We start from the raw sequence: 57,671 nt of genomic DNA, 5'->3' as shown, positions 1-57,671 counted from the left end.
TTATTAAAAAACCTCGCTTGCTTCTTTCAGTTTTTCCATATTGTTCACCAATTGTAATTCGGCTACAATTTTCTGAATATCACCGTTCATAATGTTACCCAAATCATACAAGGTCAAACCAATTCGGTGATCCGTTACACGGCCTTGAGCGTAATTATAGGTACGAATTTTAGCAGAACGGTCACCTGAACTCACTTGCGATGTACGTTTTGAAGCGTCTTCGGCTTGTTTTTTGGCCAATTCCATTTCGTACAAACGAGAACGCAATACGTTCAACGCCTTGTCTTTATTCTTATGTTGTGATTTTTGATCCTGACATTGCGCCACCAATCCTGTTGGAATGTGAGTCAAACGAACAGCAGATTTCGTTGTATTTACCGATTGTCCACCAGGTCCTGACGAACAGAAAAAGTCCACACGAACATCGTTCATATCAATTTGTACATCAAATTCTTCTGCTTCTGGAAGCACCATAACCGTTGCTGCCGAAGTATGCACACGTCCTTGTGTTTCTGTTTGTGGTACACGTTGCACACGGTGAACACCCGCTTCAAACTTCAAAGTTCCGTACACATCTTCTCCTGTAACCTCAAAAATCACCTCTTTGAAACCACCCGAAGTTCCTTCATTCATATCCACAACCGATGTTCTCCAACCTTGACTTTCACAATATTTAGTGTACATACGGAACAAATCTCCTGCAAAAATACTCGCTTCATCACCACCCGTACCCGCACGAATCTCGACCATTACGTTTTTCGCGTCTTCAGGGTCTTTTGGAATCAACATAAACTTAATTTCGTCTTCCAATTGTGGCAAACGTTCTTTAGCTTCATCCAATTGCATTTTGGCCATTTCCACCATATCGGCATCACTACCATCAGCAATAATTTCATTGGCTTCGTCAATATTGGCCAAAACCAAAATATATTCCTCACGTTTCTCCACTAGGGCTTTAATGCTCTTGTATTCCTGATTAAGCAGTACATAACGTTTTTGATCCGCGATAACATCCGGCTGAATAATCAAATCCGAAATCTCGTCGAAACGCTGTTTTACATATTGAAGTCTATCTAACATATTCTTGTCCTTATATTTTGGACGGCAAAAATACAAAAAAGAAAGCAATTTACAGAAACCCCTTTTCAGATTTTTTTAGGAGCTATTTCCTGCTGTCCGCTATATCTGTGGCTCTGAACCCCAGAGCCACAGGATGCCGCTCCCATCAGGGCTAGAAATGGTAACACGACACGAATCGAAATTCCAAATTTTAAATTCCAAATTCCAATAAATAAGAATTTACTATAAAAAGCTCTAAAATTCACGCAACGACTCCCCTCTTGAAATCGAAGATTCAACGACTCCAAAAAAAAAAATGGAGTTATGTGAGTTTGGTGTGTGTGTTTTTAAAATTCCAAAAGAACTATTCATCAAAAAAAGCTCTAAAATTAGAGCAATTACTCCCCTCTCGAGAGGGGCTGGGGGTGTGTGTTTTTTTTATTCCAAACTTCAAAAACAAACCAAAGACAATAAATTTTGTAATGAAAATTGTATATATTTGAAAAGCTAATGCGCTATGAGACTTATCATAACTATCTACCCAAAATTGGATGGCTTTGAATGATTTTGTCAGACCTGTAAGCTAGTTGGGTGATATTTTACCAAAACAAACTTAATAATCAATAACTTTTAAAAAATGTATAAAATTTTATTTTTACTTCTACTCTCTACCTTTTACAATTGTTATTGTCAAGAAGTACCTCCTCCTCCTCCAGCTCCAAGTTTAAAAAATGTAAAAAAATATGAAAAGCCACAAGAGATCGTTGAATTAACTGAATCAACAAATCTAGAAAAAGAAATCTGTAACGTACAAATATTTGAAATAGACAGTACATCTTTTACCGACAATAGTTCTAAATACTATTTTAAAAAAATAGAAAGCAGATTAAATGCTATTGATTTAGAAATTTCGTCTGAAGAAATAATCGCTTACACAAAATATAGAAATAGTTTAAATTTTAATCCATTTAAAATTGACAGTGTTGCTCGAGCAATTTACAAATTAAATGAAAATTCAAAATTTGAAGAAGCAATAAATCTATCTTCTAGTTTAAGAATTATTTCGCCAAATAATATAACATTACACAAAGAGTTGGCATACGCTTATAAAAAACTAGGACAGATAGAGCTATCAAAAAAGCACTTCGAGATGATGAAAAAAATAATAAGTGCAGTTGAAAAATATAGCGATGGTTGCAGAATAAATCCATATATATTAAATAATTGCTTTGAAGGTATTAGCCTATATGAAGCAATATTCGGCGGATATCCCACCAAAACTCGATTTATTTTAACCGAATCTAAGAAAATCATTTACGGATATGACATTTACCACATTATGAGATTTGCTAATTTAAATCACTATAAAGAATATCTAAAAGAAGGTGAATACAAGATTGAATAATAAAAACATCACCCAACACACGCTACAAGCAATATTATGAAACACTCTACAAAAATTCTAGTTTTTTTATTTTTAACGCTAATTGGGTGTAAAAACACTGAAGCGGAAAAAGAGATGTCCAATCTTGAATTTGAACAGAAAGTATTTGAACAAGTTTTTATAAATATTGTTGACTCAACCTATACTGACAAAAGGATTTACACCAGAATTCCAACAAAAGCTCAAGAAAATGACCCTGATTTTATTGCAGAAACAAATGCGATAGAAAAGGATACTTTAAATCTAATTATTGCAGTAGATGAGAGATTTACAGACGTGGAAAAACTCAATACCAAAAAGTTCATTTTCAAAGATCTTAAGGAATTACCAAAAGTTGAAAATTATACAAACTGGACAGAAAAATACAAGAAGTTTATTGGAGTAATGTCATTTTCATATATAACATTTGATAAAACCAAAAAAAATGGAAGTTTAGAAGTTTCATATAGATGTGGTGTAAATTGTGGACTTGGTTACAAAGTTTATCTGAAAAAGATTAATGGAAAATGGAAAGTAGTAAAAATTGAAGATACGTGGATATCGTAAGATACTGCTGGTAACACACGCTACAAGCAAGCTGGGCATTTGGCTTAATGGGAAAATGGTTTTGTATTTGGAATACTTGGCAAATCCGAAAGATAACGCTTATTTAATCCCAAACTGCTTGTAGCACGGGAACTTTGATGATAATTTTAAAACAGAAACTAACAAAACAAGTACTATGAATAAATTTAAAATAATAATTGTTTTTTCCATTTTAACTGCCTTAATGAGCTTTAAATCGATTAATGAATGGTATCAATATGATTCCTCTGAATTTAAAGTTTTGTTTCCTAAGATGCCTAATAGTACAATAAAAAAAATAAATACAGAAGCAGGAGAATTGCAAATGCAAGTTAACATGTACGATGCATCAAAAGACGAAACTGACGAAAATCTAATTTATTCTGTTACATCATCTGAATATCCAAAAACGCATATTGAATCTCACATAAAACACGATAGTTTAAATACTTTTTTTAGAAACTCAATTGAGGGAATGGTTAATAATGTAAAAGGCAAATTAATCTCTGAGTCAAAAATTAACTTAGGTAATTTTCAGGGTAGAGAATTTAAAATAGACTTCAGAGATGGGCTAGCCATAATAAAAACGAGAATGTATTTAGTTGAAAACAAGGTTTATTTTCTTCAAACGATAACAAAAACTGATAAAGAAAAAAATAAATTGATAGAAAAGTTTATGAACTCATTTACAATTAAAAAATAAGAACTACTTCTGACAGCTAGATTAGGCTTGGTCTTTAGACTTTATATAAAATTGATTTGTTTTTTTTTTTATGAATTAACTTGATAAAGACAAAAATAAGCGATTAATAAAAAACGAAAAACTACATTGTGGAATTTCTCTACAAACAATTAAAAAATGAAAAAAATTATATTTCTACTCTCTATACTTCAATACACTTTTACTTTTGCTCAAAAGGAGCTAAACTTCAAAATTCATTACACCCCTGAAACTAATTATAACCAAACCGTACAACAAACTTCAGAAATGAGTGTAAAATACATAACATCTGAGGAAATTCTACAAAAATTAAAAGAAAAAGGGATTCAAAATCCAACAATTACAAGCTTTAGTTCTAAAATCGAAATGGTTTTAAAAACTGGAAAATTATCTAATGCTAAGAGTTTTCCAATAACAATGGAATTTATTAATACAACTAGTAATGATGGAAAAAAATCCATTCCTGATGGGACAATAATTTATGGTGTCGGAACAATTGATGATTTACCTAGACTAGACTCTATTGTTTCAAAAAATCTTGATGAAAATTACAAAAAAGCTTTACTTCAAACCTTACAAGGCACATTTTCTCAATTATCATTTCCAGAAAAAAAAATGAAAATTGGCGATAGTTTTTCTCAAAAAACTCCTTTAACAATGCCAATTGCAGATGTTAGCATAAACATGTTAATCACTACAACTTATAAATTGTTAAGCATAACCAACAACAAAGCAAGTCTAGATGTAGACTTAATTTTTACATTGGATTCAAACATTACAAAATACAATATAAAAGCTACTGGCCAAGGAAAAGGAATAATGGTTTACGACCTAAACACGCAATTCATTTCTAAATACGAAACAGAAACACTAATGGAATTGTTTTTAAAGGCAGATAAGTTTGATTTGGAAATAAATGCGAAAAGTGGTTTTATCCAAACTGTGGCAGCTTCTAAAACTTAAGAGTGAATAATCGGATTTGCAATCCGTGCCTACTCCAATAATTCACTAACAAATTCGCAAAAAACACACCTTTTTTAAAGTTCAATGTGACCTAGAATCGCAAATCCACCCTAACTTTTTGGCACTACTATTCGAAAAAATATGCAAAGAAAAATAATCCTAATTTTTATAATGTTTCAACTGTCATTACTAAATGGTTTCTCCCAAAATAGAAAACAGCTGTCCAAAAAGGGTTATGTAAAACAAAAAGAGTATTTTGTTGAAATACCTTTTAACTATGTGAACAAGCATATTTATATCGAGGTTTTTATTTCAGGCAAAAAATACAACTTCGTTTTTGATACAGGCTATGAAATCACTACCATTGATTCCGAAATTGCAAAGGAAATACAGTACAAAATCATAAAAGAAGTTAATCTTTCAGGTAGTTCTTTTGCTGACCAAAAAGTAACCCTCGTTGAATTACCAAACATTGCTATAGCGAGTCTAGATTTTGAGGAAACTTATGGCTTACTACAAGATTTATCCTTTACAAAAAACCCAGCAACCCAAAAAATAGATGGAATCATCGGAAATAATGTAATGCGAAAATCAAAATGGCAAATTGATTACGTTCAGAAGGTGATTCGCATCAGCAGCAAAATAGAAAATTTTAAAAACCTACCAACTGCAAAAAAAATTGAACTTATTGGCAAAGATTGGGGCCTTGGCTATGTGGCTATTGAACTTAACAATCAAAAGCATCAATTTCTTTTTGATTTAGGTTCTAATGGCGAATTTACCGCCAACCATTCTTTTGTAAAATTTCTAAAAGAAAAAGACACCCTGTTGCAACAAGAAAAACAGACCTTTCCAGTAGGAAAAATAAAAATAGGAGAAATTGAGTTAAATAATAAGTCAATAACCTTGGAGAAACGCGCTGGTTCGCTACTAGGAAATACTTTTTTCGAAAATTATCTACTAACAATTGATTGGGATAAAAACATCTTGTATTTGAATCAAAATACAAACTAAAAGTAAGTCCGCCCACTTTCGAAAAAGTAGGTAATTAAGTCGCTCCTACTTAAGGAATACTTAGGAACCCAATAAAACAGGATGCTATAATTGTAACAATTTAGATTTTGGCTAAAGCCAAATACTAAACTCATTTTAAAGAATGGGCTAAAGCCCATTCCTATTGATTTTTTTTCAAAAAGAATAATCCCACTCAGATTAAATAGTAAATGGTTGTATCGCATTAGAAGAGAAATAAGAAAGTACTACCTTTTCATAAACGTATTGGATCTTATTTTATGTCGAAAGTGCTACTTGATAAGACAATAGCTTCTTAAATAGCAAAATCTAGTAGACAACCTCGTTTAGCAATTATAAGCGAGGTTGTTTTTTTATGTTATGAAAAAGAGACGTTCTTGTCTAGCCCTGATGGGAGTGGCATCCTGTGGCTCTGGGGTTCAGAGCCATAGATATAGCGTACAGCAGGACGAATCGTGAGGGTAGCACTATTGTTGCTGCTCCTAAGCACAACCAAAAGATTCGTTTATAACTCCTGCCTGTTTTGATGGTTTCTCAATTTCTAAATTCCTAATTTGCGCCTTCAAATTAATAAAGAAAAAATGAAGGTTTGTATTGCCGAAAAACCCAGTGTTGCTCGAGAAATTGCCACCATATTGGGCGCCAATACCAAGCACGATGGGTATTTTGAAGGTAATGGTTATGCGGTAACGTATACGTTTGGTCATTTGTGCACCTTAAAAGAACCAAACGATTATTGGCCTCACTGGAAGAGTTGGGATTTGAATAACTTACCGATGCTTCCAGAAAAATTTGAAACTAAATTGGTGCAGAATTCGGGAATTCAGAAGCAATTCAACATCATCAAAAGTTTGTTTGACAAAGCTACCGTTGTGATTAATTGTGGTGATGCTGGACAAGAAGGGGAACTCATTCAGCGATGGGTAATGAACGAAGCGAAGTACAAAGGCGAAGTACAACGTTTATGGATTTCGTCTCTAACTGCTGAAGCTATAAAAGAAGGTTTTCAAAACCTAAAACCAGCGTCCCAATATGATAATTTGTTTTATGCTGGTTTCTCTAGAGCCATTGGCGACTGGTTGCTGGGGATGAATGCCACGCGTTTGTATACCGTAAAACACGGAGGTTACCAACAAGTATTGTCAATTGGGCGGGTGCAAACTCCTACACTGGCGATGGTTGTAGAACGCTTCAAAGCGATTGAAAATTTTAAACCTCAGCCCTATTGGGAATTGCAAACCTTGTACAGAGAAACGCTTTTTAGTTATGAAGAAGGGCGGTTTTTGAATAAAGACGAGGGAGCGGTTTTGGCCAACAAAGTTAAAGAAAGTGATTTTGAGATTGTAAGTATCGATAAAAAAAAGGGCAATGAATATGCTCCAAAACTCTTTGATTTAACGGGATTACAGGTGTATTGCAATACCAAATTTGGATTTTCGGCGGAGGAAACACTTAAAATTGTTCAGACTTTATACGAACAAAAAGTAGTTACTTACCCTAGAGTTGATACCACTTTCTTGCCCAACGACATTTATCCTAAAGTCCCAGCTATTTTGCAAAACTTAACGCAATATGCTGCACTGACAGAACCGCTGTTGGCAAAAAAGATAAAAAAATCGCCCAAGGTGTTTAACGATAAAAAAGTTACCGACCACCACGCCATCATTCCTACTGGCGTACAGAGCCATTTACAATTCAATCAACAACAAGTATATGATAGTATTGTAAAGCGTTTTATCGCTGTGTTTTATGACGATTGTTTGGTGGCTACTACTACCGTAATTGGTAAAGCAGCCGAGGTACATTTTAAAACTACTGGGAAGGAAATCTTAAAGAAAGGATTCCGTGTTGTTTTTGATACTTCGACTCCGCTCAGTACGAATGCTAAAGAGAAAGAAGCAGACCTACTTCCGAATTTTGTGGTTGGCGAAAAAGGACCTCACCAACCTTCCTTTTTAGAAAAGGAAACCAAAGCGCCCAATCAGTTTACCGAGGCTACACTTTTGAGAGCGATGGAAACCGCAGGCAAACAAGTAGATGACGAGGATTTACGAGAATTAATGAAAGAAAATGGTATTGGTCGTCCTTCTACTCGCGCGAATATTATTGAAACGCTCTTTAGACGAAAATACATAGTCCGCAATAAAAAACAAGTTTTGCCCACACCAACAGGAGTGCAATTGATTGATACAATTCAGAATGAATTGATAAAATCAGCAGAACTCACAGGAACTTGGGAAAAGCAATTGCGCGATATTGAAAAGGGCACCTATACAGCTTCGGCTTTCATAAAAAATATGAAGCAAATGGTCGATAATTTAGTCTATGAAGTGAGAAGCGAAACCAGACGTGCCAATATTTCTCACACAGCAAATGTCCCAAAAATAGAAACTGTTGTAGAGAAAAAGAAAGCGGCAGGAATTTTGGCAGCCTTATGCCCAAAATGTCAAAAAGGAAATTTGATTAAAGGAAAATCGGCTTATGGTTGTAGTGAATATAAATCGGGTTGCGATTTTGTACTTCCCTATGTTTTTGAAGGTAAAAAGATTTCTGAAAGTCAATATTTGCGCTTGCTTCAAAAAGGATCAACTGTAAATTTAAAAGACTTTAAAATCGATGCAGGATCAGTTGAGGGTTTAATCCGTTTTGAAGAAAATTTCAAACTCAAATTTGAACCAAAGAAAACCGAATTAAAAAAGACACTTGATACTTTGACTTGCCCAAAATGCAAAAAAGGAACAGTGCTAAAAGGAAAAACGGCTTACGGTTGTAGCGATTATAAATTGGGTTGTGATTTTAAAGTTACTTTTGAAATGGTTAGAGAAAAACTAAAAGAACAAAAACCGACAAAAGAACTGGTATATTCTATTTTAGAGAAAAGCATTTAATTCTATTCAACCGCAAAGTTCACAAAGAATTACGCAAAGTTCGCTAAGCGTTGCGTTCCTTGCGCTAACTTTGTGATTTTTGCGGTTAAGAACGCAAACTTTTTTCATAAATTAGCGCCATCAATCCAAACAAAAAATTTGCATCATGTTTCAAAAAACGACACTTTTATTGGTCTTTTTAGCACTTGCGTCCTGTAACAACAACGCGAACAAAAATGAAAAAATCAAAGCTTCGCAATGGCTCTTGGGCACTTGGACCCAGCAGTCTGAACAAGGAATTTTAGAAGAAACATGGAAATCTGTAAACGACAGCACTTTTGAAGGGACTTCTTATTTTATAAAAGGGAAAGACACTTTGCACAACGAAACAATTGTGTTGCAACAAAAAGGAGAAAACCTCATCTACAAAGCTACTGTAATAGGCGAAAACAATGACGAAGCCGTATCGTTTCCCCTCACCTCCACCACAGAAAAAAACTTGGTCTTCGAAAATCCAAAACACGATTACCCACAAAAAATCAATTACAAATTAGCCGATGCTAATACGTTGATTGCAAAAATTTCTGGAAAACAAGCCGGAAAAGTTACATCCGAAACCTATACGCTTAAAAAAACGAAATAATTCAATATCAATACTATAACCTCGGTTTTTACTGAGGTTTTTTTATTTATTCATCCAACAGTGTTAAACCATTTTTACTTTTTTCATTCTTACGAATACAAAAGCTATTGGAAAATTAGTTTTAATACTTACATTTGCATTGTTTTTATTTATTCTAAATAAACAACATTGTTTTTAATCCTTTCCAAAATATGAAAAACATATTATTAACCCTATCTTTAATTACAACTGTTTGGTGCAGTGCCCAACAAAAAAATAGCTTACTCGACCAGTCCTTTTGGAAAACTTCGCCCGATGTGGCCACTGTAAAAGCCGAAATTGAAAAAGGCAACAGCCCATCTGCGGCGACACCCAATGCTTTTGATGTAACCGTAATGGCCATAAATAATGACGCGCCAGCTTCTACTATTAAATTCTTGTTGGAACAACCTGGAAACGAAGTAAACAAACTGACCCACGACAACCGAATCTACCTGCATTGGGCAGCTAACAAAGGGAATGTAGAAATTATAGAATACTTAATCGCTAAAGGCTCTGACATCAATTTGGAAGACAGTAAAGGAGAAACTCCGCTTACCTTTGCTGCCATTGGTGGACAATCGAATCCAAAATTGTACGAGGCTTTTTTCAAAGCTGGCATTGATCCAAAGAAAAAATACAAAGACGGCATCAACCTGCAACTTATGACCATTGCCACAGATAAGAACTTAACGCTAAGTGATTATTTAGCTACAAAAGGCTTATCTCTAAAAGATGTAGATAGCAACGGCAATACAGCATTTGATTATGCAGCAAAAACTGGTAATGTTGCTTTCTTGAAAACCCTTTTAGCAAAAGGAGTAAAATACACCAACAATGCGCTTCTTTTTGCCGCTCAAGGTACACGTAGAGAATCAAGCACACTTGAAACCTATAAATATTTGGTTGAAGAATTGAAAATCAAACCTACTACTAGTAGTAAGTCTGGTGAAACAGTACTTCACTTTTTAGCAAACAAACCCAATCAAACAGAAATCATAGCCTATTTCCTTTCTAAAGGTGTGGATCCTAACCAAGCAGACAAAGAAGGAAACACACCATTGATGCTTGCTGCAGCTGGTCGTGAAACCGCTACTTTGGAACAATTAATAGCGGTAACCAAAAATACCAATGCGCAAAACTCAAAAAAAGAAAGTGCCTTAACTTTTGCAGTTAAATCAGGAACACCAGAAGCAATCACGCAACTTTTGAATCATAATGCTGATATTACAGTAACCGATAAAGATGGTAACAATTTAGGCTACTATTTAATTCAATCATATCGTCCTCAAACAGGCGGCGGACGTGGTCCTGAAGCAGCCAACACACCAAAACAAGACCCTTTTGAAGCTAAAATAAAGATCTTACAAGACAAAGGCTTTGTCCTTTCTACACCTCAAAAAGACGGAAATACCTTGTATCATTTGGCGGTAATCAAAAACGATTTAAATTTGCTCAAAAAACTAGCCGATTTAAAAATTGATAGCAATGCCAAAAACAATGATGGCTTAACGGCTTTACACAAAGCGGCAATGATTGCGAAAGATGATGCTATTTTAAAATATTTAATCTCTATTGGGGCACAAAAAGATGCTAAAACAGAATTTGACGAAACCCCTTATGCATTGGCGAAAGAAAACGAAACATTAACCAAAAAGAAAACAGATTTAGAGTTTTTGAAATAGTTGAGCTAGTCCTTAGTGATTAGTCCTTAGTAACTAGTGAATAGCCAAAATAATTCAAAACTCATAACTCAAATCACGTCACTTAAAATTCATAATTTATCCTCATAATGAAATCATTCTTAAAAATAAGCTTACTTACCTTTATCAGTTTTTTATCTTTTCAAGCGACTGCTCAAACTAGCAAATACAAATGTATGTTGCAAATGTCAAATTATGTGGGTGAAGGTGCCTATATTGTCGTGTCGTTAATCAATCCAAAAGGAGAATATGAGAAAACACTTTACGTAATGGGTGACGATAAAAAATGGTACAAAACCATCAAAGAATGGCATAAATTCCAATCGAAAAAACAAGAAAACATTAGTGCCAAAACTGGAGCTTCTGTAACTGGAGGAGACCGCAGCATTACCACCATCGACATAGAAGATGCCAAAATCAACAAAGGCTACAAACTCCGTTTTGAAAGTGCTGTAGAGGACAATAAATACTATGTTGCCGATGCCGAAATCCCATTATCCACAGAAGGATTGGCTGCCAAAACAGATGGCAAAGGATATATCCGCTACGTACGATTCAATAAAATCTAAAAACATCTTGAAAAAATAGGCAAAGTCATTTAAGATTGAGGAACCACAACCTTTATCTTATTTGACTTCGTTTTTTCAATTTGTACATCATAAAAACTAATAGTCCTTTTTCTATGACTCTTTCCTTTTGGCGCTACGCACATTTGGTTCTAGCGATTTTCTCTTCCCTTTTTTTAGTCCTAGCAGCCGTTACGGGTACCATTCTAGCTGTAGATGCCATTCAAGAAAAAATACCTTCTTACCAAGTCAGTAATTTCGATAGAATAACGTTAGCAGAAACGCTTCCTGTTTTACGAAAAACCTATCCTGAAATAACAGCACTAAGCGTGGATCACAATCAGTTTGTTCTACTTGAAGGAATAGATCAAGAAGGTAATGATGTTAATGCCTATGTAGATCCAACCAACGGTAAAATTCTAGGGAAACCAACCCCAAAAAGCGAATTCATCCAATGGACTACGGCATTGCACCGCTCTTTGTTTTTAAAAGAAACTGGACGTTTTGTCGTTGGTTTTATTTCATTTTTATTGGCGCTTATTGCACTTTCTGGATTGGCGTTAATCATTAATCGTCAAAGAAGCATTCGTAGTGTGTTTTCAAAAGTTGTAAAAGAAAACTTCGCTCAATATTATCACATCATTACTGGAAGATTAGCGCTACTTCCAATACTTATCATTGCGATTACTGGGGCTTATCTTACGCTAGAAAAATTTCATTTTTTTATAGAAAACGATGCTTCAGCAACCGAAACTGTAGCTCAGCCTTCGTCCAAAAAACAAAAAACATCTTTTTTCAAGACGGCGCTTTTGGCTGATGTCACCAAAATAGAATTTCCTTTTTCGGATGATCCTGAAGAATACTTTATCATTCATCTAAAAGATAAAGAAATAGAAGTACATCAAGTAACTGGAGCTGTAGTTACAGAAAAAGCAATCGCAACCACCACACAATTTAAAGACCTTAGTCTCGATTTACACACCGGCAGAACCAACATTCTGTGGGCTGTAATTCTTGGTTTGGCTAGTATCAATCTATTGTTTTTTATTTATTCTGGATTTGCGATGACGTTGCGACGCAGAGCCAGTCGCATCAAAAATAAATTCAAAGCCAAAGACAGCGAAATCATTCTCCTCGTAGGTTCCGAAAACGGAAGTACCTTGCGATTTGCCAATGCTGTACAACAACAATTTATTGCTCTTGGTAAAAAAGCCTATCTCGCCGAGATGAATTCTTATACCCAGTTTCCAAAAGCAGAACAATTGCTCGTTTTTGCAGCAACTCACGGGATGGGCGATGCACCATCTAATGCGGATCAATTTATTGAATTACTAGAAAAAATTACACAAAAACAAAAAATAAAAACCGCTATCATTGGTTTTGGGTCTAAATCCTATGCTGATTTTTGTGGTTTTGCTTATGATGTAGAAGCTGCATTAGCAAAACAAAATTGGAGCGAAACCATCGTACCGTTACATACCATAAACGACAAATCAACAGAAGAATTTGTGGCTTGGATTCAGTTATGGAATACCGCAACTTCCTTACCACTTGCTACTACTCCATCGCTATACAATGCAATACCAAAGGGTCTACAAACTTTTGAAGTAGTTACCAAAACACAAGTATCCACAGACGAAGACACCTTTTTGGTCAACTTCAAAACGCCTTGGACGACCAAATTCCAATCGGGAGATTTGTTAGCTATTTATCCTGCCAACGATAGTAGAGAGCGTTTATACTCCATCGGTAAACACAACGAAAAACTACAATTGGTTGTCAAATTACACGAATACGGATTAGGTTCGGGTTATTTGAACCAACTTGAAATAGGGGTAAAAATAAAAGCCCGAGTAATAACGAATACTGCTTTTCACTTCCCGAAACAAGCGAACAAAGTTGCCTTAATTTCTAATGGAACTGGAATTGCGCCGTTCTTAGGAATGATTCAAGAGTCGACACCCAAAACGGAAACGTATTTGTATTGCGGTTTTAGAACCGAGACAAAAAGCGTTGCCAGTTATACAAAACTAGCGCAAGAAATGATGAACCAACAAAGGCTTCAAAGTTTTAATTTGGCCTTATCTAGAATATCGAACGGCTGTCGTGTGACACAGTTGGTTGAACGTGATGCGGCTTTTTTCAAAGTGCTGTTGAATGAAAATGGTGTCATTATGATTTGTGGCTCTTTGGCAATGCAAAAAGATGTAGAAAAAGTACTCGAAACCCTATTAGAGGAATCCAATACAAGCTTTTCAGATTACAAAGCCAAAGGGCAAATTTTGACCGATTGTTATTAGAAAGCCTCACTCAGACCCTCTCCAAAGGAGAGGGAGAAGCAACTTAAAGATTAGTCGTGATGTAACAATTTCCTGCAAGGTTTTCAAAACCTTGTAGGTATCTTTGTTTATTCAAATACCTACAAGGTCAAAAAAAAGACCTTGCAGGAATAAAAAAAATCAGGAGCGGCTATCAGGGTTTGTAGAGCTTTACATCGTCCCGTTTTCGCTACAATTCGAATGGTGAACAACTCATTTTCTTTAGGAACGTTTGCGTGAGGGATGGCAGTGGAGCTCTTTTTTGAGCATTTTTTTTGCTCAAAAAAAGCGGGAACGTACAGCCCGACCCGACCTTTTTCGGGAGGGGCACGCCCAAAATCAATATATTTACATTATACAACATACGTTATGTCAACCAAAAATCTTTTCCTATTCCTACTCGTTTGGAGTGTTTCGTGTCACTGTCAGGTGTTACGAAAAAAAACGACTTTGCTTATGGGTGGGCGTTTTGACATTACGATTGTAGCCCAAGACTCAGCCACGGCAAAAGAAAATATCGATGCTGTTGTTGCCGAAATCACTCGAATTGAGCATTTGATTTCGGACTGGAAACCCACTTCACAAATTTCAGAAGTGAATCAAAATGCGGGTATTCGCCCTGTAAAAGTCGACAAAGAAGTATTTGAATTGACCCAAAGAGCGCTTGAATTTTCTAGGATTACCAAAGGTGCGTTTGACATTAGTTTTGCGGCTATGGATAGGATTTGGAAATTTGACGGGTCGATGACCGAGATGCCAACGGCAGAAGCCATAAAAAAATCGGTTGAAAAAGTGGGCTACCAAAACATCCTATTAGACTCCGTTCAATCGACCATTTTCTTGAAAGTAAAAGGAATGAAAATTGGTTTTGGCGCTTTGGGCGAAGGCTACGCAACCGATAAATGTCGCGCTATGATGCTGGCCAAAGGCATTCCCGCTGGAATCATTAATGGCTCTGGCGATATGAGTACGTGGGGAACACAGCCAAATGGCAAACCTTGGAATATTGGCATTACAAACCCTTTTCGACCCGAAAAAATTATGGCGGTCGTTCCATTAAGGCAAGAAGCCGTAACCACTTCTGGGAGTTATGAAAAATATGTCGTTTTTGATGGCAAACGCTATTCGCACATTATAAATCCCGCTACGGGTTATCCTGCTACGGGTTTGTGTAGCGTCACCGTTTTTGGCCCCAATGCTGAAACGGCCAATGGTTTGAGCACTTCGTTAATGGTTTTGGGACACCAGCAAGGATTGCTTTTACTCGAAAAATTCGCGGACTACAGCTGCATTATGATTACCGATAACGGAAAAGTGATTCGGTCGAAAAACTTCAAAAAGAAATTGAAGGCTAAACTTTAGTCCTTTTTGCTTTCAATACACCTCAAAAAAGTGACTTTCTTCCATAAAAATTGTATAATAAGACTTTTTCAGTCAAGAATCCATAACAAAAAAAGTATTCCAAATTACTGACAAACAAACACTTTAAAACTATTTCTTATTTTTATTCATATTTAATCTAAATAAGCTTTGTGGTTTCAAAAGAGGGTTTTATATTTGCATAGTTATTTTTAATTATTCCAAATAAACAAGATGAAATATATACTCCTCCCTGCTCTACTCTTAGCCTACTTCGGAAGTAACGCCCAAGAAAATCATCAAGCAAGCGCTGCTGCAAACGATAAAAAATCAACTATAGAATCCTTTGATTTTGAAATGGATACCGTAAAAAATAAAAAAGGTGCTGTTTTAAATGAGGTAATCGTTAAAGCGCATAAACAAAGACAGCCCGTAACAGCTATCCGTTCAGGTCTAAAACCAATGGACAACCCACAAACGGTTCAAGTTATTGGAGCTGAAATCATCGAACAACAACAAGCGATTCGATTGAGTGATGTGATTAAAAACGCTAACGGAATTTATGTTGGCTCCGCACGTGGTGGTGCGCAAGAATCATTCTTCTCAAGGGGGTATGATATGTCTGCCAATAATATGTTTAAAAACGGCTTTCGCTATAATGCAGGTTCTATTCCGGAAGTTTCGGGTTTAGAAAAAGTAGAGTTCTTAAAAGGTGGAGCAGCCTTATTATATGGAAATGTAGCTCCAGGAGGTATTTTAAATTTGGTAACCAAAACCCCAAAATTTACTGATGGAGGAGAATTTTCAATCCAAATGGGAAGCTATAACTATTACAAACCTGCCTTTGATGTTTATGGTCCTTTGAATCAATCCATCGCCTATCGTTTTAACGGTTCCTATGAAAAATCAGAAAGTTTTAGAGACTTTGTAACCAATGATAGAATTTATTTCAATCCTTCATTCTTATTTTTATTATCCGAAAAAACACAAATTACACTTCAAGGAGATTATTTAAGCGCCGATTGGACCCCTGATTTTGGTACAGGAATCATTGGGAAAGAAATATTAGATTTACCAAGAAATCAGTTCTTTGGAGCAAAATGGTCTAACGGAAACACCAAATCTTCAAGTGCATCGGTTCAATTACACCACGATTTTAATACTAATTGGAAATTGAATTTTAATTCATCGTTTCAGAATTACAACAGAACACAAAAATCTACAGCGCAAATTTCCAATTTAAACACGTATGCTGTTCCAGGCACTTGGAACAGAGGATTGGTTCAAAATAAAAATTTAGAGAAAATATTTGGTGATCAGTTAAGTATTCAAGGTACTTTTTACACTGGAAAAGTTAAACATCAAATCTTTACTGGGGTTGATTATGAACTGTCGATTGCTGATAACTACACCTATGTTTTTAACGAAAAAGCGGTTATGGTAAATGGAAAATACGATCCAAGTTTATATGACACTATCAATCTTTTTAGTTTCAATCCTGACTCACAAAGAAACGACATTCCAAATGCAGCCAATACACAAATTGCAGTTACAGAAACTAGTCGTTTTGGTGGATATGCACAAGATTTGATTTCATTTACAGATAAAATTAAAGTTTTAGCAGGTATTCGTTGGTCTTGGCAAGAAGCTCAAGTAGTAACCACAGATTTTACAAAAAATACAGTTACTGAAGGAGCTAAAAATTTAAATAGAGCGTTCTCTCCAAAAGCAGGCTTAGTTTATCAACCTAATAAAACTACGACGGTGTTTGGTAGTTATTCTAATTCTTTCACGCCTAATACAGGAACGACCATTGATTTTAAGCCACTTGATCCTTCTATCATTGACCAATATGAAGTAGGAATCAAAAAGGATTTTATGAAAGGACTAATAACCACAAATATCACTGCCTACATTATTGATAACAATAATCTAGCTCAAACCGCCCCTTTTGCAGCTGATGGAGTTACTCCCAATGTCAATACTAATTTAAAAGAATTAGTGGGGGGCACTAGAGGAAAAGGGATTGAAATTGACATCAATGCTAACCCAGTTAAAGGTTTAAACATTTTGGCAGGATATAGTTTTAATGAAACTAAAATTACCAAAACCTCAGGAACTAGTGGTAGTTTAGTAGAAGGAGACTTATTGGTTAGAACACCAAAACATACCGCCAACTTTAGTGTATTTTACAAAATTCCAGAAGGTTTTTTCAAAGGGATTACCATTGGTGGTGTTGCTAATTATATAGGTGACCGAATTGGCGGATGGAATGACCGTTATGTTTGGACAGAAAACAAGCCTACAACCAATCCAAAAACGTATACCATAACCATTGAAGACCGTGATATCCCATTAAAAGGATATACTACTGTTGATGTTTCTGTAGGCTATGATTGGAAAAAAATTTCATTATTATGCAAAGTTTCCAACATCACCAACGAATTGAATTACACCGTACACGAAAATTATAGTGTAAACCCAATTGCGCCAACTCAAGTAATGGCGATTTTGAAATACAAATTGTAATCAGTAATTATTAATCCATAAAAAAAACCAATGTTGGCAATTCAACATTGGTTTTTTTGGTTTTATACTTTAACAGATGTTATTTCAACCCAGCCAAACTTTGCTCAATAGTGGCAATTTTAGCTAAAGCATCCGCTTCTTTTTTGCGTTCCATTTCAATTACTTTCTCTGGTGCACCAGCTACAAATTTTTCATTCGCTAATTTTCCTTGAACCGATTTCAAAAAGCCTTTGGTGTAATTCAATTCTTCAGTCAATTTAGCAATTTCAGCTGCTACATCAATGTTTCCTGTGATTGGAATAAAATATTCGTTTGATTTTACACGGAAAGACAAAGCGCCATCCACTTTTTCTGAAACGTATGCTAATGAAGTTATATTCCCCAATTTAGTTACTATTGCATCGAAATAAGTAGAAGCATTGTCATTATTCACCACTTTTAATTCGATAGTATCCTTAAACGGAATGTTCTTGTCTTTACGAATGGTTCTAATTCCAGAAATTACTTCGATTGTATTTTCAAAATCAGCTATTAATGCCGCATTGAACGGTTTAATTTCTGGCCAAGTTGAAACAATTAAAGCTTCTTCTTTGGTTCTATCCGCGATTAAATGCCAAATTTCCTCTGTTAGGAAAGGCATAAATGGATGCAATAATTTCATATTGTTTTCTAACATTTCGATGGCTTTATCAAACGTAGCTTTATCAATTGGTTGTTGATAAGCAGGTTTGATCATTTCTAAGAACCAAGAACAGAAATCATCCCAAACCAATTTATAAATTCCCATCAAAGCATCTGAAATTCTATACTTTTCAAAATTGTCTTCAATCTCAGCTAAGGCTTGTTGCAACTTCGCTTCGTACCATTCAATGGATACTTTTGAAGATTCGGGTTGTGGAATCGTTTCAGAAACTTCCCAACCTTTGATCAATTTGAAAGCGTTCCAAATTTTGTTAGAAAAACCTTTTCCTTGATTGCATAATTCTTCGTCGAACATAATGTCGTTTCCAGCAGAAGCACTCAAAAGTAATCCTACACGAACACCATCGGCACCAAACTTTTCAATTAATTCCAAAGGCTCTGGAGAATTCCCCAAAGACTTCGACATTTTGCGACGTTGTTTATCACGAACCAATCCCGTTAAATACACATTCGTAAATGGTTTTTCGCCAGCATATTCATATCCTGCTATAATCATTCTGGCTACCCAGAAAAATAAAATATCTGGTCCTGTAACCAAATCATTCGTTGGATAATAGTATTTAAAATCTTCATTTTCTGGATCCATTATGCCACCAAAAACAGACATTGGCCATAACCAAGAAGAAAACCAAGTGTCAAGCGCATCAGGATCCTGACGAAGGTCAGAGGTTAGAAGTGAGGAGTTAGAAGTTTTTTCTTTGGCTAACGCCAAAGCCTCTTCAATATTTTCAGCCACTACAAAATCTTCTTTACCGTCGCCATAGAAATAAGCTGGAATTTGTTGTCCCCACCACAATTGACGGGAAATATTCCAATCGCGAATGTTGTTCAACCAATGCGCATACGTATTGTTAAAACGAGAAGGATGCAATTTAATATCTCCATCTTCTAAAACCGACTTAATAGCTGGTTTTACTAAATCATCCATTTTTAAGAACCACTGGTCAGACAATCTTGGTTCGATTACCGCCTTAGTTCTTTCAGAGGTTCCTACTTTATTTAAATGAATTTCGGTTTTAGCCAAAGCACCAATTGACTCTAATTCTTGAGCAATTTCGGTACGAACTACAAAACGATCTTTCCCTTGGTAGTGTATACCAAAACTATTTAAAGTCGCATCTTCATTGAATATGTCGACAATCTCTAAATTATGTTTCTCACCCAAGGTTTTGTCATTCATATCGTGTGCTGGTGTGACTTTCAAGCACCCCGTTCCAAACTCTACATCTACATACTCATCTTCGATAATTGGAATCACACGACCACAAATAGGAACAATCGCTTTCTTTCCTTTTAAATGGGCAAAGCGTTCATCATTTGGATTAATGCAAATAGCAGTATCTCCAAAAATCGTTTCAGGGCGCGTCGTAGCTACTGTCAAGAAATCTTCTGACCCTTCAATTTTGTATTTTAGAAAAAATAACTTTCCTTGTTGTTCTTCGTAAATTACCTCTTCATCAGATAATGTAGTCTTAGCTTCAGGATCCCAATTTACCATTCTATAGCCGCGGTAAATCATTCCTTTGTTATACAAATCCACAAAAGATTTGATAACAGATGCCGACATATCTGGATCCATTGTAAATTTGGTTCTATCCCAATCACAAGAACAACCTAACTGTTTCAATTGTTCTAAAATTGTTCCACCATATTTATCTGTCCAATCGTAGGCGTGTTTCAAAAATTCTTCACGAGTCAAATCGGCTTTATTAATACCCTCCGATTTTAATTTGGCCACTACTTTAGCTTCAGTAGCAATCGATGCGTGGTCTGTACCTGGTACCCAACAAGCATTAAACCCTTTCAAACGAGCTCTTCGGATTAAAACATCTTGAATCGTATTATTCAACATATGCCCCATATGCAAAACTCCCGTAACATTTGGAGGTGGAATTACAATGGTATAAGGAGTTCTATGGTCTGGTTCAGAATGAAAATAATTGTTTTTCATCCAGTAAGCATACCATTTATTCTCAATGGTTTTAGCGTCAAATTGTGCAGGAATACTCATTTTATAATAGATACGTTTTATTAGTAATTGTATGTTTTTAGGTCCTTGAATATCAAACTAAAAGAAAGTAAACAATACCACATTTAGTTTTTGGTTCGATATTTGTAAGTGCACCGTTGGCAAAAGTAATTAATAAAGTAGAGTATAAAAAGCGAATTAATAATTTGTACTCTAATTAAAACAAACTATATTTACTCAACCCAAACAAAGTCCAATTATATGAAAAATCTTATCATTGTAATAGCCACAGCGCTCTTTACCATTAGCACCTACAGCCAAAGTGGTCCAAAAATCCAATTTTCGGCACCCGATAACACAATCGATTATGGAAAAGTGAGTAAAAATGCGGATAACGGTATTCGTACTTTTGAATTTAAAAACACAGGCGATGCACCTTTGCAAATCATCAATATACTATCTACCAAAGAGTGTAGCATTTTAAGTAAACCCACATCGGCAATTCAGCCTGGACAAAATGGCAAAATAGAAGTAAAATACAATATGACTCCGGGACCTATCAGAAAAACCATCACTGTTGAAACCAATGCAGTAAATCAAGAGAATGGTAGAGTTGCCTTAAAAATCAAAGGAGAAGTTATATAAAGCTATTTTAAAGTTCACTTTCTAACCTGAAAGTGAACTTTAATTTGTTATTATCTCTCAAAACCACTATGGTGATATTTTTATCTTCTTCCACCATAAAAAGATTGTTTATTTTTTGAAGCGAATACTTAAAGACTGGCACGCCACCAATAGAAACAAGCTCATCTCCTACTCGCAAACCACATCTTTCGGCAGCTGATTTTTTGCGAATGTTAGCAATAACATAATTCGGTTTTAACTCGAATTTATATTTATAATTATTAATTACTTTTCCAAATTCTTCATTACTTGAGCCGTCTGGTTTCAAAAGATTATTTTCAAGTTTCACATAATCTTCTACCCATTTCAATCCATTTTGCTCAATTTCAATACCGCTTTTATTATACTTAAAATGAGATTTGAAATTTCCATTTTTTTTCAGGTACATAGTACCTCTTTCATAATCAAAAACAACTTTAAATCTCCTAAAAACTTCTGCACCAATAGAACCTACTCTATTATCGACCATTTTAACATGCTTCAACGAACTCGAATCTGGAAATGCAACAATTGGAGTAGTAAACTTAAAATCAGCCATTTTTAATTCACTTATTTTGGCTCTTTTGCCTTCGATATCTCCACTAAATCCTTTACCTAAAAAATCGTCAAAATTTTTCTTAGGCACAGTAATCCCCTCAGTGTAGTTTTGAAAAACCCAAATTGCATCGCTATTCCCGATATCAATCAACATCTTTGACTGAATATAAGTATCCTGCATTTTCAACTGAACATTGAAGTAAGGTTTCGCTTTTTCGATTGAAATAGGAATCTTGACAAATTTTTTATCCAATTCTTTCTGGTATTTGGCATTGAGTTTTGAAACCTTTATTTTTTTTCGGATATAATCAATTTCTACCAAGTTGTTTTTAAAAAATTGTGTTCCAATAATCCCATTTACAGGGATACCAATATGTGCGGAGAGATTAAAGTTTTGGTCTAAAATGATATAAAAACTTTGCTTTGAAGAAACCAACCCTCTTACAAACATATAGTTATTAGAAGACTTCAATCCTTCAATTGACTCATTACTGCCCAAACCCCGTAGTTGAATTTTATCAACATTATACAAATTCAATTCCTTTTTATCATCCAAACTAAACAATAAAGTCTCCTCTACTCCTGTATCCAATAAAAAGTTAAGCTCAATACCATTCACGGTAATGGGCACAAAAATGAGATTATTGATTAATTGAAATGGTATCTCAACTTGAGTTTGATTGGCTAAAAATTGAAACCCTTCTTGCGCACGATTAGTATACTGTCCTAGAAAAAATAATAGAAAAAAAAGAGCTATTCTCATTAAAAAAGGTTTCGGTAATATTACAAAAAATCCAACATATTTGTTAGAATTTGATAACAAATAGGACTTAAATTTACATTTAATTTGGAAAAAAAATCGCAATTTTGCACCAAATTATTAAAAACATGCCTAGTATTTCAATCAGAGGTAAAAAAATGCCTGAATCGCCAATTCGAAAATTAGCCCCTTTTGCAGATTTGGCTAAATCAAAAGGACGTAAAGTCTATCATTTAAACATTGGTCAACCCGATATAAAAAGCCCCGAACTAGCAATTGAAGCTATCAAAAATATACAACTAGATATTATTGAATACGGACCATCTGCTGGTTATGAAAGTTATAGAAAAAAACTAGCCAAATTTTATCAAAATCAAAATGTTTCAGTAGCGACTGAGGACATTATGATTACAACAGGAGGTTCAGAAGCTTTGCTTTTTGCCTTAGGAAGCATTATGGACCCCGAAGATGAAATAATTATCCCTGAACCTTTTTATGCTAATTACAGTGCTTTTTCAGCTGAGTCAAGCGCACGCGTTGTTCCAGTAATTTCCAACATTGAAAGTGGTTTTACTCTTCCAACTATTGAAGAATTTGAAAAAGCTATTACCAGTAAAACGAAGGCAATATTAATATGCAACCCGAATAATCCAACTGGTTATCTCTACTCCGAATCTGAAATAAATCAGCTTGGTGCATTGGTTAAAAAATATGACCTCTTCCTTATTGCTGACGAAGTATATCGCGAATTTATTTACGACGAGAAAGACCAACATTTCTCCGTAATGAACCTAAAAGGAATTGAACAAAATGTCATTATGATTGATTCAGTTTCCAAAAGATACAGTATGTGTGGCGCTAGAATAGGCTGCTTGGTAACCAAAAACAAAGAAGTTATTGCCGCTTCAATGAAGTTTGCACAAGCCCGTTTGTGTCCACCTACAATTGAACAAATTGCCTGTGAAGCTGCTATAGACACGCCAAAAAGTTATTTTGACGAAGTAATTGTAGAGTACAAAGAAAGAAGAGACATTTTAATCAATGAACTTAACAAAATTGATGGAGTACTAGTAAAAAGTCCAAAAGCAGCTTTTTATTGTATCGCTCAACTCCCAATAGACAATGCCGACGATTTTGCACAATGGCTTTTAGAAACCTATGAATTTAATGGAGAAACAGTTATGGTAGCGCCTGCTGCTGGTTTTTATTCTACTCCCGGTGTGGGCTTAAATCAAGTTCGCATTGCTTATGTTTTAAGTAAAGAAGAGCTCATAAAAGCGGTTCACATTCTAAAAGAAGCAATAAAAGAATACAACCAACGTTCTTAGAAACAAAAAATAGATAATCAAAAGACAATAATTCAAAGGAGTTATTGTCTTTTTTTGTTAAAATTAATCCTGAAATATTAAGAAAAACAAGGCAATTAATTCCCTCAAGCGATTGAATTTGTTACTATTTATTATTTATCTTTACCCCTTGAAAAATACACACCCAACAAATAGTAATTTTTAATGACAAATAACGAAGAATTCCACGACGAAATAGGAAATAATCATATTAGTACCAACGCTAATAATCCGATAAGAGAAGATGCTTTTGCTATTTCGGATGAAGAAAAAATTGAACGCATCAAGAAAGATGTAGAAAATATGTTGCTTACTTTGGGTATGGATTTAACAGATGACAGCTTAAAAGGCACTCCAAATCGTGTAGCAAAAATGTTTGTGAAAGAAATTTTTGGAGGTTTGAATCCAAATAAAAAACCAAAAGCCTCAACCTTTGACAATAACTACAAATATGGTGAGATGTTGGTTGAAAAAAACATCACCTTGTATTCTACCTGTGAACATCATTTATTACCCATTATAGGAAGAGCACACGTGGCTTATATTTCTAAAGGAACTGTAATTGGCTTGTCTAAAATGAATAGAATTGTTGAATATTATGCAAAAAGACCTCAAGTACAAGAGCGTTTGACGATGCAAATTGTTCAAGAACTTCAAAGAGCATTAGGAACAGAAGATGTAGCTTGTGTAATAGATGCCAAACATCTTTGCGTGAATTCTAGAGGAATAAAAGATATCGAAAGTAGTACGGTAACCTCTGAATTTGGCGGAAAATTCAAAGAAGCTCAAACTAGAAGAGAATTCTTGGATTACATCAAACTAGAAACAAAATTCTAAACGTTTATGATTTGTTGTTCAATCGGTTAAATAGTTAATCGATAGACAACAGATTATTTACTTTTTTCAAATAAGCAATCACGATTCATAAGTTTGCAATCAATAATTCAACGTTAAACATTAAACCGTTAAACTGTTAAACAAATAAAAATGCCTTTATACAACCATCAACCCCTCAAAATATACAATTCTCTATCTGGAGAAAAAGAATCATTTGTACCCGTTCACGAAGGAAATGTAGGAATGTATGTTTGTGGTCCAACGGTGTACAGTAATGTACATTTAGGGAATGTGAGAACTTTTATGTCATTTGATGTAATATTCAGGTATTTATTGCATTTAGAATACAAAGTTCGCTATGTGCGTAACATTACCGATGTAGGTCATATCGTGGATGATGTAGATGAAGGAGAAGATAAAATTGCTAAAAAAGCGAGATTAGAACAATTGGAACCGATGGAAGTCGTTCAACGTTATACTGTTGATTTCCATCGTATTTTGAGCGCCTTTAATTTTTTACCTCCGAGTATTGAACCTACAGCTACTGGACATATCATTGAGCAAATTGAAATTATCAAAAAAATAATAGACAATGGTTTTGCATATGAAGCCAATGGTTCTATTTATTTTGATGTGGTAAAATTTAATGAAGACCATCATTACGGAATTTTGAGTGGCAGAAACATTGAAGATATGTTGGCTAATACTCGAGATTTAGACGGTCAATCCGACAAACGAAATCCTCAAGATTTTGCTTTATGGAAAAAAGCGGAGCCGCAACATATTATGCGTTGGCCTTCGCCGTGGAGTGATGGATTCCCAGGTTGGCACTTAGAGTGTACCGCTATGAGTACTAAATACTTGGGCAATCATTTTGACATTCACGGTGGTGGAATGGATTTGAAATTCCCACATCACGAATGTGAAATTGCTCAAAATGAAGCTTGCACAGGACACACACCTGTGAATTATTGGATGCACGCTAATATGCTTACTTTAAACGGTAAAAAAATGGCAAAATCGACTGGGAATAATATTTTGCCAGGAGAAATTTTGACGGGAGAGAACACCATTTTAAGTAAACCTTTCTCTGCTTCAGTTACCCGTTTCTTTATGCTACAGGCGCATTATAGAAGTATTCTTGATTTTTCGGATGATGCTATTGTGGCTGCCGAAAAAGGATACAAACGATTAATGGAAGCTCTTTCGTTATTGAAAGACTTACCTACAAGCGCTCAATCGTCTGTTGCCATTGAAGATTGGAAACAATTGTGTTATGATGCGATGAATGATGATTTTAATACACCAATTTTGATTGCACATTTGTTTGAGGGCGTTCGTTATATTAATGTTATCAAAGACGGCAAAGAAACTATAACAGCAGAAGATTTGGCAACATTTACGACTGCTATAGAAGCGTTTGTGTTTGAAGTTTTGGGTCTTGAAAATGAAAAAATTGCCGATAGCAGTAACGATAAATTAGAAGGCACCATTCAGTTATTGATTGAAATGAGAAAGCAAGCCAGAGAAAACAAGAACTTTGCGCTTTCTGACCAAATTAGAGACCAATTATTGGCCTTGGGTATTCAATTGAAGGACGGGAAAGAAGGAACTACTTTTAGTATCTAATTCAAAGGTAGAGGTTAGAAATTAGAAGTTAATGTTTCCAAAAAATCAATTTCTATCCTTTTAGCCCCGATGGGAGTGGCATCCTTTGCCTTTTTCTGTAAAAAGGCAAAGATATAACGGACAGCGGGACCCATACTTACTGAAAATGCCTTATTTACCTGCTCCTAATTATTAGTTGACTAACAAAAGATGATGTTAAATAAAATTTTTACCTACCCATTAATTCTTTTGGTACGCTTTTATCAAGGAGCCATCTCCCCTTTTACACCAGCCGCCTGCAGGTACGAGCCCACTTGCTCGAGCTATATGATAGAAGCATTGCAGAAACACGGCTTTTTGTTTGGTACTTATTTAGGATTGAAACGCATTTTGAGCTGTCATCCTTGGGGAGGAAAAGGATACGACCCTGTTCCTGAAAAAAAATGCACACACAAATAGTAATTAAAGGTTCTCAATTTGATTACATTTAAAGTTTATATTTACAAAAAAATTACACATGACACACGCTTTAAACTTGGTTTGGAATCCATCTGAAGGATTAGATTTAGGCTTTTTTATGATTCGATATTACAGTCTAATGTTTGTAGTAGCTTTTGGATTGGGTTGGTACATAATGAAACATATTTTTGAACGCGAAGGAGAATCGATAGACAAATTGGATTCGCTTTTTATTTGGACCGTCTTAGCTACGTTGATTGGAGCGCGATTGGGTCATGTTTTCTTTTATGATTGGGAATATTATCGCAATCATATCGTTGAAATTGCACTTCCAATTCGTGAAAATGCCAATGGCAACCTTTTGGGTTTCATCAATGGTTGGGAATTTACTGGTTTTACAGGTTTAGCGAGTCATGGTGCTGCTATTTCTATCGTAATTGCTATGTATTTCTACAGCAAAAACATATTGAAACGTCCACAATTATGGATTTTGGATCGCGTAGTTATTCCTGTGGCAAGCGGCGCTATTTTTGTGCGTTTGGGTAATTTTTTCAATTCCGAAATCATAGGGAAAGAAACCTCTTCTTCTTTTGGAATTCGCTTTTTGAGGGATCAATTTAGTCCAAGAGATGTTGTAAATGCTACTGGAATTACAAACCCAAACGAAGCGTATACTGCGATTGCAACTGATCCAAAGTTTGCTGATTTACTGGCTCAAGTTCCTGTTAAACATCCAACTCAGTTGTATGAGGCATTTTGTTACATCTTCGTTTTTACTATTTTGTTTTTCTTATATTGGAAAACAGAGGCAAGAAAGAAATCAGGCTTTTTGTTTGGATTGTTTCTAGTACTTTTATTTACGGTTCGTATCATTGTTGAGTCGGTAAAAGAAAGTCAAGGTGGTTTTGAAAGTGATTTAGGCAACATCCTTTCTACCGGACAATGGTTGAGTATTCCTTTTATCCTTATTGGTTTGTTTTTTGTTTTTAGAGCCAAAAAAGAAGCTTAAAACATTCTAGTCAATATTTATCAAGCGTTACTTTCTAGTAGCGCTTTTTTTATAGTGGAAAAACAATCCCTAGTTCTATATTTTTAGTATTAAAGCCAGCGTTGGATGTATTCAAACCTGCATTGGAAGTGTGTCGAAAACTAGGTCGTACATCCAATGCAAAATACTTTAAATCTAAAGCATACCCTAGTGCTAGAATGTCACAAAAAGCAAATCCTTTTGACAATCGTTCAGTTTCTGTATCCGTAAGCATAGGACTTATGCTTCCTAAAACGTAAATGGCACTTCGTTTACCAATCTTTTTTTGAACCGTCATTCCTAATTGCAAAACACCTTCATTAATGGTTTTTAATTGCATAAAAGCGTCCCGTTTGGCCTCATAATTTGGTGTTTCTGGCTTTACAAAATAAAAATTTAGCAATTGATGAGAGGCGTGATTGTATTCTGGGCCAAAGAAAAAAGAAAAATCAATTCCCTTGTAAGTCCGCCATTTTTTATAAAACAACACTTTATAACTGGAATTGGTATAGGTATAATCGGTGTTTTTAATAGCATTTCCTGTTCCATAAGAAAAACCTACTTTCCAGCTATCCTTAATCGATTGACACCATATAAAATTACTACAAAGGAGGAATAAAAAAGAAATAAATAATCGCATGCACTTGATTGGTTTAAATAAAAAAGCATTCCTATGAATCTAGGAATGCTTTCAAAAGTAAACTAAAAATTTGTATTATTTAGGAATGGATTTAAATCCCATATTGAACAAAGTAAACGCCTGAATATCGGCAGCTTCTTCAATTGTCTTAGAAACTGGTTTTCCAGCACCGTGTCCTGCATTGGTCTCAATTCGAATTAAAACAGGATTACTGCCTGTTTGCTTTTCTTGCAATTCGGCCGCAAACTTAAAACTATGAGCTGGCACAACTCTATCGTCATGATCTCCGGTCGTTACTAATGTAGCAGGATACTTCACCCCAGACTTAACATTATGCACTGGTGAATAGCCTTTTAAATAGGCAAACATTTCTTTAGAATCTTCAGCTGTACCATAGTCGTACGCCCAACCTGCACCAGCAGTAAACGTATGGTAACGCAACATATCCAAAACACCTACTGCCGGAAGTGCAACCTTCATCAAGTCAGGTCTTTGTGTCATCACAGCGCCAACCAATAAACCACCGTTAGAACCACCACGAATTGCTAAGAAATCAGAAGAAGTATATTTTTGAGAAATTAAATACTCACCCGCTGCAATGAAATCATCAAATACATTTTGTTTTTGCATTTTGGTTCCAGCGTCGTGCCATTTCTTACCGTATTCTCCGCCTCCACGCATATTCGCTACTGCATAAATTCCACCCATTTCTAACCAAACCGCATTAGCAATACTAAAACTTGGTGTTAAACTCACATTAAACCCACCATAACCGTACAAAATAGTTGGATTCTTTCCGTTTAATTGCAATCCTTTCTTATGTGTGATAATCATCGGTACTTTGGTTCCGTCTTTTGACGTAAAAAATACTTGTTTAGACTCATAATTTTCGGAAACAAAATCAACTTTAGGCTTAACATAAACAGACGACTTACCACTTTCAGGGAAGAAGGTATAAGTAGTACCCGGAGTTACATAGTTAGTAAATGAAAAATACAACTCTTTATCTTTGGCTTTTCCACCAAAACCTGAAGCAGTTCCAACACCAGGTAAGGCAATGGTGCGGATTAATTTTCCTTTATAATCAAATTGTTTCACCACAGAAACAGCATCTTTCATATAATTAGCAAAAATATACCCTGAACCTGTCGATGGATTCAATACTTGCTCAGTTTCTGGAATCAAATCTTTCCAATTTTCAACACCTGGATTCGCTACATCAACAGTAACAATCCTTTTGTTAGGCGCTTTTAAATTTGTCACTATAAAAAGTGTAGTACCAACATTATCCAAAACATCAACATCATACTCAAATCCTTTATGAATGGCCACAATAGGGCTATTTGAAACAGATAAATCTTTTAAGTATAATTCATTTCCTGAAGTAGAATTTGCGGCAGAAATAAACAGATAACGATTATCATCCGACACATAGCCACCAACATATCTGCGTTTTTCTTGATCACCAAATAGTATAGCATCCTCGGCTTGTTTGGTTCCAAGCTTGTGAAAGAATAAACGGTGTTGATCCGTTTTAGCCGAAAGTTCACTTCCTTTAGGTTTTTCATAACTAGAATAAAAAATCCCTTCATTCCCTTTCCAAGATAAACCACTAAACTTTACATCAACCAAAGGTTCACCGATACTCTGTTTCGTTTTGGCATCAATAAAAATTACTTTTCTCCAATCACTTCCCGCTTCTGAGATAGAATAAGCCACTAAAGAACCGTCTTTAGAAAAACTCACACCATCCAATGAAGTTGTGGCATCTTTAGAAAAGGTATTTGGGTCTAAAAACAACTCTTCAGTCCCTTTAGCGTCTTTTCTATACATAACCGATTGATTTTGCAATCCATTATTTTTATAATAGTACGTATAGTCTCCTTCTTTAAAAGGCGCTGAAACTTTTTCGTAATTCCAAAGTTTTTCCATACGTGCTTTGATTGTATTTCGAAACGGAATCGCTGCTAAATAATCAAAGGTAACTTTGTTTTGCTCTTTTACCCATTCGGCAGTCTCGGCTGAACGGTCATCTTCCAACCATCTAAAAGGGTCTGGAATAGAATTACCAAAATACACATCTACTTTGTCAATCTTTTTAGTGGCAGGATACTTTATCGCGGATTGCCCAAACGAAAGCAAAGAAGAAGAAATAATCATAGTACTTAAAATTACTTTTTTCATATAATAACACTTTATTTTATTGTTCGAAGATAACAAAGCTATAAAATAAATATCGGTATTAGCAACAAAAACAAAATAGCTATAAAATAAAAAGGATGTATCTTTCGATTCATCCTTTCTATTTAAGTAAACAACTAAATTAACTTAAAAAATATTTTTTTTAATTAACGTACCTTTTTCTGATATAAAATGAACAAAATAAACTCCTTTAGAATAATTAACTACGTCTATCGATCCCGAAAAATTGTTCTTTGAATTTGTTTTATTATACATTAATTGTCCATTTGCATTAAAAATAAAAATTGAATCTATTGAAACATTTTGAGACTCATAATAAACAGTCCTATTAGCATAAAAAACATCTAACTGTTTAGTTTCTTCTAATAAATTTAATGACAATATTTTATCTGGACCTGAAGTACATTCACTAACTTTTGTCCATTGTCCTGCAACCAAACCAGGATACTCATTGGGGTTAGCCCAATAATTATTTTCCCAAATATTTAAGTTATAATAAACTTTGGTTTTAGCAGAAGAATAGGACACAGTAGGTTCATACTTAACTACACCGCAATATTTTTCAACTTCCTTACCATCACAAGAAAAATCTTTGGAACTATAAGGAGTCATAGAAAAATTATTAGCTTCTTGAATAGCTAAATCTTTTGTTTGACCATTTAATATATTTGAAGCAATATTTAAGTAAGAATAACTAGAGCTATTAGCTCCTTTTAACAACAATTGCCAAATCATAATACCATCATTATCTCCAATACGAGAAGAATAATTTTTTATATGTGAGGATAAATCAGCAACATTTTGATGATTGTATTCATAATACGGCCCCCAAGGTTCGTTTGGATAATGGATACCCGCAGCAACAGAAAAACCATATTTCTCAGCATAATACGCATAAGAATCATACATTATTTTTCTATTTACGCTAGCACCAATATTATAACCCTGAAATGCAACAATATCTATCAAATTCCCAACCGCTTTAAAGACAGGAATCATATGCCCGGTAGAACTAAATCCAAACAAACTAATACCATTTGTTGGTGCTGTAGCACTATACAAATTAGTATCTGATTCTCCTGTTAAAGCATTCCTCTTAGCATATGCGTATGGGGAACTTGCATCATCATTGTTTTGACCGCCCATAGCACCAGCACCTGCAGGAGCACAAGCTAAAATATAACCCTCACTTCTTGGCATCAAAGCTCTAGATTTTGTAAAAAAATCAATAAAATGTTGCACATTGTCTTTTGAGCCAATTTCTTGAAAGGAGCCGTTAGGTTCAAAATCCCAATCAATACCAGCAAATCCAAAATCATCAACAAGATCTTTAATTTGCGAATAATTTATTTTTGAATAGATAGCACTATCAGTCCAAAACGTTTCACCACCAATTGACAATATTACTTTTGTCCCTTTTTGTTTAAGAGCATAAATACTTTCTTTTAATGCACAACCATCATATGGCACTTCAATTCCAGTTTTTGAAATATCCAATGACCCTTTACTATATTGCAAGTCTGGTTTTGCAAAAGATAAAAAAACAACATTAACATAAGATGGAATTTCCCTTAATTTAGAATTTTGCCCAGCACCGGCAAAAGATTCAGACCATGAAGGAAAATAAGCAAGAACAATAGGACTTTTAATACTTTGAGAATAAACAGAAAAATTAAGAAAAATAATTAAATAAATAAAAAATCTAAAACTTGACATAAAAAATAGGTTAATAAATTTGGGGATATTTGATAATAAAAGGCAAAAAAAAAGGATACACTTTTCAGTGTATCCTTTAGAATAAAAATAAAATTACTTACTCTCGTTATGTCTTTCTTCAATTAATTTTTTATCAGCAATAGAGATAGAATCTACTAAAACTGGAGTAGCAATAAATAAAGAAGAATACGTTCCAACTATAATACCAATCAACATAGCGAAAATAAATCCTCTAATTGATTCTCCACCAAACACAAACATGATTAACAATACAACAATCATTGTCAATGATGTATTAATTGTTCTAGACATAGTAGAGTTAATAGAGTTATTTACAATTTCACTAAAGTTACCTTTAGTTTTACCATCTAAGAATTCACGAACTCTATCGAATACAATTACAGTATCATTCATAGAATAACCAATAACTGTTAGGATTGCCGCAATAAAGTGTTGGTCAATCTCCATTCCGAATGGCATAAACTTGTAACACAATGAATAGATACCTAATACAAAGATAACATCATGCGCAACCGCAGCAATAGCTCCTAAACTGTACTGCCATTTTCTAAAACTAATTACTAAGTACAATCCAACAATAAGCATAGCACCTAAAACCGCCCAATAAGCATTCGTTTTGATATCTTCTGCAACAGTAGGTCCAACTTTAGAAGCTAAAACAATACCTAATTTTTTTCCTTCATAAGCGTTAACAAACTTATCGTAAGTAACATCAGGAGAATAATGCTTTTTCAAAGATTCATAAAGCAATTTATTAACTTCTTCGTCAGCTGCTATACCAGTTTCTTGAATTTTATATTTAGTTGTAATTTTCAACTGATTGTCTTGACCAAAAATCTTAACCTCAGCACTTCCAAAGATTGCAGTTAATTCTTCTTTAATCTCTTCAGGCTTCATAGATTTATCAAAACGAACTTGGAAAGTTCTTCCTCCAACAAAATCCACACCTTGATCAAAACCATTCGTAGCGATAGAAATAATAGAAACTACAGTTACAATTGCTGAAAAAGCATAAGACCATTTTTTAATTCCTAAGAAGTTATAATGGAAATTAGTAAAGAAGTTTTTAGAGAAATTAGTAACGAATGATAAATCATTTTTACCTGCAATATTTCTATCAATAAAAATTCTAGCAATAAAAATAGATGTAAACAAAGAAGTTACAATACCAATTAATAATGTAGTAGCAAAACCTTTGATTGGTCCAGAACCAAATATGAATAAAACAGCACCAGTCAAAATATGCGTTACGTTAGCATCAACAATAGAACGCATTGCACCTTTCCAGCTATAAGAAGCAATTACTGCCTCATTTAAAGTCTTTCCAGAACGAAGTTCTTCCTTAGCTCTTTCATAGATAATGATATTCGCATCTACTGCTGTACCCATTGTTAAAACAATACCTGCAATACCTGGTAAAGTAAGTACCGCACCTAAACTTGCTAAAATTCCAAACAAGAATAATAAGTTAACCGCCAATGCAATATTTGCATACCAACCAGCTCTACCATAATACACTAACATCCAAAGTGACACCAATAACAAACCAACCAATGCAGAGGTTGTTCCATTATCAATTGCTTCTTGACCTAAAGATGGTCCTACTACTTCAGATTGAACGATATCAGCTGCAGCTGGCAATTTACCTGCTCTTAAAACGTTAGCTAAATCTTTTGTTTCTGTAATATCAAAATTACCAGAGATTTCAGATCTTCCACCAGCAATTGGTCCACTAGATACTCCTGGTGCAGAATAAACTACATTATCCAATACGATAGCAATATATCCTTTTGAAGTATAAGCTCTTCCTGTTAATTCTTCCCATTCTTTAGCTCCTTTGCTATTCATTTGCATAGAAACTGCTGGTTTACCCATTTGGTCAAATGTATCAGTAGCATCTGTTACCACACCACCTGCCATTGAAGGCGCATCATTTCTATTTCCTTTTAAAGCATATAACTCAACCGCATCGATTTTTTTATCTTTTGCTTTAGCATCTTGAATAGTTGTTGGTTTACCCCAAACAAATTTAGCATAGCGTTGCTCACCTGCTAATAAATTTCTTACGTCTGGTCTTTTCAAATAACCATTAACAACAGCCGTATCTTTCGGAGAAAACATTCCTAAAACTGGCCCACCACCTTGCGCAATAATTTTATCGAACAAAGGATTTTTTCCTGCTTTTGTTGCAGTAGAATCTTTTTCGTCAGTCAATAAAGCACTTAAACTATCTTTTACAACTTTTTTAGTTTCTACTTTTGCAACTTCTGTTTTCTTTAAAGCATCATTAGCAGCAACCAAGAAGTTACCAATCTCTTCAATTTTATAGGTTTCCCAGAATTGTAATTCTGCTTTTCCTTGTAATAATCTTTTGATTCTATCAACATCCTTAGCACCTGGTAACTCAACAAGGATTCTACCTGACTCACCGATTTTTTGAATATTAGGTTGAGTAACACCAAATTTGTCGATACGCTCTCTTAAAACACCAAAAGCACTTTCAACAGACTCGTTTACTTTTCTTTTAATTACTTTTTGAACTTGAGCATCTGTCATTTGAAAATCAACACCACCATCACCTTGCAAGCTTCTGTTTGCGAAAATTTCAGGAGAGGCTAACTTAGTTGTACCATTAGCATTAGCTTCAAAAGCTTCAAAGAAGGCATCTAAATACGTTTGATTACCTTTTTGATTAGCAGTAGCATCAGCTAAAGACTTATTGAAAACTGGATTTTTTGAGTTATTAGACAATCCTTTCAAAATGTCTTTTACAGAAATTTGAAGAATTACGTTAATTCCTCCTTCTAAGTCAAGACCTTTATTGATTTGTTTGTCTTTAACCTCATTGTATGTATAATCTGTGATTCCAAGATTAAACACCTTTTCTTTCCCTATGGAATCTAAATATTTTACTTCTTTTTCAGTGTTACCACCAGCGAAAGATTTAGCATCACTTTGAATCTTATTAGAAACAAATGTGAAAGAAAGTTGGTAAATACTTACCAATGCAAATAGAATTGCGAAAAATTTAATAAGTCCTTTATTCTGCATTATTACTAAAAATTAATTATTTTTTAATTACTCTTTTTTGTTTTAAACCTCAATAAAATAAGCCTTGACATCGTTTTTTTAAAACAAAAAAATCAACTGTGCATTATATCATTTTTTTTAAACCGAGCAAATATATCATTAACGAAATGATTAACCAATTTTTTTATTAATTAATCTCAAAAAAAAAAACTGCAATAGTGCAGTCTTTTTTTTTAATGATAAAAAACGGTTATGCCAATACTGTTTTCAAATCAGCATTCATACCTCTAACCGCTTCAGCACTTTTAGCAAATGCTGCTTTCTCAGCTTCATTCAAGTTGATATCGATGATTTGCTCTACACCATTTTTACCAATAATGCATGGTACACCGATGCAAATATCGTTTTGACCGTATTCTCCTTCTAAGAAAACAGAGCAAGCAATCATTTTCTTTTGATCATTCAAAATACTATCCACTAAGTAAGCTACAGAAGCTCCTGGCGCATACCAAGCTGATGTACCTAGTAACCCTGTTAAAGTAGCTCCACCTACCATAGTATCTGCAGCAACTTTATCCAATACTTCTTGAGAAGCAAATTGTGAAACTGGAATACCATTATATGATGCTAAACGAGTTAATGGAATCATAGTTGTATCTCCATGTCCTCCGATAACCATTGCTGAGATATCATTTGAAGGAACATCTAATGCTTTTGACAAATAATATCTAAAACGAGAGCTATCTAAAGCTCCACCCATTCCGATTATTCTGTTTTTTGGTAATCCTGTAGCTTTTAAAGCTAAATATGTCATAGTATCCATAGGGTTTGAAACCACTACTACAATACAATTTGGTGAATGAGCTAAAACATTTTCAGCTACTGTTTTTACAATTCCAGCGTTGATTCCAATTAATTCCTCTCTTGTCATCCCTGGTTTTCTTGGTATTCCTGAAGTAATAACTACAACATCGCTATTAGCTGTTTTTGTGTAATCATTTGTACTACCTGAAACTTTTGTATTAAATCCTGTATTAGTTGCACATTGAGAAATATCCATTGCCTTTCCTTCGGCAAATCCTTCTCTAATATCCAATAATACTACTTCACTTGCAATTCCTCTATAAGCAATTACATCTGCGCAGGTTGCTCCCACATTTCCTGCTCCTACAATGGTAACTTTCATTTTTTTTAAATTTTATTTATATGTAAAATTGATTCTTATAATCAATCCCCTAATTTACGCATCTATTTTGGCATAAACAGCATTTTTTTCAATAAAATCTCTTCTTGGTGGCACTTCGTCTCCCATTAACATAGAGAAGATTCTATCTGCTTCTACCAAACTATCAATATTAACTTGACGCAATGTTCTAAAGCTAGGATCCATAGTTGTTTCCCACAATTGCTCAGCATTCATCTCTCCAAGACCTTTATAACGTTGAATAGAGGCACTACCTCCCATTCTTTCGTTAGCTTGATCTCTCTGAACATCATTCCAAGCGTATTCTTTCTTATTTCCTTTCTTAACCAAATACAAGGGAGGCGCTGCGATATAAACGTGTCCTTCTTCGATTAACTCTTTCATAAATCGGAAGAAGAAGGTTAATATTAAGGTAGCAATGTGACTACCATCGACATCGGCATCACACATAATAATTACTTTATGATAACGTAGTTTAGAAATATTAAGCGCTTTACTATCTTCTTCTGTTCCTACAGTTACACCAAGTGCTGTAAATATATTTCGAATCTCTTCGTTTTCAAAAACTTTGTGGTGCATGGCTTTCTCCACGTTCAAAATTTTACCTCTCAAAGGCAAAATAGCTTGAAATGCACGATCACGACCTTGTTTTGCAGTTCCACCTGCCGAATCACCCTCGACAAGGTACACTTCACATCTTGCAGGATCTTGTTCAGAACAATCAGATAGTTTACCTGGCAAACCTCCACCGCCCATAACGGTTTTACGTTGTACCATTTCACGAGCTTTCTTAGCTGCGTGACGCGCTTGAGCCGCTAAAATTACTTTTTGGATAATGATTCTAGCATCATTTGGATTCTCTTCCAAATAATTCTCTAACATTTCCCCTACCGCTTGACTTACAGGAGAAACTACTTCTCTATTTCCTAACTTAGTCTTAGTTTGTCCTTCAAATTGTGGCTCTGCTACTTTTACAGAAATAATCGCAGTTAACCCCTCACGGAAATCATCCCCAGTAATTTCAAACTTTAATTTATCCAGCATTCCAGAAGCATCAGCATATTTTTTAAGCGTTCTTGTCAAACCACTTCTAAAACCTTGCAAATGCGTTCCTCCTTCGTGTGTATTGATATTGTTTACATACGAAAATATGTTTTCAGAATAACTTGTGTTGTAGATCAAAGCTACTTCAACTGGAATCTCTCCTTTTTCGTGATCCATCGAAATTACGTGCGTAATGATTGGTTCACGATTTCCATCCAAATAACGAATGTATTCCTTTAATCCTTCGGTAGAATGAAATACTTCTCCTAAGAAATTACCATCTTTATCAACTTCTCTTTTATCTGTAAAAGTGATTGAAATTCCTTTATTCAAAAAAGACAATTCACGCATACGTGCAGAAAGCGTATCGTATGAATACTCCGTAGTTTGCGTAAAAATGGTTGGGTCAGGATAAAAAGTTACGATAGTCCCTCTTTTGGTAGTATCTCCAATTTGCTTTACTGGATATAAAGCTTTTCCTCTTTCGTATTCTTGCTCATACACTTTACCATCACTACTATGAACGGTTGCTCTTAAATGAGAAGATAAAGCATTCACACAAGAAACCCCAACACCGTGAAGACCTCCAGATACTTTATAAGAATCTTTATCAAATTTTCCTCCAGCTCCAATCTTGGTCATTACTACCTCAAGTGCTGAAACGCCTTCTTTTTTATGAATCCCAACTGGAATTCCACGACCGTTGTCTTCAACTGTAATAGAACCATCTTCATTTATAGCTACACTAATGGTATCACAATGACCTCCCATTGCCTCATCGATAGAGTTATCTACTACCTCATACACCAAGTGATGCAAACCACGGACACCTACATCTCCAATATACATTGATGGACGCATTCTTACGTGCTCCATTCCTTCTAATGCCTGAATACTGTCTGCTGAATAATTGTTCTTATTGATTTCTTCGCTCATATATATTTTATTCTAAAAATGTATTTTTTGTATAACACGCAAATATACAAAAACCGAAAGGAATTTAGGTCAAAAATGGCTTTTTAAGCGCTTAAGTTATCAACATTTATGGTTTATATCCCAATAAAAAAAACACGCCCTAAAAAGAGCGTGTTTTCAACATTACAACTAATAATCTAATTCAAATAACAATTATGCTTTTACATAGGCATCATCGTGTACATTGGCCACGGCTCTACCTGATGGATCGTTCATGTTTTTAAAAGCTTCATCCCATTCTAAGGCAATTTTGGTACTACAAGCCACACTAGCTTCTTGAGGAACACATAAAGCCGCTGCATCACTTGCGAAATGTTCTGCAAAAATAGAACGGTAGTAATACTCCTCTTTTGAAGTTGGTGTTTGCAAGGGGAATTTATATTTAGCATTCGCCAATTGTTCGTCAGTAACTTCTTCAGCAACAACTGCTTTCAAGGTATCAATCCAACTGTATCCCACACCATCACTAAATTGTTCTTTTTGTCTCCAAGCAACACTTTCAGGCAACATATCCTCAAAGGCTTTACGAACTACCCATTTCTCCATTGGATGCTCTTTGTTAATCATTTTATCTTGAGGATTAATACGCATAGCTACGTCCATAAATTCTTTGTCCAAAAATGGCACACGTCCTTCAATTCCCCAAGCCGCTAAACTTTTGTTCGCTCTCAAACAATCGTACATATGCAGTTTACCTAATTTACGAACGTTCTCTTCGTGAAATTCTCTTGCATTCGGCGCTTTATGGAAATACAAATAACCTCCAAATAACTCATCGGCACCTTCACCAGACAATACCATTTTAATTCCCATTGATTTAATGACTCTCGCCATTAGCCACATTGGAGTTGACGCTCTTACTGTAGTAACATCATACGTTTCTAGGTTGTAAATCACATCACGAACGGCATCCAATCCTTCTTGAATGGTAAATTTAATTTCGTGATGAATCGTTCCGATATGTTCTGCCACTTTTTGAGCAGCAGCTAAATCTGGCGAACCTTCTAAACCAACGGAAAAAGAGTGTAATTGTGGATACCAAGCATCTACTTGATCGTCTGATTCAATACGTTTTTGAGCGTATTTTTTAGCTACCGCCGAAGTAATTGACGAATCCAAACCTCCTGAAAGCAACACTCCATAAGGCACATCACTCATTAATTGTCTGTGAACCGCAGCTTCTAAAGCTTCTTTGATTGCAGGAATACTGGTTTCATTATCTTTTACCGCTTCATAGTCTGTCCAATCTCTTTTGTACCATTGTACAAACTCCCCATCTTTACTGGACAAGTAATGTCCTGGAGGAAACAACTCTATTTTTGTACAATAGCCTTCTAATGCTTTCAATTCAGAAGCTACATAAAAAGTACCGTGTTGATCCCATCCTATATATAAAGGAATAATTCCCATATGATCACGAGCTACGAAGTACTCGTCTTTTTCAACATCATAAATAGCAAATCCGAAGATTCCATTCATTTCGTCAATAAAATCAACTCCTTTTTCTTTGTATAATGCCAAAATTACTTCGCAGTCACTTTCGGTTTTAAATTGATATTTACCATCAAACTGTTTGCGCAAATCGCGGTGGTTATAAATTTCGCCATTGGCAGCCAAAATCAAATTACCATCTTCGCTTAACAATGGTTGTTTCCCTGAAGCTGGATCTACAATAGCCAAACGTTCGTGAGACAAAATCGCTTTTTCATTACTAAAGATTCCACTCCAATCTGGTCCACGGTGGCGGATAATTTTTGACATTTCTAAGACTTGAGGTCTTAGGGTTTCTGATTTCTGTTTTAGATCAAAGGCACATACAATTCCGCACATAACTATATTTTTATTCTGATTATTTAATTTGATAAAGCAAAGATGCTATAACAGATATAAATAGAAAACACAAAATCGATTTTTAGTTATAAATTATAACTAAAAATCGATTTTTAAGTAAAATATGAAATACAAAACCTATTCAACAAGAAGAATCGCTTAAAATCTGTAAATCGAAAGCTATCTGCAATTGCAATTACTTTTGTTTCGCTCCTTTAACAAAAGTATTGGATGGCTTCATCTTAACCACCTGACTAGCTTCTACTTGCATCAAATCGGCATCAAAAACCACAAAATCCGCCCATTTACCGACTTCCAAACTACCTTTTTCGTTTTCTTCGAAATTAGAATAGGCGGCCCAAAGCGTCATCCCTTTTAAGGTTTCTTCGCGAGACAAAGCATTTTCGATTTGGAAACCATTTTTAGGAAATCCTTTTACATCTTGACGTGCTACTGCAGCGTGAAACGTAAGCATAGGATTGACTTCTTCCACAGGAAAATCAGTTCCTAGGGCTATTGTACCTGCTTTTTGAAGTAGCTTTTTATACGCATAGGCATTTTTCAAACGGTCTTTCCCTAAACGATCTCCCGCCCAATACATATCGGAAGTGGCGTGTGTGGGTTGAACGGAAGGAATGATTCCGAGTTTGAAATAATCAAAATCGGATTCCTGAATTACTTGTGCGTGCTCAATTTTCCAGCGACGGTCTTTTTTGCCCGTCAATACTTCTTTGTAAATTTTTAGCAAAACAGTATTGGCCGAATCTCCGATGGCGTGCGTATTGAGTTGAAAAGGCGAATTGGCAATTTGTTGAGCTACTACTTTCAATTGAGGCACTGGTGACAACAACGCTCCAAATTGTTTCGGACTATCCGAATACGGTTTGTGCATACAAGCGCCTCTAGAACCCAAAGCGCCATCGCCATACATTTTGAACGAACGCACATTCAATTGGTTGGTTTTGTAGATTCCTTTTTTGAAATACAAATCCATATTTTTTTGATTGGCCGTAATCATCGCATAGACGTTGATTTTCATTTTTCCCGCTTGTTGCAAACTGTCTATCAAATGAATAATATCAGGGTCTAATCCTGCGTCGTTTACTGTTGTTAAACCATAATCAAACATTACTTTTTCGGCATCCAAAAGCGCGGCGATTTGTGTTTTTCGGCTGGGTTTTGGAATGATTTTAAAAACCAATTCCATAGGATTGTCAATTAGAATTCCAGTTGGTTCTCCATTTTGAAGTTCAATTTGTCCACCATCGGCATTGGTTTTGGCGGTAATTCCAGCCAATTGCAGCACTTTGGAATTGACCACAATAGCGTGTCCGTCAATGCGATTAAGCACCACAGGAATATTTGGAAAAGCTGAATCGAGTGCTGTTTTGGATGGAAATTTCTTCACCGCCCAATCGTTTTGATCCCAGCCATTACCGACAATAAATGCTGGATTTTTTGCTTTTTGAAAAGCTTTTAGGCGAGTGATTATCTCTTCGAAGCTTTTGGTACCTCGTAAATCTACTTCTTGTAAGGTTAGTCCATACCCATAGAAATGACAATGCGCATCTATTAATCCAGGATAGATAAATTTTCCTTTGAAATCTAAAATAGTCTTGGAAGTATATTTTTTTAGAAGCGAGTCCGTATTACCGATGGCTAAAATTTTTCCATCCTTAATTGCCATAGCAGAAGCTTTTTCGAAGGCAGCGTTTACGGTATAAATGGTGGCATTGGTCACAAGCGTATCCACTTCTGTCTGTGTGCTAGATGAACAAGAAAACAGGAATAGGGATACAAAAAACAGAGCAATTGATTTCATATATGTAAATTTTGTTTTTTAGAGGTCATATATGGTATCGCCTTTTACTTATCGGTGTTTGTTTTCAACAAACTTGTTGTTAGTGGCGATTTCATACTTTTGAAATTGAGTTTGGTCTTGCTAAGATAAGGAAAAGTAAAATTTAAAATGCTTTTAGTCTGATTGGCAAAAAATGAAGTTGTTGACTATAAGCAGGCTTCATAGAACAATTATTTAATCTTCCAATACTATAAATAGCCTAAAATTTTAAAGATATTTACAGAAAAAATCGTGAGCTTTTTAGTATGTTTACGTATTAAAAATAAAATAAAAACGAAAACAGGAGACTTTTTAGAGCGAAAAACAATTAAATTAAATTTAAAATGGATTTTTTTGAAATAATTTTTGGTAGAGGAATACTTGAACTTGTTGGAGGATTTATTAGATTTTTTTTAAATAAGTGCTATTCATTATTAACTGGAAAACCTCACAAGTCATTATCTTTTTATTTTAAAGAGACAAAAGATGAGACATTTTCAAATGGCGCGGGAAATCACGTTGTTGGCACTTTATTTGTATTTGCACTAGCATTGATATTGGTAATAATTATGTCAACTTCATGGAGAAAATATTTTTATTAATTCTTTTTATTTTTCAGAGAACAAATCTAAAGGATGTCTCGAATATGAATAAAACCTCTCAAGCATAATAGGGCAATCTCAAACTTCTCATCATTTCAAATCGTGTTGCCTATTCGTAAACGCGAAAAAGTGACACTACTTTTACCATTAGTATCTATAGAATGATTGGCTTTTCAAAAGCAAAAGCTTTAAAACAATCGTTGGGCTATATTAAAAATATAGCGATTTAGAGGCTTTATCTGAAATTACAGTACAGTTTAGGCTAAAGCCTATACCAAACTCATTATAAAGAACTGAATATTTGCAAAAAAAATATAACTCAAGAACGGGCTAAAGCCCATTCCTATTCAACATTTGCAAAAAAATAACCGAACTCGAGCTTCAACAACTTTTACCCTTCTTTACAAAAAATCAAGATAATCCCTGCTAGCCCCGGGAGGAGCGGCATCCTTTGTTGTCTCGTAAAAAAACGAGACAGCAAAGATATAGCGGATCACGGGACGATGTTACCAAAAAAAACATTTGCTTCCCGCTCCTACTCTAACTTTTAAATTACAAAATTTCTTGAATGGTGTATTTGGTGGTGTTGATTTCGAACTCGAAACCTACTTTGTTGCCCATTAATTTACTGCCCAAAGGCGATTGTGGCGAAAGCGCGATGATGTTGGTGCCTTCGATTGTGATTTTGGGCAAGGCCAAACTGAGGTACAGGTAAATGCCGTTGGCTACGACTAAACTACCCACGACTATGGTTTCGGCGACGATGGTAGAATCGATTTTGTCTAATACGGCTTTTTGTTCTAAGACTTCTTTTAGTTTGTGATTGAATTTTTCTTGCTCGATATGCATCATCGAAAGTGTGGTTTCGTGCTTGTCGCCTGCGGATCCTTTGGCATCATTTTTTGAATCTTCGGTCAATGCCGAGATCATAGCGCGAAACGCATCGATTCGGTCTTGAACTAACTGTAGATAGTAAGTATGTGTTTTTTGTTTGAATGTCATATTTAAAACCAAAACTCTGAGAGGGTTTTAGCCCTGTCAGAGTTATTATAAAAATTTAAAAATCAAATTTATAACTCGCTCCAGCTACAATTTGAAATCCTTGAACGGGAAGATTGAGCCATTTTTGATAGGCTTGGTTGGCAATATTGTTGGCTTTTAAAAAAGCAGTAATGCGCTCGCTGTATTTATAACCTACATTCAAGTTTACATCAAAATAGGACGGCAAAGTAATACTAGTAGAATTGGTAACCAAATCCGTATTAAATTGATTCTCTTTTCGTTCGCCTACGAAAAAGACTTTGGCGCCCGCAAACCATTTATCGGTAATGACAACATCTAATGTCGAATTGATTTTCATAGTGGGCAAATTCCAAGCTTCTGCTTGCACATCTGTCGTATAGGTATTTAGGGTAGCGTTGATTCCAAAGGCCACGTTTCTAGAAAAATCGGCTTTCAATTCTGCAAAAAGGCTCATCGTTTTTACATCATCATAGACTATACCTAATGAATTTCCAAAAGCGTATGGCTCATTGGCACTGTTTTCTGTATAATTATTTGCTTTGAACAAGGCCTTATTCCCTTCATTCAGATAGGACGCACTAACATTATAGCTAACTGAATTTGCCAATTTCCCTTTTAATCCGGCAAAAAGATTGTACTTGGAATCTGTGGGCTGAATAAATAAAGTAGGAGAAAGAAATGGGTTTTCATTCACAAAATCCATATAAGTATTCTGTTTTAAACTACCGTCGGCACCTAAATAAAAGATCATCAAATCACCCACCACTTTATAGGATGCTTTGAAATTAGGATAAAAATACAATTTGCTTTTACTCGCTTGGGTATCTAAACTATAAAACAAACTCGCTCCTATTTGCAAGGTCCAATCGTCCTCTGCAATGGCAAATCGAGGGGCTAATCCAAAATTTAAGAAGCGATAATCAATAGCCTCTGTATTGGTTTTAGTATAATTATTCTCAAAGGATCCGCCCAAATAATCCAAAACAACAGAGGTAGTAACTGCTTCATTCCAAAGATCCATTCCAAAAACAGATTGTGCAAAAAAACGATTTTCAGAAGATCCAAAAGCATCTGTAAAATGATGAAATTTTATTTTGGATTCATCTAACATACTTTCATCCATAGTCAGATTTCCTGATAGCGTGATGGTATTGTATTTTTGTTCTGAATCAATTCCTTTAATTAAATCGTTTCGTTGACTTGCTGTTAAAGAACTTCCGAAATCAGCTGGCAATCCATACCAATTATAGGTTTGACTTTGAAATCCACCAGCAATATCCCAAGAATAATCACTTTCTTTTACTCCATAAAACAAGTCTAATTTGGTATCATAAAAATGGTCATCGAGTAGCACATCATTTATACCACCTTGAGAGGAATGATGCTGAAAGCTTGCTCCTATAAAATCTCTAGCTTGTAATTTTTTATACACAAACAACGAACCTTGAAGCGTTCCATAATTCCCAATACCCAATGAAGCATAATTTTCGAACAAGCGTTGCGCTTTGGCTTTTTCTACACTTGCAGCAACTCCTTTTGCAGGAGTAAAAGTAGATGCTACAGGAAAAGGCAAAACCGTATATTTTACTGTTTCTTTTTGGGCATTTCCTTTATCGTCCAAAAGTGGCACTTCTTTGATTTTGAAGGCATCCGATACGGTAGGAGAAAAAGATTTCACAACATCTACCTCTTCTGCCCCAATGGTTCCTTTCTTTTCTTGAGCAGTTCCCAAAGAGAAAACAAAAAACAGTGTAATGATACTGGTGATATTGATTGGAAAATACTTTATTTTATCGTGTAAATTCATATTATTTTACTCTTTTGTACTAGTTTTTAGTAGGATTTTCTAGGAATCTTTACAACTCCCTAATTGCATTTGAACTATTTTTTCAACTAATAAAAGTGATAAAAACAACTGCTTTTTGATTGCCTTTATTTTGAAATAGAAGCGTTCGTTTTAGCCTCCTCTTTTTTAATGGTATCCAATGCTGTTTGCGCTTCAGCAACCACATCTTTATAATCGGTGAAATTTTTGATGACACTTTCTAATATGTAAGTCGCTTGAAAACTGTCTTTCAAACCATAAAAATTATTAGCCATCACCACCAAGCCTTTGGCTCCCAAATAACGATAGCTGGAATAATTTTTGGCTAATTTTTGAACTGCTTCGTTTGAAGCTTCAAATTTCCCTTCTTTATTTTTAAAATAGGCATCATAATAAATCGCTTCGGCGGCTAATTCCCCTTTAGCAATAGGCAATAATCTCGCATAAGCTTCTTTTGCTTTTGTTTCGTTTCCAGCTTGAATAGCGCTTCGTGCAATAATTATTTGCGCATCGCTTTTTACCATTTCGTCAATCTTGGCTTCGGCTAAAACTTTTTCTGCATAAATAACTGCTTTTGGGTATTCTTTTGTGTCATAATACAACTTCATCAAATTTGACAGCGCAAAAAACTTATTTTGTGCAATATCAGATTCTGTTTCTAAACGCAACAATACTGGAATGGCATAATCTGTTCTTTTATCTTTTAAATGAATTTGAGCCAAGCGAACCAACGATTGCTCCGTATATTCAGAACGTGCTTGTTGTACTACAAAATCAAAATGTGGAATCGATTTACCTGCAGCACCTTCATCATAATAGGCTTGTGCCAACTGATAATTGGCTTTCAAAGCGTGAACGCCATTAGGGAAAGAGGTCACATAGGCATTAAGCCCAGCTATCGCTTGCTTCGTATTGCCTTGTTGCAATTGTTTTTCGGCGGCTTCATAACTGTCATTATCTAATTCTACATCAGTTACAGATACAAAAGACAACGTTCGCACCCAAGCCGCATATTCATTTACTTTTCCGCTATCTACATAAATCAAACGAGCCGAGGCAACTGCTTCGAGTGCTTCTGGTGTTTTGGGAAAATCGGTTGCTATTTTTTTGAATTTGGTTAAAGCCAAATCATCTTTATCATCATTATAATACACTAAACCTTGTCGCAGCAATGCTTTGGATGTGAAGGTTCCTTCTGGAAATTCGGTTATTAACTGGTTGTAAGTAGTTATAGCTAATTCGTCTTTCTTGTCTGCTACGTAAGTATTTCCCAATTCAAACAGCACATCATCTCTGTATACAGATTGTTTGTAACGCTCCAAGAAAGCTTTCAACTCTATTATTTTCTTGTCATTCTTTCCTAAAAAACCATATGCCAATGCCTTTTGAAGATAAGCATAATCAGCATCTACACTTTTTAGCTCAATGGCTTTTACATAATTATCAATGGCTGGCCAGTATTTTGACCCCACAAATCTACAATCTGCCAAACGCAAGTAAGCGTCTGCCAATCGGGCTTTATCCTCTGTATTAGTATCGATTTGTTTTTGAAAATAACTCGCTGCCGATTCGTACTCTTTTAATTTAAAATAAGAATATCCTAAATTATAATTGCTGTTTTTAAACTCCACCGTAGTTGGCGCACTAGGCAAAACAACAAATTGTTTAAAACCTGCCAAAGCCGATTTAAAATCTTCCAAAATAAAATCAGATTCGGCTTTCCAGAAAGTAGCCCTTGCGGTGATATTTGTGTCTTTAGACTCATTTATTGCACGATTAAATAATTTGTTCGCAGTTGCGTAATCGGCAGCAGTAAATGACTCTAGTCCGCTATAAAACAACACTTTTTGATAAGCCAGTTTATTCTCAGCCGTTTTATTTCTTTCTAGCAAAACCAATGCTTCTTTATAATTCTTAGAGGAGATATAAGAATCAATCAACAATTTTTCTACTTCACTCGCATTCGCATTTCGTGGATATTTTTCTAAAAAAGCCAACAAAATAGAAGGAACACTTTCGTATGAATTTCCAATTTCATAACTCAACTTAGCATAATTAAGTGTAGCATCTTCCTGAAGTTCGGCATTGAAATCCATTTCAGAGGCATTCTTAAACGCATTCAATGCCTGTGTTTTTTGACCTAAATCCAAATACGATTCTCCCAAATGATAATAGGCATTTTGGGCTACAAAATCTTTTCCGTCAATGATTTTATTAAACTGAGCAATGGCATTTTCATATTGCTTTTGTTGGTAATATGCATAGCCCAATTGATAAAAATCGGTATTGTTCCATTTCCCTTTTTTTCCTTTGTATTCGGACAAATACGGAATAGCTTTTTCGTAATTTTTTAAGTTGAAATAACTCTCCCCAATAATTTTATTCAACTCAGACAACTCCATTTCATTCGATTGTGCCATCGCTTTCACCCCTAAATCAATCGCTTTTTGGAAATTGCCCAACTTAAAATTCATATCCGCCTGAAAATACGACAACTTCTCTTTGTATTTTTCTTCGCCCGAAACCTCGTCAAAATACTTAGTTGCCGCTTTGTAATCATCACCTTCATAGGCCATAAAACCCAGATAATATTTGGCCTGAGCACCATATTCTGGCGAGTTCAAAACCAAATTCAAATATTTTGTAGCTTCTTTTTTCTTTCTCGTGGTATAATAGCTATACCCTTTTTGAAAATTAAATCGGTCTAATTCTTGTTTTGTCAATTCGTCAGCCTCCACTTTGTCAAACCAATACAGCGCTTTTGGGTAATTATTTTGTTCAAAATAGTAATGTGCAGCTTCAACATAAGCTTGATTTCGCTTAGAGCTAGTAGGATATTTTTTTACGAACAATGCCACCAAATCCTCAGCATTATTGGCGTTTGTTCGGATAGCACAATTAGCAATGTAGTACGCACAATCCCCTTTGATATCCTCATTAGAAGCATTTTGTTGCACTTTTTCAAAAACAAGTTGAGCGCTAGCATATTGCTTATTCGTATACAAATCCATTGCTGTATCAAAACGCTGCAAATCGTGAGTATAAACAGTAGATTTTTGTGCAAAAACACCAGAAAAACAAAGTAAAAAAGGTAGAATTAGGAGCCAATAAAAGGTACGCATTGTGCTATTTTTTTGATGATTCAAATATATCATATTTATCGTATTACAAACGAGAAGAAACAACATTTTATTATCTCACTCCAATCGAGAATCGTAATTAGGAACAGAAAAATAAGGCTTTTTTGTATACATCGTCCTGCTATACACTATATCTTTTGTTACGCTATCGCTTCACAAAAGGATGCCGTTTCTATCAGGGTTAAAAGCCAACATTAAGGCATTTTTGGATGCATTAAAATCCGACTTAAACTTCCCCAAATTTCTTTACAAAACAAACTAAAGCCTTTCGCAATTACCATTACACAACGCAGTAACAATCAAACTGATGATTTTAGCTCATTAGCTTCGAATTTATTTTGAATACAAAGGCTAACTTCTTACTTTTACGCAATAAATCACTTCAATCATGTCACAAACCGTATTAGCTTTAAACAACGTAACCATTTATCAAGAAGGAAGAACCATTTTATCTGATGTTAATTTAGAAGTAAAACACGGTGAATTCATCTACTTAATAGGAAAAACAGGTTCAGGAAAAAGTAGTTTACTCAAAACCTTATACGGTGACTTGCCTTTAACAGAAGGTACTGGACATATTGTAGATTACAATTTAGAAACCTTAACTGAAGAAGAGATTCCTTTTTTAAGAAGAAGAATCGGAATTGTTTTTCAAGATTTCAAACTCTTACCAGACCGTTCTATAAATGACAATATGTTGTTTGTACTAAAAGCAACGGGTTGGATAGATTTGAACGATATGAATAACAAAATAGAAGAAGTGCTTACCAAAGTAGGCATGCAAGATTTTGGTAACAAAATGCCGCACCAACTTTCTGGAGGAGAACAACAAAGAGTTGCTATTGCAAGAGCTTTGCTTAACGACCCTGAATTCATTCTTGCCGATGAACCTACTGGAAACTTAGACCCACAAACCAGTGCAGAAGTATTAGAAGTACTAAAAAACATCAATGCTCTTGGCAAAACCATCATTATGGCCACTCACGATTATGCTTTGTTAATGAAATACCCTTCTAAGACCTTGAAATGTGAGGACACCAAAATTTTTGAGGTAGTTCAGCGCACGGTATAATGCTTTCTATTCTTATTCCGGTATACAATTATGCGGTATTCCCATTGGTTTTGGAAGTACATAAACAATGTATTGCCGCCGGAATTCAATTCGAAATCCTTTGCCAAGACGATTCTTCTACATCACATATAGAAGAAAATCGTGTTATTGAACAATTATCGTATTGTACATTTTTACAAAATGCAGTCAATTTAGGCAGAGGAAACAATCGAAATTCACTGATTCAAAAAGCACAATTTGAATGGTTACTGCTTTTGGATTGTGATACGTTTCCTAGAGATTCTTTTTTTATCAAAAACTATGTTTCGTTTATTGAAAAACCAATGGCTCCTTTGGCCTTTGGAGGAATTATATATCATCCCAAAAAGCCTCACAACTCACAATTGTTACGCTGGGTATATGGTCAAAAAAGAGAAGCTTTATCTTGTGAATTCAGGAGTAAAAAACCTAACAGCCGCGCACTTACTTCTAATTTAGTTATACGAAAAGAAATCGCAGTGAGCAATCCATTTCCTGAATCGGTAAGTGATTATGGGTATGAAGACTTGTCTTTTCTATCGAATTTGGGGCAGCAGAACATTACTGTTTTTCACCTCGACAATCCAACTTTTCATCTTAATTTAGAAACCTCCGCTCAGTTTTTGGCTAAAACAGAAATCGCATTGCAAAACTTAGTCCTTCTGATTCAAACAAATAGAATCAAGGCCAATGAAAGTAAAATAATCGCAACATTTTTATGTGTCAAAAAACTACATTTGATACAATTTATAGCTTGGCTATTTCAACAAACCAAAACAATCACTACAAAAAATCTATTGTCTGACAATCCTTCGTTGCTACTTTTTGACTGGTACAAGTTGGGTTATTTGTGTCTATTGCAAACGCTCAAATAAGGTCTTCCACTGCAACATAATAGCATCCAAATCATACTTCGAAACACTTTGCAGAGCGTTGGCTCCCAGCTTTTTTCTTAAATCTTTATTCTCGAAAAGCAAGGCTAATTTCTCCGCAAAAGCGGTTGCATTGCCATCCTCAACCAAAAAGCCATTTACACCATCAGTTATAATTGACCTTGGACCTACTGGGCAATCGTACGCCACACAAGGCAAACCAAAAGCCATAGCCTCAAGCAGCACCAAACCCAATCCTTCAGAACGAGAAGTCATCACCAACACCGAAGCGTTTGCATATAGCGTAGCAACTTCCGAAACAGGAGGATAAAAACGAACAGAAGAGGCAATTCCTAAAGCATTTGCCAAAGGAATCAGATTTTCTTCAGGAGAAAGCGTTCCATAAATATCCAGTTTCCAATCAGGATACTTTTGAATTAATAAGGACCAAATCTCCAATAATCTATCGAGTCCTTTTTCATAGGAATTACGGCTAACAGCTAGTACTTTTTTAGCATCTAACGCAGCTAGTTCTTCTGATTTAAAAGACAATGGATTAGCAATAATCATACTATTTTTACTATTCCATTCTTGGGCACTTTCCCTATTCAACACCACAAAAGCATCAAAAGTTTTAGCTCCCCATTCTTTAAGAAAAATTCCTATTAGAAACCATAATCTAGACAAAAAAGGAAATGCAAAAGGTCTTTCATTTACATACTTTGAACCATGACTTTCAAAAACCACAGGTAAGTTCTTACCAATTAAAGAAGGAACAAAGTAGCCTTTCAATCCATTATCCGCCACAATAATACTATCGGGTTGAACGTGTGATATAATCGTTTGCAGTTGCTTTTTGTAGGCATAAATCGCACTCAAAAAATGGCCTTTTCGTCCAATATCATGCCAAACAATTTGCGCATTAAATTCAAAAAAAGGAGTCTCGTAGCCTTTATTCTGGGTCATAATATGCACTTCGTATCCGAAATTTTGAATGAAATAGTCGGTTTTGGTAGCTATCACTTTTGCTACCCCACCCGCTTGATTGACAGAAGGAACTAAATACAATAATCTCATTTTTTAGTTTCCAAAAATTGTGGATAGTCTCGAATATAATCCGATTCTTCAAAAACATCCGATGCCAAAACCAAGCATACCGCACCCGAAGAAAAATTCTGTAATTCTCTCCAAATCCCTGTCGGAATCAGTAATCCCATCGAAGGTTTATTGAGCAAAATTGTTTTTTTCTCAAAACCGTCATCCAAAACTACCTCAAAGCTTCCGCTTAGAGCAATCAAGACTTCTTGCTGTTCAATATGAGCATGTCCTCCCCTAAAAGCACTACTAGGCACATCAAACAAGTAATACACTCGCTTAAAATCGAAGGTTAGAATATCATTTTGAATAAATCCTAAATTCCCACGAGTGTCTTCTACTACTGGGATTGCAATCGTTTTTAGGTCTTTAAGAGTAGTTTTCATTGGGTAAGTTCTAAATATTTTTTGCGCCCATTAAACGCTAATTGAATGGCTTTGGGTGTTTCTTTTAGCCTTATTTTTTGCTGTTTTACATCATAAAACATTTTTTGTAAAACGCGAAAAATCCAATTTTTCATACCAACACGTTTCAAAAAAGCGCCTTGAATGTAATATCGTTGTAAAAAATCTACTTTATCAGTAGTCGTTTGGGTTTTATGGGCAGCAATTACTTTGGTTACAAATGAAATTTGCTGTTGCTGACGATACAAATCCATCAAAAAAATGGCTTCTTCACCCATTTCAAAGGTTGCTCCTAATCCAAAATGAGCATCAAATTCGATTCGAGATGTCTCTAAAATGGCTTTATTTATCGTTATTTCAATAGACATCACAGAAAACAAAGTCAATGGTTTTAAAAACGTTTGACTTTTTTTTGGATATTTTTTAAACAACTTTCTATTTTCGTTTTCAATTTGAAAACTAATCACTGCCGCATCGGGAAACTGAGCGTAGGCAGCGACAATTGTTTCTATAAAATCAGGTTCAAATACTTCATCATCATCTGCCAAAATTAAAATTTCTCCTTGGGAATTTTTCAATCCCATATTTCTACTTTTAGACAACCCTATTTCAAAAGAATTAATGACTTTGACAGTAGGAAAATCAGAGGTCAAAATAGCATTTTCATGGGTTTGATTGACGATTAAAATTGAAAAATCAGCAAAATGAGCAAAAGGAAACATCGGAATCAAAAAATCCAACGAATCTCTATTCATCGTTGCAATTATAATTTCAATAGCCTCTTTTGTATAACGAATATTCAATTTGTTCTTACATTTACACAAATATAGAAAAATAGGGTTTGTAAATGAAAATACTTTTGATTGGGGAATACAGCAGGTTGCACAATTCTTTAAAAGAAGGCTTGGTAGCATTGGGCCATGAAGTCATACTTGTAGCCTCGGGAGATGCTTTCAAAAACTTCCCTTCTGATTATTCGTTTCGAGCCCAAATCATCAATAGCAATTGGTTTTTTAAGAAAACAAGAAACCTAATTTACAGTTTAACTCGAATTGAAATTGAACAGATAGAACACGCGATTCGTTTTTACCTTTTACTTCCAAAACTTGATAAATTTGACCATGTGCAACTCATTAACTCAGATGCATTAGAAACTTTTCCTTGGGTTTCGAGATTTCTATATCGCAAGTTATTTCAAAATGTAAAAAGTCGAAGTTTACTCATTTGCGGTGACGAAACGCCAGTCATTGAATATTTGCTAAAAAAAGAATTATCGTATTCTATTTTGACTCCTTTTTTTGAAGATGCTACACTCAAAAATCATTTTTATTACCCTTTAAAATACACGAAACCATCTTACAGAAAAACCTTCGAATGGTTAGCACAAAATTGTCAATCGATGACGAGTTCCGATATGGATTATAAAATCCCTATGGAACGAATGGGATTCAATGCGCCCTTGATTCCTAATCCAGTCAATTGTGAAAAAATTCCTTTTGAATCCATAAGCAATCTTGAACCCATTGTGATTTTCTTAGGCATTAATCGAGGCAGTTACATTAAAAAAGGGATTCGCTATTTTGAAGAAGCATTGACTGAAATAGAAAAAATATACGGTAATAAAGTTACTATCTCTGTTTGCGAAAATCAACCCTATGAAACCTACATCAGCCTGTACAATAAAGGACATATCGTATTGGACCAGATTTATGCTATGGACCAAGGATATAACGCTTTAGAAGCTATGGCAAAAGGAAAAGTAGTTTTTACAGGTGCAAGCGAGGCATTCACAAATTATTATGGTTTAAATGAAAATGTAGCTATTCACGCCTTACCAGACAAAGATTACCTAGTTCAACAATTATCCTATCTGATTGAAAACCCAAGCAAAATAAAGGAAATAGGAAAACGAGCAAGGGGATTTATAGAGAAAGAACATCATTATGTAAAAATCGCAAAACAATATCTTGCGGCTTGGAAACTTTAAATCTTCGGTAAAAAGAGTTTTCTAAACACTATCAAAACTAAAATAAAACCTAAAGCACTCGCACAACAATACGCTTGAATCGCTCCCTCATATCCCTGAGTTTTTATCCAAAAGAATGACAGCAATAAATAGCTCACATTAAAAGCAATTTCAAGGAAAAAATAAACTTTAAGTCGCGCTTTGACCAAAATTTGATACCCAAAGGCTAAGGTTATTATTTTAAAAAAATCACCTATAAACTGCCATATCAAAACCGATTTAATTTTCAAGAATTCAGTAGTAAAAATTAGTTCTAAAACCCATTCTTTTACAAAAAACAAAACGAGTAACATTATCAAAAACAAAGGAACAAAGGTCGAAAAATACCCCATAAGTTCTTGCTTAAATTCGGATTCGGTTTGTAACGAAGCTAGTTTGGGCATATAATACAATGACAATCCAGCGTTAAAAAAATGCATATAAAAACTGGATAATTTGGTGGTAGCTTCCCATAAACCAGCTTCAGGTAACGAATATCCAGCTGTGATGGTATTACGAATTAAAAGCAAAGTTAAAGGAACAATTATAGCCGACAGCAAAGCCATTGCCGAAAACTTTTGAATGGAAATTATATATTCTTTTTTTATTAAAAACCGAAAATTAAATTGAAAAAAGCGTTTGTCTTTTACGACAAAAACAAAAGTAGCAATCACCATCAGTAGTTCACTTAAAGCAATCGCCCAAATAGCACCATCAATGGAATGAAAATAAATTAAACTTATTGTTACTATAAAAACCAAAAAAGAAGAAACCAATTGTATTAAAACAATAGTTTTAAATTGTTCAAAACCATTATAAATGGCTAACCAAAATGTAGTAAGCAATACCAAAGGCAAAGACAAACCCACTATTCGGATTGGAGTAGTCCATTGGCTTGAATCGAACAATAGCTGCGAAATACCCTCTGCAAAAAAGAAAACCCCAATGGCCAATAAAGAAGAAATAATTAAAAAAACGGATAGAAAAGTAGCATACAATTCCGAAAGTGCTGTCTTATTTTCTTTGTTTTCAGCCACCAATTTGACTAGTGAAGTGCTAATCCCAAGAGTTGCAACGGATTTTAACATCGCACCCAAGTTTCTAAAATTACCTAGTAAAGCCATTCCAGAAGGCCCCAAGAAAACAGCGACCACCTTGTTCGAGATAAATCCCAACACAAAAGTGACTCCCATTGAAAAGGAATTTAGAGTTAACACTCTAAGCAACGTATTTTCTCTTAGGATTTTCAATGTGGCAACATTCTAATTATTCGTGCAGGATTACCGGCAACAATTGTATTTTTTGGCACATCCCGAGTCACTATAGTTCCATTTCCTACCACTGCATTTTCTCCCACAGTTACTCCTTTAAGAATGGTTACGTTCGAACCAATAAAGACATTATTTTCTATGACAACAGCTTGTCCAGAAGGCGGCTGATTTCTCCTATTAAATGCTAGCTCATGTCCATCATTGTCCATAATAGAACAATTGACTCCAATTAGTACATCATTACCAATAGTAACTTTAGCATAAGTCACAATCGAGAATCCATTGTTTATGGCAACATTTGAGCCGATTACAATCTCTGATTCTCTGTATCTGGCTTCTAAGTAGGTGTAATGAGAATAAAAATTAGGAGAAGAAATAACCCCAATTTGTACATTTTCTCCAAATGAAATCTTTCCTTCGCCTTTTAACAATAAAGGATGATGCATTATAGGTTTTCCGGAAACTTTTTTACAATCTGACAATAATTTGTATTTCATGATACGTAGGCTCACAAAACAAAACACTTTTATTTTAGAAAAAACGCTCATTAATATTCGTTTAAGGCGTTAATAATAGTACTAACTTCTTCGTCCTCAAGAGCTGGATTTAGTGGAATACTCAAAACCTCCTTATGCATTTTCTCAGTGATAGGAAACGAGAGCGAATTCATATTTCCTAAAGCCTTTTGCTTGTGCGGTGGAATGGGATAATGAATCGCTGTTTCAATACCGTGTTGTTGCAAATAAGCTTGCAATTCAGTTCTTTTGTGTGTTCGAATCACAAACAAATGGAAAACGTGATTTTTAGAAAAATCCCAAAATGGTAAGATGATTTTATCGTTTTTAATTTCGGTCAAATAGCGTTTGGCAATAGTTCTTCGCTTTTCGTTATCTGCATCTAAGTTGGATAATTTTAGGTTCAAAAAAGCAGCTTGAATTTCGTCCAATCTAGAATTAACACCAATAAACTCATTCTGATATTTTGATTCGGAACCATAATTACGCAGGGATTGTATCACTTTCGCCAATGGAGCATCATTAGTAACAACTGCTCCTCCATCACCCAAAGCACCTAAATTTTTACTCGGATAAAAACTGTAGGCAACAGCCCAGATTCTGGTTTTGGAATTTGGAATTTCAAAACTGGAATTTCTTGCAATCCCGTGAGCCTGAGCCGCATCTTCAATAACTAATAAATCATTTTGTTCAGCAATTTTGTGAATACGCTCCATTTCTGCTAACTGTCCGTATAAATGAACCGCCAAAATAGCCTTGGTTTTTGAAGTTATCTTTTCTGGAATCAAATCAGGGTTAATGTTGTAAGTTTCTAATTTGGGTTCTACTAAAACAGGAACCAAATCAGCAGCTAGAATAGCTAAAATACTTGCTATATAAGTATTGGCTGGTACAATAACTTCATCCCCTTTTTGCAATTTTCCTAATTGAATATAGGCTTTAAAAATCAAAGTCAAAGCATCCAAACCATTGCCCACACCCACACAATGTTCCGACTTACAATAGTTTGCAAAATTAGTTTCGAACGTTTCTACTTCTTTACCTAAAATATACCAGCCTCTTTCTAAAACTGATTTCAATGTATCTTGAAATGCCGTTTCATACCGTTCATTTATTCTTTTTAAGTCTAGAAATCGTATCATACTAGCTTGATTTTGTAAAAATCTTGATTCCATACCGTGCAACCCAATTCTTCTTTTTGCTGCAATAAGCCGCTATGAAATCCTTTTTCGCCAGAGTCATTTACAATTCCCATATCAAAAAAAAGTTTGCCTCTTTTTTGAAAAATATCTAGTAAAGAAATGAATAAAAAATCCAAAGCACGGTATTTTTCACCTTTTTTAGAAGTGGCACCGTATTGCGATTTCACTCCGTTTTCAAATTCAAAAATGGTGATTCCTGCAACAATTTTATCCTCTAAATACGCCGAAAATTGTTTGATATTTTGAGGAAATCTCTCGTGAAGCAATTGAATTTCAGTCAGGCTATGAACTGGTTTTGCAGCATATTTTTCTACTAATCTTGGCTCAAGAATTTTTTCCCAAAAAGGTTGAAAATTGGTTTCTTCTACCACCCGCAATCCCAATAATTCTGTTCGTCTAAAATGTTTCAA

Annotated in this window: 43 protein-coding genes (1 of these 43 running past the window's edge); 22 read left to right on the top strand and 21 right to left on the bottom strand. The window is 34.9% G+C overall.

Annotation, left to right across the window (positions count from 1 at the left end):
• Positions 1-3 precede the first annotated feature (3 nt).
• On the bottom strand, positions 4-1,080 hold the full coding sequence (gene prfA / locus FLAVO9AF_RS01585; RefSeq protein WP_064714620.1) for a peptide chain release factor 1: 1,077 nt from the start codon (positions 1,078-1,080) through the stop codon (positions 4-6).
• Positions 1,081-1,696: 616 nt separating this feature from the next.
• Here prfA and FLAVO9AF_RS01580 point away from each other — a divergent pair.
• From FLAVO9AF_RS01580 to FLAVO9AF_RS01525, 12 genes are all read left to right on the top strand, one after another.
• Positions 1,697-2,464, top strand: a complete 768-nt coding sequence (locus tag FLAVO9AF_RS01580; RefSeq protein WP_159683162.1) for a tetratricopeptide repeat protein — start codon at positions 1,697-1,699, stop codon at positions 2,462-2,464.
• Positions 2,465-2,500: 36 nt separating this feature from the next.
• Positions 2,501-3,049 (top strand): hypothetical protein, encoded by a 549-nt coding sequence (locus tag FLAVO9AF_RS01575; protein ID WP_159683159.1) that lies wholly within the window; start codon positions 2,501-2,503, stop codon positions 3,047-3,049.
• Between the two features lie 175 nt (positions 3,050-3,224).
• Positions 3,225-3,770: a hypothetical protein gene (locus FLAVO9AF_RS01570; protein WP_159683156.1), complete on the top strand. Its 546-nt coding sequence runs from the start codon at positions 3,225-3,227 to the stop codon at positions 3,768-3,770.
• 156 nt (positions 3,771-3,926) lie between these two features.
• Positions 3,927-4,751: a hypothetical protein gene (locus FLAVO9AF_RS01565; RefSeq protein ID WP_159683153.1), complete on the top strand. Its 825-nt coding sequence runs from the start codon at positions 3,927-3,929 to the stop codon at positions 4,749-4,751.
• Between the two features lie 141 nt (positions 4,752-4,892).
• Positions 4,893-5,765, top strand: a complete 873-nt coding sequence (locus FLAVO9AF_RS01560; protein ID WP_159683150.1) for a retropepsin-like aspartic protease — start codon at positions 4,893-4,895, stop codon at positions 5,763-5,765.
• 599 nt (positions 5,766-6,364) lie between these two features.
• Complete coding sequence (locus tag FLAVO9AF_RS01555; RefSeq protein WP_159683144.1) at positions 6,365-8,671, top strand: type IA DNA topoisomerase; 2,307 nt, start codon at positions 6,365-6,367, stop codon at positions 8,669-8,671.
• A gap of 145 nt (positions 8,672-8,816) precedes the next feature.
• Positions 8,817-9,293, top strand: a complete 477-nt coding sequence (locus FLAVO9AF_RS01550) for a DUF6265 family protein (protein WP_159683140.1) — start codon at positions 8,817-8,819, stop codon at positions 9,291-9,293.
• Between the two features lie 191 nt (positions 9,294-9,484).
• Positions 9,485-10,996: an ankyrin repeat domain-containing protein gene (locus tag FLAVO9AF_RS01545; protein ID WP_159683136.1), complete on the top strand. Its 1,512-nt coding sequence runs from the start codon at positions 9,485-9,487 to the stop codon at positions 10,994-10,996.
• A gap of 107 nt (positions 10,997-11,103) precedes the next feature.
• The gene (locus tag FLAVO9AF_RS01540; protein ID WP_159683132.1) at positions 11,104-11,583 is read left to right on the top strand and encodes a DUF2271 domain-containing protein; all 480 of its coding nucleotides are present in this window, start codon (positions 11,104-11,106) and stop codon (positions 11,581-11,583) included.
• A gap of 113 nt (positions 11,584-11,696) precedes the next feature.
• A complete protein-coding gene (locus FLAVO9AF_RS01535) occupies positions 11,697-13,880 on the top strand; it encodes a PepSY domain-containing protein (protein ID WP_159683127.1) in 2,184 nt (727 codons plus the stop codon).
• Between the two features lie 387 nt (positions 13,881-14,267).
• Entirely contained in the window at positions 14,268-15,260 is a 993-nt protein-coding gene (locus FLAVO9AF_RS01530; protein ID WP_159683122.1) for an FAD:protein FMN transferase, read from the top strand.
• Positions 15,261-15,491: 231 nt separating this feature from the next.
• The gene (locus tag FLAVO9AF_RS01525) at positions 15,492-17,786 is read left to right on the top strand and encodes a TonB-dependent siderophore receptor (protein WP_159683119.1); all 2,295 of its coding nucleotides are present in this window, start codon (positions 15,492-15,494) and stop codon (positions 17,784-17,786) included.
• A 79-nt stretch (positions 17,787-17,865) separates the two neighbouring features.
• Here the strand turns inward: FLAVO9AF_RS01525 and FLAVO9AF_RS01520 are convergent, their stop codons facing one another.
• Positions 17,866-20,499 (bottom strand): valine--tRNA ligase, encoded by a 2,634-nt coding sequence (locus tag FLAVO9AF_RS01520; RefSeq protein WP_159683114.1) that lies wholly within the window; start codon positions 20,497-20,499, stop codon positions 17,866-17,868.
• A 219-nt stretch (positions 20,500-20,718) separates the two neighbouring features.
• On the opposite strand from FLAVO9AF_RS01520, the gene FLAVO9AF_RS01515 reads away from it, so the two are divergent.
• Positions 20,719-21,102 carry a DUF1573 domain-containing protein gene (locus FLAVO9AF_RS01515; protein ID WP_159683108.1) on the top strand — a complete coding sequence of 128 codons (384 nt, stop codon included), beginning with the start codon at positions 20,719-20,721 and terminating at the stop codon, positions 21,100-21,102.
• Between the two features lie 7 nt (positions 21,103-21,109).
• Here the strand turns inward: FLAVO9AF_RS01515 and FLAVO9AF_RS01510 are convergent, their stop codons facing one another.
• Positions 21,110-22,441, bottom strand: coding sequence for a PDZ domain-containing protein (locus FLAVO9AF_RS01510; protein WP_159683105.1), 1,332 nt, complete (start codon positions 22,439-22,441; stop codon positions 21,110-21,112).
• 125 nt (positions 22,442-22,566) lie between these two features.
• On the opposite strand from FLAVO9AF_RS01510, the gene FLAVO9AF_RS01505 reads away from it, so the two are divergent.
• From FLAVO9AF_RS01505 to lgt, 5 genes are all read left to right on the top strand, one after another.
• Positions 22,567-23,766, top strand: coding sequence for a pyridoxal phosphate-dependent aminotransferase (locus FLAVO9AF_RS01505; protein WP_159683102.1), 1,200 nt, complete (start codon positions 22,567-22,569; stop codon positions 23,764-23,766).
• Positions 23,767-23,949: 183 nt separating this feature from the next.
• Positions 23,950-24,621 carry a GTP cyclohydrolase I FolE gene (folE, locus tag FLAVO9AF_RS01500; RefSeq protein WP_159683099.1) on the top strand — a complete coding sequence of 224 codons (672 nt, stop codon included), beginning with the start codon at positions 23,950-23,952 and terminating at the stop codon, positions 24,619-24,621.
• A 150-nt stretch (positions 24,622-24,771) separates the two neighbouring features.
• A complete protein-coding gene (gene cysS / locus FLAVO9AF_RS01495; RefSeq protein WP_159683096.1) occupies positions 24,772-26,250 on the top strand; it encodes a cysteine--tRNA ligase in 1,479 nt (492 codons plus the stop codon).
• 192 nt (positions 26,251-26,442) lie between these two features.
• Entirely contained in the window at positions 26,443-26,688 is a 246-nt protein-coding gene (yidD, locus tag FLAVO9AF_RS01490) for a membrane protein insertion efficiency factor YidD (RefSeq protein WP_159690806.1), read from the top strand.
• A 58-nt stretch (positions 26,689-26,746) separates the two neighbouring features.
• Positions 26,747-27,697, top strand: coding sequence for a prolipoprotein diacylglyceryl transferase (lgt, locus tag FLAVO9AF_RS01485; protein ID WP_159683093.1), 951 nt, complete (start codon positions 26,747-26,749; stop codon positions 27,695-27,697).
• A gap of 49 nt (positions 27,698-27,746) precedes the next feature.
• Here the strand turns inward: lgt and FLAVO9AF_RS01480 are convergent, their stop codons facing one another.
• The 8 genes from FLAVO9AF_RS01480 to FLAVO9AF_RS01445 form a co-directional block, all read right to left on the bottom strand.
• On the bottom strand, positions 27,747-28,355 hold the full coding sequence (locus FLAVO9AF_RS01480; protein ID WP_159683090.1) for an acyloxyacyl hydrolase: 609 nt from the start codon (positions 28,353-28,355) through the stop codon (positions 27,747-27,749).
• 75 nt (positions 28,356-28,430) lie between these two features.
• Positions 28,431-30,515, bottom strand: coding sequence for a prolyl oligopeptidase family protein (locus tag FLAVO9AF_RS01475; RefSeq protein WP_370516463.1), 2,085 nt, complete (start codon positions 30,513-30,515; stop codon positions 28,431-28,433).
• Between the two features lie 168 nt (positions 30,516-30,683).
• Positions 30,684-32,273, bottom strand: coding sequence for a T9SS type A sorting domain-containing protein (locus FLAVO9AF_RS01470; RefSeq protein WP_159683084.1), 1,590 nt, complete (start codon positions 32,271-32,273; stop codon positions 30,684-30,686).
• 93 nt (positions 32,274-32,366) lie between these two features.
• Complete coding sequence (gene secDF / locus FLAVO9AF_RS01465) at positions 32,367-35,345, bottom strand: protein translocase subunit SecDF (RefSeq protein WP_159683081.1); 2,979 nt, start codon at positions 35,343-35,345, stop codon at positions 32,367-32,369.
• 229 nt (positions 35,346-35,574) lie between these two features.
• Positions 35,575-36,510: a malate dehydrogenase gene (gene mdh, locus FLAVO9AF_RS01460; protein ID WP_159683078.1), complete on the bottom strand. Its 936-nt coding sequence runs from the start codon at positions 36,508-36,510 to the stop codon at positions 35,575-35,577.
• Positions 36,511-36,564: 54 nt separating this feature from the next.
• On the bottom strand, positions 36,565-38,508 hold the full coding sequence (gyrB, locus tag FLAVO9AF_RS01455; RefSeq protein WP_159683073.1) for a DNA topoisomerase (ATP-hydrolyzing) subunit B: 1,944 nt from the start codon (positions 38,506-38,508) through the stop codon (positions 36,565-36,567).
• Between the two features lie 192 nt (positions 38,509-38,700).
• Entirely contained in the window at positions 38,701-40,377 is a 1,677-nt protein-coding gene (asnB, locus tag FLAVO9AF_RS01450) for an asparagine synthase B (RefSeq protein ID WP_159683068.1), read from the bottom strand.
• Between the two features lie 196 nt (positions 40,378-40,573).
• Entirely contained in the window at positions 40,574-42,199 is a 1,626-nt protein-coding gene (locus FLAVO9AF_RS01445) for an amidohydrolase (protein WP_159683065.1), read from the bottom strand.
• A gap of 362 nt (positions 42,200-42,561) precedes the next feature.
• Here FLAVO9AF_RS01445 and FLAVO9AF_RS01440 point away from each other — a divergent pair, with 362 nt between their 5' ends.
• Entirely contained in the window at positions 42,562-42,819 is a 258-nt protein-coding gene (locus FLAVO9AF_RS01440; protein ID WP_159683062.1) for a hypothetical protein, read from the top strand.
• Between the two features lie 552 nt (positions 42,820-43,371).
• Here FLAVO9AF_RS01440 and FLAVO9AF_RS01435 read toward each other — a convergent pair.
• The 3 genes from FLAVO9AF_RS01435 to FLAVO9AF_RS01425 form a co-directional block, all read right to left on the bottom strand.
• On the bottom strand, positions 43,372-43,821 hold the full coding sequence (locus FLAVO9AF_RS01435) for a hypothetical protein (protein ID WP_159683059.1): 450 nt from the start codon (positions 43,819-43,821) through the stop codon (positions 43,372-43,374).
• A 55-nt stretch (positions 43,822-43,876) separates the two neighbouring features.
• Positions 43,877-45,649, bottom strand: coding sequence for a TonB-dependent receptor (locus tag FLAVO9AF_RS01430; protein WP_159683056.1), 1,773 nt, complete (start codon positions 45,647-45,649; stop codon positions 43,877-43,879).
• Between the two features lie 125 nt (positions 45,650-45,774).
• Positions 45,775-48,789, bottom strand: a complete 3,015-nt coding sequence (locus tag FLAVO9AF_RS01425) for a tetratricopeptide repeat protein (RefSeq protein WP_159683053.1) — start codon at positions 48,787-48,789, stop codon at positions 45,775-45,777.
• A gap of 406 nt (positions 48,790-49,195) precedes the next feature.
• Between FLAVO9AF_RS01425 and FLAVO9AF_RS01420 the strand changes: the two genes are divergently transcribed.
• Positions 49,196-49,879: a cell division ATP-binding protein FtsE gene (locus FLAVO9AF_RS01420; protein WP_159683050.1), complete on the top strand. Its 684-nt coding sequence runs from the start codon at positions 49,196-49,198 to the stop codon at positions 49,877-49,879.
• Positions 49,879-50,772: a glycosyltransferase gene (locus FLAVO9AF_RS01415; protein ID WP_159683047.1), complete on the top strand. Its 894-nt coding sequence runs from the start codon at positions 49,879-49,881 to the stop codon at positions 50,770-50,772. The genes FLAVO9AF_RS01420 and FLAVO9AF_RS01415 overlap by 1 nt, the downstream gene beginning before the upstream one ends.
• Here the strand turns inward: FLAVO9AF_RS01415 and FLAVO9AF_RS01410 are convergent.
• The 3 genes from FLAVO9AF_RS01410 to FLAVO9AF_RS01400 are packed head-to-tail and all read right to left on the bottom strand — an operon-like array spanning position 50,752 to position 53,023.
• Positions 50,752-51,846 (bottom strand): glycosyltransferase family 4 protein, encoded by a 1,095-nt coding sequence (locus FLAVO9AF_RS01410; protein WP_159683044.1) that lies wholly within the window; start codon positions 51,844-51,846, stop codon positions 50,752-50,754. The genes FLAVO9AF_RS01415 and FLAVO9AF_RS01410 overlap by 21 nt on opposite strands.
• Entirely contained in the window at positions 51,843-52,250 is a 408-nt protein-coding gene (locus tag FLAVO9AF_RS01405) for an FdtA/QdtA family cupin domain-containing protein (RefSeq protein ID WP_159683041.1), read from the bottom strand. The genes FLAVO9AF_RS01410 and FLAVO9AF_RS01405 overlap by 4 nt, the downstream gene beginning before the upstream one ends.
• Positions 52,247-53,023 carry a glycosyltransferase family A protein gene (locus FLAVO9AF_RS01400; RefSeq protein ID WP_159683038.1) on the bottom strand — a complete coding sequence of 259 codons (777 nt, stop codon included), beginning with the start codon at positions 53,021-53,023 and terminating at the stop codon, positions 52,247-52,249. Before FLAVO9AF_RS01400 ends, FLAVO9AF_RS01405 begins: the two co-directional genes overlap by 4 nt.
• Before the next feature lie 92 nt (positions 53,024-53,115).
• Between FLAVO9AF_RS01400 and FLAVO9AF_RS01395 the strand changes: the two genes are divergently transcribed.
• Positions 53,116-54,255 (top strand): glycosyltransferase, encoded by a 1,140-nt coding sequence (locus FLAVO9AF_RS01395; RefSeq protein ID WP_159683035.1) that lies wholly within the window; start codon positions 53,116-53,118, stop codon positions 54,253-54,255.
• Here the strand turns inward: FLAVO9AF_RS01395 and FLAVO9AF_RS01390 are convergent.
• The 4 genes in view from FLAVO9AF_RS01390 to FLAVO9AF_RS01375 are tightly spaced (at most 53 nt apart) and all read right to left on the bottom strand, a layout consistent with a single transcriptional unit that may run on beyond the window.
• Positions 54,252-55,466 (bottom strand): O-antigen translocase, encoded by a 1,215-nt coding sequence (locus FLAVO9AF_RS01390; protein ID WP_159683032.1) that lies wholly within the window; start codon positions 55,464-55,466, stop codon positions 54,252-54,254. The genes FLAVO9AF_RS01395 and FLAVO9AF_RS01390 overlap by 4 nt on opposite strands.
• 53 nt (positions 55,467-55,519) lie before the next feature.
• Positions 55,520-56,041 (bottom strand): acyltransferase, encoded by a 522-nt coding sequence (locus FLAVO9AF_RS01385; RefSeq protein ID WP_159683029.1) that lies wholly within the window; start codon positions 56,039-56,041, stop codon positions 55,520-55,522.
• A 50-nt stretch (positions 56,042-56,091) separates the two neighbouring features.
• Positions 56,092-57,201 carry a DegT/DnrJ/EryC1/StrS aminotransferase family protein gene (locus tag FLAVO9AF_RS01380; RefSeq protein ID WP_159683026.1) on the bottom strand — a complete coding sequence of 370 codons (1,110 nt, stop codon included), beginning with the start codon at positions 57,199-57,201 and terminating at the stop codon, positions 56,092-56,094.
• On the bottom strand, positions 57,198-57,671 hold the 3' end of the coding sequence (locus FLAVO9AF_RS01375; RefSeq protein WP_159683023.1) for a FemAB family protein. It continues 477 nt past the right edge of the window; only the last 474 of its 951 coding nucleotides appear in the window; its start codon lies beyond the right edge, outside the window; it ends in the stop codon at positions 57,198-57,200. Before FLAVO9AF_RS01375 ends, FLAVO9AF_RS01380 begins: the two co-directional genes overlap by 4 nt.

Origin of the sequence: Flavobacterium sp. 9R, assembly GCF_902506345.1 — a bacterium.
Taxonomy (GTDB): domain Bacteria; phylum Bacteroidota; class Bacteroidia; order Flavobacteriales; family Flavobacteriaceae; genus Flavobacterium.
This window is presented reverse-complemented; position numbering and strand designations above follow the sequence as displayed.

Excerpts from the sequence above, each read along its gene's own strand:
- FLAVO9AF_RS01415 (WP_159683047.1), top strand. The coding sequence starts at position 49,879 with ATGCTTTCTATTCTTATTCCGGTATACAATTATGCGGTATTCCCATTG.
- FLAVO9AF_RS01405 (WP_159683041.1), bottom strand. The coding sequence starts at position 52,250 with ATGAAAACTACTCTTAAAGACCTAAAAACGATTGCAATCCCAGTAGTA.
- FLAVO9AF_RS01480 (WP_159683090.1), bottom strand. The coding sequence starts at position 28,355 with ATGCGATTATTTATTTCTTTTTTATTCCTCCTTTGTAGTAATTTTATA.
- cysS (WP_159683096.1), top strand. The coding sequence starts at position 24,772 with ATGCCTTTATACAACCATCAACCCCTCAAAATATACAATTCTCTATCT.
- prfA (WP_064714620.1), bottom strand. The coding sequence starts at position 1,080 with ATGTTAGATAGACTTCAATATGTAAAACAGCGTTTCGACGAGATTTCG.
- asnB (WP_159683068.1), bottom strand. The coding sequence starts at position 40,377 with ATGTGCGGAATTGTATGTGCCTTTGATCTAAAACAGAAATCAGAAACC.
- secDF (WP_159683081.1), bottom strand. The coding sequence starts at position 35,345 with ATGCAGAATAAAGGACTTATTAAATTTTTCGCAATTCTATTTGCATTG.
- FLAVO9AF_RS01555 (WP_159683144.1), top strand. The coding sequence starts at position 6,365 with ATGAAGGTTTGTATTGCCGAAAAACCCAGTGTTGCTCGAGAAATTGCC.
- FLAVO9AF_RS01545 (WP_159683136.1), top strand. The coding sequence starts at position 9,485 with ATGAAAAACATATTATTAACCCTATCTTTAATTACAACTGTTTGGTGC.
- folE (WP_159683099.1), top strand. The coding sequence starts at position 23,950 with ATGACAAATAACGAAGAATTCCACGACGAAATAGGAAATAATCATATT.
- FLAVO9AF_RS01385 (WP_159683029.1), bottom strand. The coding sequence starts at position 56,041 with ATGAAATACAAATTATTGTCAGATTGTAAAAAAGTTTCCGGAAAACCT.
- FLAVO9AF_RS01410 (WP_159683044.1), bottom strand. The coding sequence starts at position 51,846 with ATGAGATTATTGTATTTAGTTCCTTCTGTCAATCAAGCGGGTGGGGTA.
- FLAVO9AF_RS01380 (WP_159683026.1), bottom strand. The coding sequence starts at position 57,201 with ATGATACGATTTCTAGACTTAAAAAGAATAAATGAACGGTATGAAACG.
- lgt (WP_159683093.1), top strand. The coding sequence starts at position 26,747 with ATGACACACGCTTTAAACTTGGTTTGGAATCCATCTGAAGGATTAGAT.
- FLAVO9AF_RS01560 (WP_159683150.1), top strand. The coding sequence starts at position 4,893 with ATGCAAAGAAAAATAATCCTAATTTTTATAATGTTTCAACTGTCATTA.
- FLAVO9AF_RS01395 (WP_159683035.1), top strand. The coding sequence starts at position 53,116 with ATGAAAATACTTTTGATTGGGGAATACAGCAGGTTGCACAATTCTTTA.
- FLAVO9AF_RS01570 (WP_159683156.1), top strand. The coding sequence starts at position 3,225 with ATGAATAAATTTAAAATAATAATTGTTTTTTCCATTTTAACTGCCTTA.
- FLAVO9AF_RS01390 (WP_159683032.1), bottom strand. The coding sequence starts at position 55,466 with ATGGGAGTCACTTTTGTGTTGGGATTTATCTCGAACAAGGTGGTCGCT.
- gyrB (WP_159683073.1), bottom strand. The coding sequence starts at position 38,508 with ATGAGCGAAGAAATCAATAAGAACAATTATTCAGCAGACAGTATTCAG.
- FLAVO9AF_RS01425 (WP_159683053.1), bottom strand. The coding sequence starts at position 48,789 with ATGCGTACCTTTTATTGGCTCCTAATTCTACCTTTTTTACTTTGTTTT.
- FLAVO9AF_RS01535 (WP_159683127.1), top strand. The coding sequence starts at position 11,697 with ATGACTCTTTCCTTTTGGCGCTACGCACATTTGGTTCTAGCGATTTTC.
- FLAVO9AF_RS01470 (WP_159683084.1), bottom strand. The coding sequence starts at position 32,273 with ATGTCAAGTTTTAGATTTTTTATTTATTTAATTATTTTTCTTAATTTT.
- FLAVO9AF_RS01530 (WP_159683122.1), top strand. The coding sequence starts at position 14,268 with ATGTCAACCAAAAATCTTTTCCTATTCCTACTCGTTTGGAGTGTTTCG.
- FLAVO9AF_RS01400 (WP_159683038.1), bottom strand. The coding sequence starts at position 53,023 with ATGAATAGAGATTCGTTGGATTTTTTGATTCCGATGTTTCCTTTTGCT.
- yidD (WP_159690806.1), top strand. The coding sequence starts at position 26,443 with ATGTTAAATAAAATTTTTACCTACCCATTAATTCTTTTGGTACGCTTT.
- FLAVO9AF_RS01565 (WP_159683153.1), top strand. The coding sequence starts at position 3,927 with ATGAAAAAAATTATATTTCTACTCTCTATACTTCAATACACTTTTACT.
- FLAVO9AF_RS01430 (WP_159683056.1), bottom strand. The coding sequence starts at position 45,649 with ATGAATTTACACGATAAAATAAAGTATTTTCCAATCAATATCACCAGT.
- FLAVO9AF_RS01575 (WP_159683159.1), top strand. The coding sequence starts at position 2,501 with ATGAAACACTCTACAAAAATTCTAGTTTTTTTATTTTTAACGCTAATT.
- FLAVO9AF_RS01580 (WP_159683162.1), top strand. The coding sequence starts at position 1,697 with ATGTATAAAATTTTATTTTTACTTCTACTCTCTACCTTTTACAATTGT.
- FLAVO9AF_RS01505 (WP_159683102.1), top strand. The coding sequence starts at position 22,567 with ATGCCTAGTATTTCAATCAGAGGTAAAAAAATGCCTGAATCGCCAATT.
- FLAVO9AF_RS01420 (WP_159683050.1), top strand. The coding sequence starts at position 49,196 with ATGTCACAAACCGTATTAGCTTTAAACAACGTAACCATTTATCAAGAA.
- FLAVO9AF_RS01520 (WP_159683114.1), bottom strand. The coding sequence starts at position 20,499 with ATGAGTATTCCTGCACAATTTGACGCTAAAACCATTGAGAATAAATGG.
- FLAVO9AF_RS01515 (WP_159683108.1), top strand. The coding sequence starts at position 20,719 with ATGAAAAATCTTATCATTGTAATAGCCACAGCGCTCTTTACCATTAGC.
- FLAVO9AF_RS01440 (WP_159683062.1), top strand. The coding sequence starts at position 42,562 with ATGGATTTTTTTGAAATAATTTTTGGTAGAGGAATACTTGAACTTGTT.
- FLAVO9AF_RS01435 (WP_159683059.1), bottom strand. The coding sequence starts at position 43,821 with ATGACATTCAAACAAAAAACACATACTTACTATCTACAGTTAGTTCAA.
- FLAVO9AF_RS01550 (WP_159683140.1), top strand. The coding sequence starts at position 8,817 with ATGTTTCAAAAAACGACACTTTTATTGGTCTTTTTAGCACTTGCGTCC.
- FLAVO9AF_RS01525 (WP_159683119.1), top strand. The coding sequence starts at position 15,492 with ATGAAATATATACTCCTCCCTGCTCTACTCTTAGCCTACTTCGGAAGT.
- mdh (WP_159683078.1), bottom strand. The coding sequence starts at position 36,510 with ATGAAAGTTACCATTGTAGGAGCAGGAAATGTGGGAGCAACCTGCGCA.
- FLAVO9AF_RS01475 (WP_370516463.1), bottom strand. The coding sequence starts at position 30,515 with ATGATTATTTCTTCTTCTTTGCTTTCGTTTGGGCAATCCGCGATAAAG.
- FLAVO9AF_RS01510 (WP_159683105.1), bottom strand. The coding sequence starts at position 22,441 with ATGAGAATAGCTCTTTTTTTTCTATTATTTTTTCTAGGACAGTATACT.
- FLAVO9AF_RS01540 (WP_159683132.1), top strand. The coding sequence starts at position 11,104 with ATGAAATCATTCTTAAAAATAAGCTTACTTACCTTTATCAGTTTTTTA.
- FLAVO9AF_RS01445 (WP_159683065.1), bottom strand. The coding sequence starts at position 42,199 with ATGAAATCAATTGCTCTGTTTTTTGTATCCCTATTCCTGTTTTCTTGT.